General features: G+C 59.2%; 60 protein-coding genes and 3 pseudogenes (2 of these 63 running past the window's edge). 31 read left to right on the forward strand and 32 right to left on the reverse strand.

All coding sequences use genetic code 11. From position 1 onward, the window contains the following. The 3 genes from J4721_RS17875 to J4721_RS17885 all read right to left on the reverse strand — a co-directional run. Positions 1 to 220, reverse strand: the 5' end (the start) of a protein-coding gene (locus tag J4721_RS17875) for a disulfide bond formation protein B (RefSeq protein WP_040104428.1). The gene continues 266 nt to the left of window position 1, outside the view; only the first 220 of its 486 coding nucleotides appear in the window; its start codon is at positions 218 to 220; its stop codon lies off the left edge, out of view. Between the two features lie 140 nt (positions 221 to 360). Then, entirely contained in the window at positions 361 to 1,623 is a 1,263-nt protein-coding gene (locus tag J4721_RS17880) for a multicopper oxidase family protein (RefSeq protein WP_092465203.1), read from the reverse strand. A gap of 125 nt (positions 1,624 to 1,748) precedes the next feature. Next, positions 1,749 to 2,330: a L,D-transpeptidase gene (locus tag J4721_RS17885; RefSeq protein WP_082645005.1), complete on the reverse strand. Its 582-nt coding sequence runs from the start codon at positions 2,328 to 2,330 to the stop codon at positions 1,749 to 1,751. Between the two features lie 296 nt (positions 2,331 to 2,626). Here J4721_RS17885 and J4721_RS17890 point away from each other — a divergent pair, with 296 nt between their 5' ends. Next, positions 2,627 to 3,436 (forward strand): DUF305 domain-containing protein, encoded by an 810-nt coding sequence (locus J4721_RS17890; RefSeq protein ID WP_338091614.1) that lies wholly within the window; start codon positions 2,627 to 2,629, stop codon positions 3,434 to 3,436. Then, positions 3,358 to 4,122 (forward strand): MauE/DoxX family redox-associated membrane protein, encoded by a 765-nt coding sequence (locus tag J4721_RS17895; RefSeq protein WP_170863239.1) that lies wholly within the window; start codon positions 3,358 to 3,360, stop codon positions 4,120 to 4,122. Before J4721_RS17890 ends, J4721_RS17895 begins: the two co-directional genes overlap by 79 nt. Before the next feature lie 21 nt (positions 4,123 to 4,143). Here the strand turns inward: J4721_RS17895 and cueR are convergent, their stop codons facing one another. Next, positions 4,144 to 4,542 (reverse strand): Cu(I)-responsive transcriptional regulator, encoded by a 399-nt coding sequence (cueR, locus tag J4721_RS17900; RefSeq protein WP_058123691.1) that lies wholly within the window; start codon positions 4,540 to 4,542, stop codon positions 4,144 to 4,146. Positions 4,543 to 4,554: 12 nt separating this feature from the next. Continuing rightward, complete coding sequence (locus J4721_RS17905; protein ID WP_058123748.1) at positions 4,555 to 7,065, reverse strand: heavy metal translocating P-type ATPase; 2,511 nt, start codon at positions 7,063 to 7,065, stop codon at positions 4,555 to 4,557. Positions 7,066 to 7,217: 152 nt separating this feature from the next. Here J4721_RS17905 and J4721_RS17910 point away from each other — a divergent pair, with 152 nt between their 5' ends. Next, positions 7,218 to 7,418, forward strand: a complete 201-nt coding sequence (locus tag J4721_RS17910; RefSeq protein WP_024099389.1) for a heavy-metal-associated domain-containing protein — start codon at positions 7,218 to 7,220, stop codon at positions 7,416 to 7,418. 42 nt (positions 7,419 to 7,460) lie between these two features. Here J4721_RS17910 and J4721_RS17915 read toward each other — a convergent pair whose 3' ends face one another. The 7 genes from J4721_RS17915 to J4721_RS17945 form a co-directional block, all read right to left on the reverse strand. Beyond that, complete coding sequence (locus tag J4721_RS17915) at positions 7,461 to 8,192, reverse strand: DsbA family protein (RefSeq protein WP_058123692.1); 732 nt, start codon at positions 8,190 to 8,192, stop codon at positions 7,461 to 7,463. Position 8,193: 1 nt separating this feature from the next. Continuing rightward, positions 8,194 to 8,676, reverse strand: a complete 483-nt coding sequence (locus J4721_RS17920) for a cytochrome c (protein ID WP_058123693.1) — start codon at positions 8,674 to 8,676, stop codon at positions 8,194 to 8,196. Beyond that, complete coding sequence (locus J4721_RS17925; protein ID WP_096873521.1) at positions 8,673 to 10,067, reverse strand: multicopper oxidase family protein; 1,395 nt, start codon at positions 10,065 to 10,067, stop codon at positions 8,673 to 8,675. Before J4721_RS17925 ends, J4721_RS17920 begins: the two co-directional genes overlap by 4 nt. A gap of 43 nt (positions 10,068 to 10,110) precedes the next feature. Next, positions 10,111 to 11,028 carry a cytochrome c gene (locus tag J4721_RS17930; RefSeq protein ID WP_058123695.1) on the reverse strand — a complete coding sequence of 306 codons (918 nt, stop codon included), beginning with the start codon at positions 11,026 to 11,028 and terminating at the stop codon, positions 10,111 to 10,113. Between the two features lie 2 nt (positions 11,029 to 11,030). Beyond that, positions 11,031 to 11,624, reverse strand: coding sequence for a cytochrome c (locus tag J4721_RS17935; RefSeq protein ID WP_058123696.1), 594 nt, complete (start codon positions 11,622 to 11,624; stop codon positions 11,031 to 11,033). A 372-nt stretch (positions 11,625 to 11,996) separates the two neighbouring features. After that, positions 11,997 to 12,455 (reverse strand): cytochrome c, encoded by a 459-nt coding sequence (locus tag J4721_RS17940; protein ID WP_058123698.1) that lies wholly within the window; start codon positions 12,453 to 12,455, stop codon positions 11,997 to 11,999. 28 nt (positions 12,456 to 12,483) lie between these two features. Next, positions 12,484 to 13,044, reverse strand: a complete 561-nt coding sequence (locus J4721_RS17945) for a L,D-transpeptidase (protein ID WP_058123699.1) — start codon at positions 13,042 to 13,044, stop codon at positions 12,484 to 12,486. Positions 13,045 to 13,200: 156 nt separating this feature from the next. Here J4721_RS17945 and J4721_RS17950 point away from each other — a divergent pair, with 156 nt between their 5' ends. Both J4721_RS17950 and J4721_RS17955 read left to right on the forward strand, forming a co-directional pair. Then, the gene (locus J4721_RS17950) at positions 13,201 to 13,503 is read left to right on the forward strand and encodes a DUF2933 domain-containing protein (protein WP_058123700.1); all 303 of its coding nucleotides are present in this window, start codon (positions 13,201 to 13,203) and stop codon (positions 13,501 to 13,503) included. Between the two features lie 179 nt (positions 13,504 to 13,682). Continuing rightward, on the forward strand, positions 13,683 to 15,917 hold the full coding sequence (locus tag J4721_RS17955) for a protein-disulfide reductase DsbD (protein WP_247656197.1): 2,235 nt from the start codon (positions 13,683 to 13,685) through the stop codon (positions 15,915 to 15,917). Positions 15,918 to 15,945: 28 nt separating this feature from the next. On the opposite strand, the gene ccmI is transcribed toward J4721_RS17955, so the two are convergent. From ccmI to J4721_RS17990, 7 genes are all read right to left on the reverse strand, one after another. After that, entirely contained in the window at positions 15,946 to 17,097 is a 1,152-nt protein-coding gene (gene ccmI, locus J4721_RS17960; RefSeq protein WP_096873522.1) for a c-type cytochrome biogenesis protein CcmI, read from the reverse strand. Continuing rightward, positions 17,094 to 17,567 (reverse strand): cytochrome c-type biogenesis protein, encoded by a 474-nt coding sequence (locus tag J4721_RS17965; RefSeq protein ID WP_024099400.1) that lies wholly within the window; start codon positions 17,565 to 17,567, stop codon positions 17,094 to 17,096. The genes ccmI and J4721_RS17965 overlap by 4 nt, the downstream gene beginning before the upstream one ends. Next, positions 17,564 to 18,130, reverse strand: coding sequence for a DsbE family thiol:disulfide interchange protein (locus J4721_RS17970; protein WP_024099401.1), 567 nt, complete (start codon positions 18,128 to 18,130; stop codon positions 17,564 to 17,566). Before J4721_RS17970 ends, J4721_RS17965 begins: the two co-directional genes overlap by 4 nt. A gap of 8 nt (positions 18,131 to 18,138) precedes the next feature. Beyond that, the gene (locus tag J4721_RS17975; RefSeq protein ID WP_096873523.1) at positions 18,139 to 20,139 is read right to left on the reverse strand and encodes a heme lyase CcmF/NrfE family subunit; all 2,001 of its coding nucleotides are present in this window, start codon (positions 20,137 to 20,139) and stop codon (positions 18,139 to 18,141) included. Between the two features lie 65 nt (positions 20,140 to 20,204). Continuing rightward, positions 20,205 to 20,510 carry an SHOCT domain-containing protein gene (locus J4721_RS19815; RefSeq protein WP_233486461.1) on the reverse strand — a complete coding sequence of 102 codons (306 nt, stop codon included), beginning with the start codon at positions 20,508 to 20,510 and terminating at the stop codon, positions 20,205 to 20,207. Next, positions 20,446 to 21,912, reverse strand: a complete 1,467-nt coding sequence (locus tag J4721_RS17985; protein WP_024099404.1) for an ATP-binding protein — start codon at positions 21,910 to 21,912, stop codon at positions 20,446 to 20,448. The genes J4721_RS19815 and J4721_RS17985 overlap by 65 nt, the downstream gene beginning before the upstream one ends. After that, complete coding sequence (locus J4721_RS17990; protein ID WP_058123704.1) at positions 21,912 to 22,634, reverse strand: response regulator; 723 nt, start codon at positions 22,632 to 22,634, stop codon at positions 21,912 to 21,914. Before J4721_RS17990 ends, J4721_RS17985 begins: the two co-directional genes overlap by 1 nt. A gap of 188 nt (positions 22,635 to 22,822) precedes the next feature. Between J4721_RS17990 and J4721_RS17995 the strand changes: the two genes are divergently transcribed. The 7 genes from J4721_RS17995 to J4721_RS18025 all read left to right on the forward strand — a co-directional run bounded on the left by J4721_RS17995 (position 22,823) and on the right by J4721_RS18025 (position 27,455). After that, the gene (locus J4721_RS17995) at positions 22,823 to 23,296 is read left to right on the forward strand and encodes a rhodanese-like domain-containing protein (RefSeq protein ID WP_024099405.1); all 474 of its coding nucleotides are present in this window, start codon (positions 22,823 to 22,825) and stop codon (positions 23,294 to 23,296) included. 89 nt (positions 23,297 to 23,385) lie between these two features. Continuing rightward, entirely contained in the window at positions 23,386 to 23,823 is a 438-nt protein-coding gene (locus tag J4721_RS18000; RefSeq protein WP_040104431.1) for an ion channel, read from the forward strand. A 161-nt stretch (positions 23,824 to 23,984) separates the two neighbouring features. Then, positions 23,985 to 24,434: a DUF6010 family protein gene (locus J4721_RS18005; protein ID WP_024099407.1), complete on the forward strand. Its 450-nt coding sequence runs from the start codon at positions 23,985 to 23,987 to the stop codon at positions 24,432 to 24,434. A gap of 3 nt (positions 24,435 to 24,437) precedes the next feature. Then, the gene (locus tag J4721_RS18010) at positions 24,438 to 25,100 is read left to right on the forward strand and encodes a TVP38/TMEM64 family protein (RefSeq protein WP_038008367.1); all 663 of its coding nucleotides are present in this window, start codon (positions 24,438 to 24,440) and stop codon (positions 25,098 to 25,100) included. Between the two features lies 1 nt (position 25,101). After that, positions 25,102 to 26,088, forward strand: coding sequence for a cation diffusion facilitator family transporter (locus J4721_RS18015; protein ID WP_038008366.1), 987 nt, complete (start codon positions 25,102 to 25,104; stop codon positions 26,086 to 26,088). A 6-nt stretch (positions 26,089 to 26,094) separates the two neighbouring features. After that, the gene (locus J4721_RS18020) at positions 26,095 to 27,006 is read left to right on the forward strand and encodes a sterol desaturase family protein (protein ID WP_009807996.1); all 912 of its coding nucleotides are present in this window, start codon (positions 26,095 to 26,097) and stop codon (positions 27,004 to 27,006) included. Beyond that, a complete protein-coding gene (locus tag J4721_RS18025; RefSeq protein ID WP_009807995.1) occupies positions 27,003 to 27,455 on the forward strand; it encodes a DUF411 domain-containing protein in 453 nt (150 codons plus the stop codon). The genes J4721_RS18020 and J4721_RS18025 overlap by 4 nt, the downstream gene beginning before the upstream one ends. Positions 27,456 to 27,460: 5 nt before the next feature. On the opposite strand, the gene J4721_RS18030 is transcribed toward J4721_RS18025, so the two are convergent. After that, positions 27,461 to 28,075, reverse strand: a complete 615-nt coding sequence (locus J4721_RS18030; protein WP_052068523.1) for a Crp/Fnr family transcriptional regulator — start codon at positions 28,073 to 28,075, stop codon at positions 27,461 to 27,463. Between the two features lie 27 nt (positions 28,076 to 28,102). Between J4721_RS18030 and J4721_RS18035 the strand changes: the two genes are divergently transcribed. The 3 genes and pseudogenes from J4721_RS18035 to J4721_RS18045 all read left to right on the forward strand — a co-directional run bounded on the left by J4721_RS18035 (position 28,103) and on the right by J4721_RS18045 (position 30,751). After that, positions 28,103 to 28,627: a hypothetical protein gene (locus J4721_RS18035; RefSeq protein ID WP_038008363.1), complete on the forward strand. Its 525-nt coding sequence runs from the start codon at positions 28,103 to 28,105 to the stop codon at positions 28,625 to 28,627. Between the two features lie 106 nt (positions 28,628 to 28,733). Next, positions 28,734 to 29,057: pseudogene (gene petA / locus J4721_RS18040) on the forward strand (ubiquinol-cytochrome c reductase iron-sulfur subunit); the annotation flags it as partial. 155 nt (positions 29,058 to 29,212) lie between these two features. Continuing rightward, a pseudogene (locus J4721_RS18045) lies at positions 29,213 to 30,751 on the forward strand (ISL3 family transposase). 25 nt (positions 30,752 to 30,776) lie between these two features. Here the strand turns inward: J4721_RS18045 and J4721_RS18050 are convergent. From J4721_RS18050 to J4721_RS18080, 7 genes and pseudogenes are all read right to left on the reverse strand, one after another. Continuing rightward, positions 30,777 to 31,230 (reverse strand): annotated as a pseudogene (locus J4721_RS18050) (L,D-transpeptidase); the annotation flags it as partial. Between the two features lie 140 nt (positions 31,231 to 31,370). Beyond that, positions 31,371 to 31,928 carry an isoprenylcysteine carboxylmethyltransferase family protein gene (locus J4721_RS18055; protein WP_009807988.1) on the reverse strand — a complete coding sequence of 186 codons (558 nt, stop codon included), beginning with the start codon at positions 31,926 to 31,928 and terminating at the stop codon, positions 31,371 to 31,373. Continuing rightward, positions 31,925 to 32,842 carry a cation diffusion facilitator family transporter gene (locus J4721_RS18060; RefSeq protein WP_009807987.1) on the reverse strand — a complete coding sequence of 306 codons (918 nt, stop codon included), beginning with the start codon at positions 32,840 to 32,842 and terminating at the stop codon, positions 31,925 to 31,927. The genes J4721_RS18055 and J4721_RS18060 overlap by 4 nt, the downstream gene beginning before the upstream one ends. Further along, positions 32,832 to 33,587: a transglutaminase family protein gene (locus J4721_RS18065; RefSeq protein WP_092465208.1), complete on the reverse strand. Its 756-nt coding sequence runs from the start codon at positions 33,585 to 33,587 to the stop codon at positions 32,832 to 32,834. Before J4721_RS18065 ends, J4721_RS18060 begins: the two co-directional genes overlap by 11 nt. Positions 33,588 to 33,682: 95 nt before the next feature. After that, positions 33,683 to 34,279 carry a cation transporter gene (locus tag J4721_RS18070; protein WP_009807985.1) on the reverse strand — a complete coding sequence of 199 codons (597 nt, stop codon included), beginning with the start codon at positions 34,277 to 34,279 and terminating at the stop codon, positions 33,683 to 33,685. A 198-nt stretch (positions 34,280 to 34,477) separates the two neighbouring features. Continuing rightward, on the reverse strand, positions 34,478 to 34,804 hold the full coding sequence (locus J4721_RS18075) for a YnfA family protein (RefSeq protein ID WP_009807984.1): 327 nt from the start codon (positions 34,802 to 34,804) through the stop codon (positions 34,478 to 34,480). 1 nt (position 34,805) lies between these two features. Next, positions 34,806 to 35,234, reverse strand: coding sequence for a helix-turn-helix domain-containing protein (locus J4721_RS18080; protein WP_039965742.1), 429 nt, complete (start codon positions 35,232 to 35,234; stop codon positions 34,806 to 34,808). A gap of 172 nt (positions 35,235 to 35,406) precedes the next feature. Between J4721_RS18080 and J4721_RS18085 the strand changes: the two genes are divergently transcribed. The 10 genes from J4721_RS18085 to lnt are packed head-to-tail and all read left to right on the forward strand — an operon-like array spanning position 35,407 to position 42,895. After that, positions 35,407 to 36,009, forward strand: a complete 603-nt coding sequence (locus tag J4721_RS18085; RefSeq protein ID WP_232617642.1) for an SCO family protein — start codon at positions 35,407 to 35,409, stop codon at positions 36,007 to 36,009. Positions 36,010 to 36,014: 5 nt separating this feature from the next. Continuing rightward, positions 36,015 to 36,437 carry a disulfide bond formation protein B gene (locus tag J4721_RS18090; protein WP_009807981.1) on the forward strand — a complete coding sequence of 141 codons (423 nt, stop codon included), beginning with the start codon at positions 36,015 to 36,017 and terminating at the stop codon, positions 36,435 to 36,437. After that, positions 36,434 to 37,093, forward strand: coding sequence for a thioredoxin domain-containing protein (locus J4721_RS18095; protein ID WP_009807980.1), 660 nt, complete (start codon positions 36,434 to 36,436; stop codon positions 37,091 to 37,093). The genes J4721_RS18090 and J4721_RS18095 overlap by 4 nt, the downstream gene beginning before the upstream one ends. Positions 37,094 to 37,116: 23 nt before the next feature. Beyond that, a complete protein-coding gene (locus J4721_RS18100; RefSeq protein ID WP_009807979.1) occupies positions 37,117 to 37,584 on the forward strand; it encodes a copper chaperone PCu(A)C in 468 nt (155 codons plus the stop codon). Further along, positions 37,584 to 38,210 (forward strand): SCO family protein, encoded by a 627-nt coding sequence (locus tag J4721_RS18105; RefSeq protein ID WP_009807978.1) that lies wholly within the window; start codon positions 37,584 to 37,586, stop codon positions 38,208 to 38,210. Before J4721_RS18100 ends, J4721_RS18105 begins: the two co-directional genes overlap by 1 nt. Next, complete coding sequence (locus tag J4721_RS18110; protein ID WP_009807977.1) at positions 38,207 to 39,580, forward strand: M23 family metallopeptidase; 1,374 nt, start codon at positions 38,207 to 38,209, stop codon at positions 39,578 to 39,580. Before J4721_RS18105 ends, J4721_RS18110 begins: the two co-directional genes overlap by 4 nt. 3 nt (positions 39,581 to 39,583) lie before the next feature. After that, positions 39,584 to 40,039: a DUF411 domain-containing protein gene (locus J4721_RS18115; RefSeq protein ID WP_009807976.1), complete on the forward strand. Its 456-nt coding sequence runs from the start codon at positions 39,584 to 39,586 to the stop codon at positions 40,037 to 40,039. 12 nt (positions 40,040 to 40,051) lie between these two features. Then, the gene (locus J4721_RS18120; protein ID WP_027238629.1) at positions 40,052 to 40,834 is read left to right on the forward strand and encodes a ZIP family metal transporter; all 783 of its coding nucleotides are present in this window, start codon (positions 40,052 to 40,054) and stop codon (positions 40,832 to 40,834) included. Beyond that, positions 40,818 to 41,321 carry a signal peptidase II gene (gene lspA / locus J4721_RS18125; RefSeq protein ID WP_211003343.1) on the forward strand — a complete coding sequence of 168 codons (504 nt, stop codon included), beginning with the start codon at positions 40,818 to 40,820 and terminating at the stop codon, positions 41,319 to 41,321. The genes J4721_RS18120 and lspA overlap by 17 nt, the downstream gene beginning before the upstream one ends. Continuing rightward, positions 41,288 to 42,895, forward strand: coding sequence for an apolipoprotein N-acyltransferase (gene lnt, locus J4721_RS18130; protein ID WP_102856007.1), 1,608 nt, complete (start codon positions 41,288 to 41,290; stop codon positions 42,893 to 42,895). The genes lspA and lnt overlap by 34 nt, the downstream gene beginning before the upstream one ends. Here the strand turns inward: lnt and J4721_RS18135 are convergent. Both J4721_RS18135 and J4721_RS18140 read right to left on the reverse strand, forming a co-directional pair. Then, positions 42,876 to 43,388 carry a murein L,D-transpeptidase family protein gene (locus J4721_RS18135; RefSeq protein ID WP_009807972.1) on the reverse strand — a complete coding sequence of 171 codons (513 nt, stop codon included), beginning with the start codon at positions 43,386 to 43,388 and terminating at the stop codon, positions 42,876 to 42,878. The two genes, lnt and J4721_RS18135, sit on opposite strands and share 20 nt — an antisense overlap. 63 nt (positions 43,389 to 43,451) lie before the next feature. After that, positions 43,452 to 45,806, reverse strand: coding sequence for a cation-translocating P-type ATPase (locus tag J4721_RS18140; RefSeq protein ID WP_092465195.1), 2,355 nt, complete (start codon positions 45,804 to 45,806; stop codon positions 43,452 to 43,454). 182 nt (positions 45,807 to 45,988) lie between these two features. Between J4721_RS18140 and J4721_RS18145 the strand changes: the two genes are divergently transcribed. After that, entirely contained in the window at positions 45,989 to 46,273 is a 285-nt protein-coding gene (locus tag J4721_RS18145) for a hypothetical protein (protein WP_092465194.1), read from the forward strand. 48 nt (positions 46,274 to 46,321) lie between these two features. On the opposite strand, the gene J4721_RS18150 is transcribed toward J4721_RS18145, so the two are convergent. Then, positions 46,322 to 46,984: a L,D-transpeptidase gene (locus J4721_RS18150; protein WP_092465193.1), complete on the reverse strand. Its 663-nt coding sequence runs from the start codon at positions 46,982 to 46,984 to the stop codon at positions 46,322 to 46,324. Between the two features lie 103 nt (positions 46,985 to 47,087). Here J4721_RS18150 and J4721_RS18155 point away from each other — a divergent pair, with 103 nt between their 5' ends. Beyond that, complete coding sequence (locus J4721_RS18155; protein WP_123618725.1) at positions 47,088 to 47,282, forward strand: hypothetical protein; 195 nt, start codon at positions 47,088 to 47,090, stop codon at positions 47,280 to 47,282. A 280-nt stretch (positions 47,283 to 47,562) separates the two neighbouring features. On the opposite strand, the gene J4721_RS18160 is transcribed toward J4721_RS18155, so the two are convergent. After that, a complete protein-coding gene (locus J4721_RS18160) occupies positions 47,563 to 48,642 on the reverse strand; it encodes a hypothetical protein (RefSeq protein ID WP_092465192.1) in 1,080 nt (359 codons plus the stop codon). Positions 48,643 to 48,868: 226 nt separating this feature from the next. On the opposite strand from J4721_RS18160, the gene J4721_RS18165 reads away from it, so the two are divergent. The 4 genes from J4721_RS18165 (at position 48,869) to repC (ending at position 53,580) form a co-directional block, all read left to right on the forward strand. Next, complete coding sequence (locus J4721_RS18165; protein WP_024099421.1) at positions 48,869 to 49,777, forward strand: recombinase family protein; 909 nt, start codon at positions 48,869 to 48,871, stop codon at positions 49,775 to 49,777. 341 nt (positions 49,778 to 50,118) lie between these two features. After that, positions 50,119 to 51,318: a plasmid partitioning protein RepA gene (gene repA, locus J4721_RS18170; RefSeq protein WP_024099294.1), complete on the forward strand. Its 1,200-nt coding sequence runs from the start codon at positions 50,119 to 50,121 to the stop codon at positions 51,316 to 51,318. Beyond that, positions 51,318 to 52,286, forward strand: a complete 969-nt coding sequence (gene repB / locus J4721_RS18175) for a plasmid partitioning protein RepB (RefSeq protein ID WP_024099295.1) — start codon at positions 51,318 to 51,320, stop codon at positions 52,284 to 52,286. Before repA ends, repB begins: the two co-directional genes overlap by 1 nt. A gap of 238 nt (positions 52,287 to 52,524) precedes the next feature. Beyond that, on the forward strand, positions 52,525 to 53,580 hold the full coding sequence (gene repC, locus J4721_RS18180; RefSeq protein WP_024099296.1) for a plasmid replication protein RepC: 1,056 nt from the start codon (positions 52,525 to 52,527) through the stop codon (positions 53,578 to 53,580). Between the two features lie 212 nt (positions 53,581 to 53,792). On the opposite strand, the gene J4721_RS18185 is transcribed toward repC, so the two are convergent. Next, on the reverse strand, positions 53,793 to 53,900 hold the 3' portion of the coding sequence (locus J4721_RS18185; RefSeq protein WP_024099297.1) for a Fic family protein. It continues 1,095 nt past the right edge of the window; only the last 108 of its 1,203 coding nucleotides appear in the window; its start codon lies beyond the right edge, outside the window — the gene reads right to left on this strand; its stop codon occupies positions 53,793 to 53,795.

Genomic DNA, 53,900 nt, shown 5'->3' on the forward strand with positions numbered 1-53,900 from the left:
CGGTATGAAACATTCCCAACGCGGATGTGCTGAGTGCCGACAGGGCACCGATTATCAGGATTGGCAAAATCGGCAGAGCAAAGAGCAACAGAGCGCCCATTCCAATGGCGATTGCGTGTGGGTAGCGTTGCCAGATGCACATTGCGCACGGCGCGTACCCAAGAGCCTGGAAAACGAAGGCCCCTAACAGCAAGGCGGCTGATCCTGCCGCCGCAGTCATGCCGAGAGATTTTGGTGTCAGGGTCAATGAACGCTCCCGTTGGCAATCGATGGACCTGTTTCTCGCTTGTCAGGTTACGTAGACGGCAAAAGGCCTGTTATCATTCAGAGATTTGTAACGGTATGTATCCGTCTCGACCCTCAGCCGACTCTGATCCACGTTGCCATACCGTCGGCTTGGTGGCTCAACATGTGGCAATGCAGCATCCAGGATCCCGGATTGTCCAGGACGACGAGAATATCCCGCGTCTCGCCGATATCCAGGAAGGTCGAGTCCCGGTATGGACCGGCTTCCCCCGCCGCATCGAGTTCCCAGAAATGGTGGCCATGCAGATGCATGACGTGTGGAAACCCGGTTTCGTTGCGGATTGAAATGCGCACGGTCGTCCCCCGCGCGACGGATAGGAAAGGGGTTCGAGGCAGTCCAGATACGTCATTGAGCGCCCATGTTCCAGTGCCGTTATGGGACGCGCTTCCCGCACCTCCCTGGAGCACCAGCTCCGCGGTTTGGCCGGGGTCTTGCGGGGCGGGCATTCGGTTGGCGGGCAACGCGGTGATGGGCACTTTCGCAGGGTCACGAGAGCCGGAAACAGCGATTTCGCCAAGGCTCAACGTCCACTCTCCAAAGCTGTCGTCGAATCTAATAGGCCCGGTCGCATCACCAATCACATCGCATCTTTGCCCCGGAGCTAGGAGGATGGGTTCGAGTGTCTGTGGCTGCGCCAGGGGCATACCATCCAGTGCAACGATCTTGCCTGCCAGACCGTCCAGCCCGACACGGTAAACCCTGTCGATAGAGGGATTTATCAGGCGCAAACGCAGGCGGTCGCCTTGTCTCACATTCTTGCTGGTTCCATTGGAAACAAGCGCCGTGACCGTATTGCCGATACGGCCCTCGGTCGCGAAATGAGCCGGGTTGAACCCTTCGTCGTACTGTCCGGACTGATCCAACAAGACATCGAAGAACTGAACAACAATGTCATGGTCGACAGCCGGCGCATTTTGCTCCTCGACGATGAAGGCGCCGAAAAGGCCGCGGCTGACCTGATCGTAAGACAGGTAATGCGAGTGATACCAATACGTGCCGGCATCCGGGACGCCGAATTGATAACGATACGTGTCGCCCGGAATGACCACATCCTGAGTGAGAACGTTGACACCATCCATCCGATTTGGAACCCGCAACCCATGCCAGTGAACAAGAGCGCCCTCCTCCAATCGGTTATCGAGGGTAATGCGGGCGGTTTGTCCTTGTCGCATTCTGACTTCTGGGCCCGGCAGACCACCGTTGAAGCCCAACATCGACACGTCGTACCCAGCAAGGCGCGCCTTGATCGATTGGGGCGCGAGGATCAACTCGCGTGTCGCTGCTGGCAAGCGGGTACCAGCCAGCGCAACGGTCATCCCGCCAAGGAAAGACCTCCGGCTCAAAGACAATTCCGTCACCTCATGAATGATGGACTGGCTTTCGCCAACTGCCGCACTTGTGCCATTTCCGGAAGAGGAACTTCAAGGCGACAGAACGCTCCTCACGCCGTTGTCACTTTGGGATACAGGAAGACGCGGGCGCCAATTTCTACGCGATCATACAAATCTTTTACGTGTTCATTCGTCAACCGCGCGCATCCATTCGACACGGCCGATCCAATGGTTTCCGGAGCGTTGGTTCCATGAATACGAAGATAGGTATCGCGTCCCTCATCATCATAGAGATACAGCGCGCGGGCCCCGAGCGGGTTGTTTGGCCCGCCTTTCAGCCCATCCTTGTACTTCGCGTATTTGCGTGGCTCGCGCCGGATCATGGCGTTCGTTGGCCGCCACCATGGCCATTTGGCCTTGCGCGCTACCGTGAACTCTCCGGGTTCGTACAAACCTTTGCGCCCTACCCCGACCCCGTAGCGGATCGCCATCCCGTCCTCGAGCATGAAATAAAGGAAAAAATCGTCGGGAACGACGTGGACATCGTCTTTAACCCAGTCACCACGACGGGTGTTTACCAATTGCGGTTCGAACCGTTCGGGCAATTTGACTTTGTGGGCCCAGGCAATTGTGGGCAGAAAGCAACCCATCGCTCCGGCACAAATCAATTCTCGTCTCGTGAAATTCTGCATGGCGCGATCTCCTCGGACCCATGAAAATTCAGTGCGCGTCAGGGGCAAAGAAAAGAAGCCGTGAACCGGGGCAAACGACGCGCCTTTGTTGCCTTGAAACTACGAAAATTCGCGCTTTTGGAACTCTCCAGCGCTGGAATGTTGTTGTTTTACAGAGAACTGCAAGGAGGTGACTGGAAATGCACTACTCACGGTTCTTTATGATGATCGGAACATCGACCGTGGTCATGTTCGTTCTGATGTACCTGAACACCTATCTTTGGGGCCATATCTTCTTTTCGGAGACACGCCTTTACATGGCCATCCTGATGGGGGCGACCATGGCCGTGATCATGTTGGCGTACATGTTGTCCATGTATCAGAACACCAAAGCCAACATCGCGATCTTCGGGGGCGCCATACTTGTCTTTGCGGCAAGCCTCTGGCTGGTACGCGGGCAATTTACGGTGCAGGACAGGTCCTACATGCGCGCCATGATCCCGCACCACTCGATCGCCATCATGACGTCGACTCGTGCCGAGATCACCGACCCGCGCGTCCGGGGGCTCGCAGACGACATTATCTATGCGCAGGACAAGGAAATCGCCGAAATGCGCTACCTCATTGCTGACATTGGCGCAAACGGTGAGGCATCGGCCACGCCGACCGGAACGCCGGTACAGGTCGTGGATGCGCAACAGGCGCTTCAAACGGAGGTCGTGTCAAAAATCGATCCCGAGTTTCTGACGGAAGACGAAATCGCAGCGGTGTTCCCGAATGGTGGAGACTGCCGATTTGCCTACACCTCGGACAGTCCAGCCGTGCTGGTGACCGGTGAGACCGGCGAAGGGACTGGGGCCGCGATGAAGATCAGCGGTGACCTGGTGCGCCTGGATGCGCAGGGCGAAAATGCGTTTTCTCAAGGCCCGCTATCGGCCGAGATCGTAGAGACAGACGGTGACCTGACCGATCTGATCGTCAGCGCGGAACCGACTACGAAGCCGGGTTCCGTGGTCAATTCACCTGCGCCGGATAAGGAGGAAAGCATATGCCCCGGGACACAGACAGTAAATCCGCGCAGCTTTATCGCATGGTCATGCCGGGCCATGTCTGCCCCTACGGTCTGAAATCGAAAGACCTGCTGGAGCGGCAAGGCTTCGAGGTGGAAGACCATCCGCTTGAGACCCGTGAAGACACCGATGCTTTCATGGAGAAGCACGGGGTCGAGACGACGCCGCAGACCTTCATCGGCGGAGAACGGATCGGCGGCTACGATGATCTCAGGGTGTTCTTTGACATCGACCCACCCGAGGAAGAGCAAAGCGACACGACCTACCAGCCGGTCATCGCGATCTTTTCCGTCGCCGCGCTATTGGCACTGGGCCTGTCTTGGCACCAGTACGGGTCGGTCTTTACCTTGCGCGGGTTCGAATGGTTCATTTCGCTGTCCATGACCATTCTCGCGATCCAGAAATTGCAGGATGTCGAAGGGTTTTCGACGATGTTCCTCAACTACGATCTGCTGGCGCGCAAATGGGTACGATACGGCAAGCTTTATCCGTTCGGCGAAGCGTTGGCAGGTGTCCTGATGACTGCCGGCGCGCTGCTGTGGCTCTCGGCGCCTGTCGCCCTGTTTATCGGCACGGTCGGCGCTGTCAGCGTATTCAAGGCTGTCTACATTGACAAGCGGGAGTTGAAATGCGCCTGCGTCGGCGGTGACAGTTCCGTCCCGCTGGGGTTCATTTCGCTGACGGAAAACCTGATGATGATCTTCATGGGTATCTGGATGCCGGTCCGCGCAATTTGGTTCTGAAACGTGCCGAACCGGCATCGATTATTCGGACATTCGTACAGGTGAGAGATCTGCGAGGATCGGGCAATCCGGACGATGATCCCCGGCACATTTCTCCACAAGCTCGGTAAGCGTCGTTCTCATGGATTGCAGTTTCTCTATCTTCTCCTCGATCTGGCGAAGATGGTCTTCCGCAACCGTTTTCACCTGAACGCTTTCGCGGTTTTCATCCTCGTAGAGAGCCAGAAGCGTCCTGCAATCTTCGATGGTGAACCCCAAGGCCCGTGCTCGACCGAGAAACGCCAGCTTGTGAACGTGGTTCTCGGTGAATGCGCGATAGCCGTTCTCACTTCGGTTCGGGCGGATCAGCCCGATTTCCTCGTAGTAGCGGATTGTTTTTGGGGGCACACCCGATTGTCGGGAAACGTCTCCGATGTTCATGTCGAACCTCCGTTATTCTGCTGGAGCAGGAGTGACAGCTGCCAGCTCTGCCGGGATTGCGCGCTGCTCGTCCATCGCCGGCGCGATACCTCGCAGGCGCAGGGCATTGGTTAGAACGAACACCGAGGACAACGCCATCGCGCCCGCCGCGAGAATTGGTGACAGGAGCAGCCCAAAGGCCGGATAAAGCACCCCGGCGGCGACCGGAATCAGCGCGACATTGTAGGCAAAGGCCCAGAACAGGTTCTGCCGGATGTTTCGCATGGTTCGCCGCGACACTTCGAAGGCATTCACCACGCCGCGCAAATCGCCGGACATCAGGACGACATCCGCGGACTCGATGGCCACATCAGTGCCGGTGCCAATGGCGATACCCACATCGGCATGCGCCAGCGCCGGGGCGTCATTGATCCCGTCGCCGACAAAGGCGATGCGCTTGTTCCCTTCGCGCAAACCGTCAAGCGCCGCGACCTTGCCGTCTGGCAGAACGCCGGCAACGACATGGTCGATGCCGGTTTCGCGGGCGATGGCTTCGGCGGTTTCGCGTTTGTCCCCTGTGATCATCGCAACCGCAAGACCCTTCTCGTGCAGCGCTGCGATGGCTGCGCGGCTTGCCGGTTTGACCGGATCGGCGACGCCGATCACGGCGGCGACACGTCCATCTATGGCAGCGTAAAGCGCCGTGCGACCCTTGCTTGCGATCTTCGTTTCCTCTGGAGTCAATGCCGAGACGTCAATGCCTTCGCGCGCCATGTAGCGGTCGGCCCCAACCAACACCTCCACGTCTTCGACCACGGCGCGCACGCCGTAACCTGTGACCGATTGAAAGCCTTCGGCCCCCGCAAGAGGTGCGCCCTCGGCCCGCGCGGCACGGACGATGGCGTCCGCGACAGGATGCTCGGAGAGCGACTCCACGGCGGTGATCTTCGAGAGCGTTGTTGAACGATCGAACCCTTCGGCCAGCACCAGGTCAGTCAGTGCGGGTCGCCCCTCGGTCACCGTGCCTGTTTTGTCGAGGGCGACCACATCAACGGAATCAAGTTGCTGCAAGGCGTCGCCCTTGCGGAACAGGACACCCATTTCCGCAGCACGTCCCGTCCCGACCATGATCGAGGTCGGCGTCGCAAGCCCCATCGCGCAGGGGCACGCGATGATCAGCACCGACACACCGGCGATCAGCGCCATTGTCAGGGCCGGATCAGGCCCGAAAACCAGCCAGACCAGCACGGTCGCCGCCGCGATCGCCATGACGGCAGGTACGAACCAAAGCGTGATCCGGTCGACCAATCCCTGGATCGGCAGCTTGGCGCCCTGGGCCTCTTCGACCATGCGAATAATTTGCGCCAGGGTTGTGTCGGCGCCGACCCGGGTGGCGCGGAATTGCAGACTTCCGGCACCATTGACCGTCCCGCCGGTCACCGGATCTCCGGCACTTTTTTCAGCGGGAATCGGCTCGCCTGTCAGCATGCTTTCGTCGACGCGGCTGGTCCCCTCGATGACCTCGCCATCAACCGCGATGCGTTCACCAGGGCGCACGATGACGATGTCACCCTGAACTAGCGCATCGATCTCGATCTCTATGCTTTCACCGTCCCGCATCACGCGTGCGGTCCGCGCCTGAAGCCCCAGCAGCTTCTGGATGGCCGCGCCCGTTCTCCCCTTAGCGCGCGCTTCAAGAAAACGCCCCAGCAAGATGAGGACGACGATGACCGCTGCCGCCTCGAAGTAGACAGAGCGCAGCGTGTCAGGCAAGGCCGATGGTACGAATGTCGCAACTACGGAATAGAAGTAAGCCGCCCCGGTGCCGACCGCGACGAGGCTGTTCATGTCGGGCGCGCCCCGGAATAGGGCCGGGAAACCCTTGGTGTAAAACGTCCGGCCCGGGCCGAAGAGAACGATTGTCGTGAGAACGAATTGAAGAAGCCAACTCGTCTGCTGACCAATCGTGGTCTCGATAAGCATATGAACGGCCGGAATGACGTGGCCACCCATCTCGATCAAAAAGACCGGCAAGGCGAGGATGGCTGCAAAGGTGACCCGTTTGGCAAGCGCCAGAGCCTCTTCCTCCTTGCGCGCAACCCTGTCGTCACCGGCTTGGGCCGTTGCCACGGTGGCCGGATACCCTGCCGCGCCGCTTGCATCGATCAGATCGGATGTCGTGACAAGACCTTCGACGTAAACCACCGTCGCCGTCTCGGAGGCGAGGTTGACGTTCACCTCGACCACCCCGGGCACCGCGGCAAGCGCCTTGTCGACCCGCCCGACACAAGAGGCACAGGACATGGCCGCAATCGTGAGTTCGGCCCTGACCGTCCGCGCAGGGTAGCCCAGCTCGCGGAGAGTTTCGATGACTTCCGGAACGCGCTTGAGCGCGTCCACGCTCATACGCGCGGTTTCGGATGCAAGATTCACCGACACATCCTCTACGCCGTCGATTGCATTCAATGCGCGATCGACCCTGCCGACACAGGACGCGCATGACATGCCTTCGATCGGCAGGCTGATCTGTTTGGGTTCGGGCATATGTTTCACCTGTTTTTCCATTCGAGGTGGAATGTAGGGCTTCCAGTAACTGGAGGGTCAATGGGAGGGCGCCAAATAAATTTCTTCTCTTGACCTTCCAGCGCGGGGAAGCCCCATGTCACCGGCAGAAATCAGATCAAGGAGTGGTTCCGATGAAGTTCAGCGTTCCGGACATGAGCTGTGGGCATTGCACCGCAGCAATCGAAAGCGCAGTGAAAACCGCAGATCCGAATGCAGGCGTAGAATGTGACCTTTCTGCCCGACAAGTGCGTGTCGACAGCGTGTTACCAGCCGATCAGGTCCAAGCGATCATTCGGGATGCGGGCTATGACGTGGAACCTGCGGCCGCTTGATGCAGTGCCCGGACCACCCAGGGGCGGTCCGGGCAAGAACTTTCAGTCTTCGTCTTTGCGGGCTTCTTCGACCAAGTCGGCAAGCTGCGCCTTTTCGACAAAGCCAGGCACCAGCGCGTCACCGATCACGAAAGACGGCGTGCCGTTGAAGCCCAGAGCTTGGGTCAGTTGCATGGATGTCGCAATGTGCTCTTCGACCTCGGGGGCCTCCATGTCCTTGCGCAACTGCGCGATATCCAGGCCGATCTCCTCGGCAACGCGCAGCACGGAGGCCTCTTCCGCGCGGCCTTCCAGCCCCATCATCGCCCAGTGAAACTCTTCGTATTTGTCCTGCTTGCGCGCTGCCAAGGCCGCTTTCGCGGCGAACACCGATCCGTCTCCGAGAATGGGCCATTCACGATAGACGAGGCGAATGTTTGGATCCTCTTCGATCAAAGCCCGCACCTCGGGTTTGACCCGCCGACAATAGGGACAGTTGTAGTCGAAAAATTCCACAACGGTGACGTCCCCTTCCGGGTTGCCGAGAACCGGCGCATTCGGATCGTTCTCGATCAGATCGCGCTGGTCATTCAGAACTTGGGCCTGACTGAGCTCCTGCGCTTGCGCCTGCCTCTGTTCGAGGATCGCCACGGCCTCCATGACAATCTCCGGGTTCTCGCGGATTGCCTCGAGCACAAGTTCCTTGACCCGGGACTCTGACAGTTCGTCGGCGAGTACCGGTATCGGAAGCAAGGCAGCTATCGCGACAGTCGTGAAGGCTTGTCTGAAACGCATTTTAATTATCTCCCCGTTGTTCGTCGGCTTCTGTCCGCGCGGCCTGGACTTCGCGAACGCGGTCTGGCCAGGTGGACCGGATGAAGGCCAGGATGTTGTGAATTTGCTGGTCGGTCAGCACGTCTGCGAAACCCGGCATTCCGCTGTCGTATTCGACACCCTGACGCGCCAGAAGCGCCGCACCCCCCAGTTTTGTGTAATCGAAGAGCAGGCTGTCAGGATGATGCCAGGTGTGACCCGTCTCATCATGCGGTGGTGCTGGCAGGCGCCCATCCGCGCCGGGCGTTCGCCATTCCGGCTGGCCTTCCAGATTTGCGCCATGACAAGACGCGCAGTTGTCTGCGTAGAGCAACGCGCCTTCTTGGATGTCGGAGCTCTCCGCCTTGGACGCGCTGCCGACATCCGAGGATGCACTGGTCGAGAGCCAATAGGTGAAAGCGGCTGCGACAACAGTGATCGGAACGGACCAAACGAGATACCTCATGTGACCCGCATCCAGGTTGTCATGCCGGACGCGGCGTGGCTGAGCATGTGGCAATGGAACAGCCACTTGCCGGGATTGTCCGCCGTAAAGGCGATCTCGCGGGACTCGTTGCCAGCCAACAGGATCGTGTCGCGCATCGGTCCGAACGCGCCGTCGGGGCGCAGCTCACGGAAATGCATTCCGTGCAGGTGCATCGCATGTGGGAACACGGTCTGGTTCTCGATCTTCAAGCGCACCGGCTCGTTCAGGGATAGATCGGCCAATGGCGTGTCGGTCATTTCGGCGACATCATTCAGGGCCCAGAACTTGCCCGCCTGGGCAAGCTGACGAAACCCAAGGCGTTCCCCTCCGAGCATGGCAGACTGCATCCGCCCCATTGCTCCACCGGACATGACCAGTCGCAAATCACGCGCTTCGGCAAGGTCCGGCGCGTGTGCCGCGGGATTCGGCGGCAGCGGCAGCGGCTTGTCTCTCGGTACTGAACTGGTTGTGCCATCGACGGAAAAAGTCACCAGCGGGGTCAGTTGATCATCATCGCCGATGCGCAGCACCTCTGCGGTTCCGCCTTCGTCTGCGGTCACATCGACGATCAGGTCCACGCGCTGTGCGGGACCGAGGATCAATTCACCGTCAACCGGCTGGGGTTGGCCGATAGGCATCCCATCCAGGGCCATCGTCCAGCCACTCACCCCCGATAGCCTCAGCGGGAAAATCCGCGCGCTAGCTGCGTTGATGATGCGCAAGCGAATGCGTTCGTTACGCTTCGCGGGCAAGGTCAGGTCATAGCGCCCATTGGTCGTGATGAAGTTGCCGGTACGTCCACTATGGCTCATCATCATAGGCTGTTCGAAATTGTCGAACAGCTGCCCGCTCTCAGGGTCGAGCAACCAGTCCTCCAGAACGATGACTTCCTCGCTGTCGATGTCCGGCCCATCGGCCTCTTCGACGATCAAGGCACCGCGCAAACCACGCGCGACTTGCTCGTATGAGCGATTATGCGCGTGATACCAATAGGTGCCCGCGTCTGGTACGACGAAGTCGTAGTCAAAGGTTTCACCCGGTGCCACGGGCTCCTGGGTCAGCCCTGAAACGCCATCCATCGCGTTGTCGATCCGGATTCCGTGCCAGTGAACCGAACTGGGGTCAGGAACCTCGTTGCGGAACCTGCGGCGCACCCGATCGCCTTGAGCGACCCGAATTTCCGGAGCCGGAACGAGGCCGTCATAGCCCCAGATCTCTGTTCCCGGGTAGGTGTCCGGAAGAAGCTGTTGACGCGCAACCTTGGCAACCACGTCCTCGAACGGGGTTGCGGCATAAGCCGACCGCGGGATGGCCGCCGCGCAGGCCGCCAGTGTCGCATGGCGCAAGAAATCCCGACGTGTTTGTTTCATTTCGATCCTCGATAAAGCGAGGGCTTGTTGCCCCCGCGTGATGTTAGTTCGAAGCGGGGTTCTCCGCCTCGACCGTGTCCTTGTTCAGCAGGAAAAGCGCCATCGCTTCGCGATCGGCAGGTGTCAGAAACCGAGTTCCCTCGCGAACCACTTCCGCCATGCTGCCGCCGAAAGCATCGCCCGAAGGGGTGATGCCGGTCTGGAGCGCATAAGCGAGGTTTGAAACCGTCCAGTCGTTTTTGGCCAGGTCTTTTGGCCGTATCGCGGGTGCCTTGCTGCCACCGGGAAGCTGGGCGTTGCCTGCAAAGGAAGCACCGATATCGCGACCTCCTGCAAGATTGCGCGGCGTATGGCAGGCTCCGCAATGTGCCGCACCGCGCACCAATTCCCGTCCGCGGTTCCATGCGCCGCTTCGCCCTTCAACCGGTTCGGTATCCGGATCGTAGAAGAACGCCGCTCGCCAGAGCTTCAGCCCCCATCGTTGATCGAATGGGAAGCTGACATCGTTTTCTGGTGCAGGTTCGTCCACGGGCGGCACGGTTTGAAACGCCGCCCAGAGGTCAGCGATATCCTGGTCAGAAAAATCCGCATAGAACGTATATGGGAAAGATGGATAGTAGGGCGTTCCATCGGGGCCGATCCCCTGCCGCACGGCTTTTGCGAACTGTTCTGCCGTCCATTCGCCCATGCCATGTTTGGGGTCGGTCGTCAGGTTGGGCGGATAGAACGTTCCGAACGGGGTTTCGAGCGGCGCCCCTCCGGCAAGTGGTGCGCCGCCCGCTTCAAAATTGGTATGACAGGCAATGCACCCACTGGCGCGCGCCAAATATGCGCCCCGGTCGACATTGCCCTCTGTTGCAATCGGAGTCACTGCACTGCCGACAGGCCATGCAATAACAGCGCCGAGGCCGGCCGTGCCAAGCACGGCGACCCCGCTGACGAGTGTCAAAAACCGGCGCATGGTTAGTCTTCTTCCGCCCGGAAGCGTTCATGGCATGCGGAACAGACCTGGGTCGTCATCGCGAATGCCGCGTCGGCGGGCATTTCGGAAATGGCGGCGGCATCCATCATGCCGCCTCTGCCCATCATCGCGCTCCCGCCCATCATGGTTGTATCGCTTCCCATCATGGATCCGCCGCCCATCATCGAGGCGCCATCCGTGGAGGTATTGCCACCCATGCCGCCTAACCCATTGTCGGCTGCGCGTTCCAGGCCCTCAGAGTATTCCTCCAGCTGACTTGCCAATGCTGCGAAGCGGTCCCAATCGGTCCACACCTCGTCTTTGGCTTCCGAGGGCATGCCCCCCGTGCCCTCCGGGAACAGCTTTGTCATGCTCTCGCCGGCGTGCTGCTGGAACAGGCGCGCTGCATCGCCCACTGTTTCTGCGTCATAGGCCGTTTCACCCCGCATCATCGGGGCTACGGTTTTGACTGCCTTTCCCATGGCGGCCATGGCATCCATGCGTTCCTTTACGATGCCCGTGGCACCGCTATGCGCAAATGCCGCAACCGCGGTTCCTGCAATCAACACTGCCGCTGTGATAGTTGTCTTCTTCATGTCTTGGATCCTTCTTTGGGTCTGCTTTTCGAGCGATGTGAAATCAGACCCACCGTCGTGGCGGTGGAGGATCGCTGGTGGAGCGCAACTCTGTTAGTTGGGTCGCGGCGTCTTGCATGACAGCCGTCAGCAACTGAGGCTCGTAAACCACGTTTGGCTGGAGAAACACCACAGCCGTGACAGAACAATCGAGTCCCGGATGACAGTGGCCAGAGGCCTCGTTCGTCGATGACCCTACATCTTCGTGAGCGTGAAATTCTTGCGCCAAGGACGCTTCACCATGAAACGCTGGCGCCTCAGGCACTCCGAGAACCACTTGGAAAAGGCCGAAAACGATCGACAGAATCCATCGGTTTGTCTTCGACCAACGCATCAGTCAATCCCGTTGGCCCGCTGTAGTTCGCGGACATAGGCGGCAACCATCTTGACGTCTCCTTGTGTCAGTCCTTCGATCCTTGGCATATTACCGAATTTCCAGTGATGCGCACGCACGCCATTTTGAGCGGCCAGAACAAAGGCCATGTCTGAATGGTGGCTTGGCTCGTAAATCTTGTGCACAAGAGGCGGGGCAATCCCGTTTTGTCCCGCTGCGTTTGCTCCATGGCACTCGGAACACTTAGCCTCGAATATGGTTTTCCCAATCGTGGCTTGCTCCGAGAATTCTGCCGGCAGTTGGACCTGAACGATTGGGTCGCCTGCTTCTATCTTACTCGTGTCAGGAGGCGTCATGGAATGACCCATCGCTGTATCTTCCGCAGAAATGAACTGCCAAGTTGCAACTCCCCCGCCAGCTATAACTACGGCTGCGATAAGTGCGGTCAATTTATCCATGCTTGTGTCTTCCGTCTTGCCCGTTGTGTCAGATGAGTTTGACCTGAGTGCCGACAGGCATGCGCTCATAGACCTCCTCGATTTGTTTGTTGAACAAACCGATGCAGCCGTTTGACGACCGACGGCCGATCTTGCGCGTATCCTGTGTCCCGTGAATACGGTAGTACTGCCACGACAGGTACAGTGCACGAGTGCCCAAGGGGTTGTCCGGATCACCCCCCTCGACACGAGCCGGCCATTCCGGATTGCGTTCCCGCATGGAGGGCGTTGGCGCCCAACTGGGGTTTTTGCGTTTTTCCACCACTTCGGTGTAACCGCGTTTGGTGAGTTCGTCGGTCAGCGGAACGGAAGTTGGGTAGATCCGCATCTCGCCATCTGATGTCCAATGCTGGAGCGACTTCGTCACGGTATCGGAGATGATGATCCCCTTTCCGAGTGCGTCGAAGTGGTCTTGCCAGTCATGAACTCGGAAAGAAGAAATGTTGCGGCGAATGGTTTCGGCTCGAACCACGCTTGGTGCAGCCAAAGCGACAGCCGCATACCCCAATAGGCTTCGTCGATTGATCTTTTTGTTTCGCAATGTCGTCATGACACACTCCTAGCCTCGGGTTTGTTGCATCTCTTTTACGGGAGACCCGGCATCAGGCAACCTGACAAGGCCGCGAGAAGTGTATCCATTTGTATCCTTGACCTTACCCTGCTGGAGGGTCGCAAATGGCGCGAAGAACGAGACAATGAGGGTGTCATGGACCACCAAAACCACAGAAAAAAGCCGATCACGGACAGGCTCATGCATTACGGAATGATGGCGTGTTGCGTCGTCATGCTGCTGCCCATTGCGGGATTTTTTCTTGCCGGCGGCACATTGGCGGGCATGTGGGGCAATGCAGCGGCTTTCGCCCCACTCCTGCTTTGCGTCGGTGCGCATCTCGTGATGCACAAATTTATGGGAAAGTCGTGCCATTCGAACGAAGAGAAAGGCAGTATCGAAGAAACACCCGTGTCCGTGCCTTCTGCGATTCCCGTGGTTGCACGCAACAGGCGATAATTTGCGCGGGAAAATGCGAGCAAGCGCATGGTTGCTGACGATTACAACGCTTGGCGGATGCGCCGCAAGTCTTGAAGACTGTCCCGAGCGGGAGGTCATCGTTTCCACCAAGCAGGCATCGATCATCCTCCCCGACGGGTGTCGGTTGATATCCTCGTCCTCTGTCGACGTAGCGCGTGTTGTTTGTTCTGATGGTCGACAAGGCTTTGCCGTCGGCGGTCTTTGAGACAAAGTTCCGGGTGCAGATTCAACCCGAGCCGGCTTTAAGGGAAGGAAGCGGATCCTTGGCGAAAACCCTGTCGACACTGCGCCGGGTTCTGATTTTGCCCGCACTGATCCTGGCGCTTTCCTCTGGCAGTGGCTCGGCGGAGACATCAGCCGCGTATCAAAGCTCTCCGCTGAAGGCGCATCTCATCACGGCACAGGACGGTGTTTCCAAGAACACGCAGACTCTTTCCGCCGGACTTCATCTCCAACTGAACGAAAACTGGAAGACCTATTGGCGGTCGCCAGGAGAGGTGGGAATACCGCCTTCGGTCGAATGGAGCGGTTCCGAAAACGTCGCAGATGTCGAATTCATGTGGCCTTCCCCGACACGCTTCACCGCCTTCGGCATCGAAAATTTTGGTTATGCGGGTGAAGTCGTCTTTCCGCTGCGCATAACGCTCAAAGATCCCGGCGCACCTGTGACTCTTTCCGCGCAAGTCAAACTGCTGGTGTGCTCCAATGTCTGTGTCCCGGAAGAGTTTGACCTGTCACTTCGCCTCGGACGCGGCAACGACATCGACAGCACTGCGGCTGGGCTGATTGGCACGTTTTCCGAGCGCGTCCCCGAAGGAGCCGAGGCGGGTGGCGTCAGCGAGGCAAATGCCTTCATCGACGAAGACCTCACGGAGTTGATCGTCAATCTGCGCGTCGATGAACCACTCCAGTCGCCGGATGTGTTTCCCGAACTGGGTATCGGTGTTGCGCTTGGCAAACCCGATATACGTTTGGGAGAAGAGGATCATTTGCTTTGGGCGCGCTTGCCGATCCTCTCGTCGAATACGGATGTGACGGTGGCGCCGTCGATTACCGTCACCGATGGCGAGAACCGGGCCTTCACCGTGATTGCGGATCGCGTGGCGCGACGTACGGCACCGCCCTTCGAACTGGCCGCCACGACACCGGACATGATGGAACTGCTCTGGATTGCCGTGATCGCGCTGCTGGGTGGATTGATCCTGAACGTGATGCCCTGCGTGCTGCCGGTGCTGTCCATCAAGGTGTCGTCTGTGCTCAAACACACAGATCACGACACAACCCGTGTCCGGTTCGGTTTCGTCGCAGCCGCCGCTGGCATCATGACGTTCATGTGGGGTCTGGCGCTCATCCTTTGGGCGCTCCAGACGGCAGGGCTCAGCGTCGGGTGGGGGCTGCAATTTCAAAGTCCGCTATTTCTTGCGGTGATGATCGCAGCCCTGCTCGTCTTTTCGGCAAATCTGTTCGGAGCGTTCGAGTTCGCCCTTCCACAAGGCATGCAGACAAGGCTTGCAGATACCGGAGGGCGGAGCGGATATTCCGCCGACTTTTTCACCGGCATGTTCGGTGCCGTCATGGCGACGCCTTGTTCGGCACCGTTCCTCGGCACCGCGGTGGCCTTTGCTTTGGCCGGGCGTGGCGTGGACATTCTCATCGTCTTTACGAGCCTCGGGCTCGGCCTCGCCCTGCCCTATCTCGTCATCGCCGCGTTCCCGCGTCTGGTCGCGTTCATGCCCAAACCTGGCCGGTGGATGCTGATCGTCAAGAGCTTGATGGGGATCTTGCTGCTTGCAACCGCCGTTTGGCTGTTCTGGGTGCTCGACGGTGTCGCCGGGCTGGCCTCCGTCATCGCGGTCGCGGCGTCTTCCGGTCTCGCCGTTCTGATCTTGTCCCTCCCGAATGTGCAGTCCCAATTCAGATGGTCTATTGCCACGGCCAGTCTTGTTCTGGCTCTTGCCGCGGGTCCTCTCCTGCAGCAATCAGCGCCTGCCCGTGCAGGGTCGCAATCGGCGTTGGCTTGGGTCGCATTTGACCGTTCGGACATAGCGAAACGCGTGTCCGCAGGAGAGGTCGTCTTTGTCGATGTAACAGCTGACTGGTGCCTGACTTGCAAAGCGAACAAGACACTTGTCATCGACCGGGAGCCGGTCCGCAGTACGCTGGACGCGCCAGGCGTCACGCCGATGCAGGCAGATTGGACACGCCCGGACGCGCGCATTTCCCGTTACCTTGAGAGTTTCGGCAGATATGGCATCCCTTTCAATGCCGTCTATGGACCGTCGGCACCAAACGGCATTGTGCTGTCCGAATTGCTTACGACCGAAGACGTGATGGACGCCTTGGCGCAAGCCAGCGGTCGAGATGTTTCCGCAAAGGTTGCCGGACAGGAGTGATCTGCCCGGGCGGGACACCGACCAGCAGTCAGCCGCCGAGCCGCTCGAGCGCAGCGCGGACCGCCGCACGCCGAGGATCATTGGCGGGCTGCTGCTCCAACAGCGCTTCAGCCTTACGGTAGGCCTCAATGGCGCGATCCTGCTCCTGAAGGACGGTATAGGCGTTTGCCAGCCGCATCCAACCATCCAGATCTTCCGGTTCATCCTCAAGACGCCCAGCCAGCCGCGAGACCATCGAGCGGATGAACTCCGCGCGGTCCGCGTCATTCATCTCTGACGCCGCCGCAACATCTGCCGCACTCGGGCCGGGTTGTGATGTCGGCCCGCTGGGTAGATCGACGACCGGGAGGTCGGCGGCCGCTGCAATCCGGTTGATCTGCAAAACGTATGTTTCCATCCAGGGCACGAACGTCTTTTCCTGGTTCAGCCGGGAAACGAGCAGATCGTAGGCCTTACGCGTCTCTTCTTTTTGAAGATGGTAGAGAGACTCGAAATAGGTTGCCGCAGGATTGGATGGGTCAAGTTCCAAAGCGCGATCAATGGCCAATTTCGCCCGTGGAATAACAACGCCATCATTGGCAACCGCGACAGCCTCCGCCAGCATAGAGAATGTCGCGGAGGTGGCATCCTCCCGTTTGGCGACAACTTCAAATGCTTCGACAGCATCAACTGTTCTGCCCATGCGCTGATAGGTCTGGCCCAACAGCATCCACCCTTCGCTGGGGCCGCCGGTCGGATCGGATACAAGCCTTTCGCGAAGTTGTATTGCAAGCGCCATCACTTCATCAGTCTGTGCGCGCTCCTCTGCACGGGCAGCGAAGGCCATTGAAGGCACCTCAGGCGATCCCATTGTCAGATAGTAGCCCGCGGCAATAACCGGCGCGAGGACCGCCGCGACAACGAGAGTGACTCTGCCGCCATTGCGGGATGATCCGGTTTTTTCTCCCGAATTGCGGGTCGTCGCGAGGATCCGTTTCTTGATTTCGAGTCTGGCTGCTTGAGCTTCCTGTTCAGAAATCAAACCGCGGTCCATGTCTCGTTGAATTTCCCGCATCTGATCGGCAAGGATCGCCGGTACCGCATCTCCTCTGGTGAGAGTGTTCGATTTGGACAGCAGCAGCGGGTAGAGGACAATTCCGACTGCGAGCAGCGTCAGAAGACCGAAAATACCCCAGATCATGACGCATCCCCCGCTTCGTTTCGTCTGAGAATTTCGGACACGGTGTTTTCATCCTCCGAGCCCAAATCTTCAAATGCCTCTTGCTTTCGCCGACTCATCAGTACCCCACCACCAACGAAAACCCCGATGAGGACGAAAGCGATCGGCGCAAACCAAAGCGCGTAGGTCGCAGGCTCCAGAGGCGGCTTCAGCAGCACGTAATCCCCGTACCGCGCCCGAATGTATTCGATCACCTCGGTGTCAGCGTCTCCGGTGACCAGTCGCTCGCGTACGAGCAGACGCAAGTCCCGCGCCACACCCGCGTTCGAGCTGTCGATGTCCTGGTTTTGACAGACGACGCATCGTAGATCCTTGGAAATCTCCCGCGCACGCTGTTCCAATACCGGGTCGCTCAGCATTTCGTCCGGTTCGACCGCATTGGCGGCAAAGGGAAAGAGCCCGATGCAAAACGCGAAAATCAACTGTCTCATAATGCTGCTCCATTTGGCAGTGCGCCTGCTTGCTTCAGGGCTTGCGTGAACCGTTCGACGGCGTCCGGACCGACGACCGGCCCGACATAGCGAAACAAAACGGTACCACCGCCATCGACGATGAAGGTTTCCGGCACGCCTGACAGGCCCCATTCGATCCCGGTGCGGCCCGACAGGTCGGACCCGATCCGCTCGTAGGGATTGCCGAGGTCATTGAGCCACTTCACGGCATCCTCTGGTTTGTCTTTGTAGTTGATGCCGAACAACCGCATGCCCCCGCGTTCGACAAAGCGTGTCAACACGGCATGTTCCGCGCGGCAGGGCACGCACCAGGACGCAAAGACATTGACCACGACCGGTCGTTCGTTGCCGACAAGATCGCTTCGGGCCAGGCCGGGTGTCTCCAACCCCGGCACGGGATCGAGATCGAACGCCGGGGCCGGTTGCGAGATCAGGACGGAAGGGATCTCATTGGGATCCCGGTCGGGATTGAGCCCCCAGAGAAAAAACCCCCCGAATATGACCGCCGCAATAAACGGCAGCCCGGCAGTGAGACGTTTCATCTTCTCTCCTACTCCGCAGGAACAGCATCGCTGGCTGGCTGTTTGGCGCGGCGCGGCGCCCCGACCCTCAAACGGCGATCCGACAAGGACAAACAGCCACCGATCACCAGCAAGATCGAGCCGATCCAGATCAGGTTGACGAGCGGTTCATAGAGGATCCGAAGGGTCCAGGCTCCGGCGTTGTTCACTTGATCGGAGGCCGGCGTTGCAATCGACGTATAGAGATCACCCGCCAATGTGGACCGGATGGCCGACTCCGTCGTCTGACTTTCCGCGACCGGGTAATACCGCCGTTCCGGGAACAGCTTCGTGACCAGTTCGCCATCCCGACGCACCACAAGGGTGCCGCGATCCGCGATGTAGTTCGGCCCTTGAACCTTTGCGGCCCCTTCGAAGGTGATGTCGAACCCGGCGATCGTGACTTCGGTCCCGGGGCCGGCAAAGACGATCTCCTCACTTTTCCATCCGGTCGAGCCGATCATCCCCATCATCAAAACGGCGACCCCGGCATGGGCAAGCGTCATGCCGTGTGACGCACGTGGGAGGTTGCGCGCGCGTCTCGCGCTCTCCGCAAGGGGAACCTCGAACAGGCGGATGCGTAGCGCCCATTCCCGTAGGGTTGCAAAAAGCAGCCACGCTGCACCGAGGATGGCAAGATAGGCCATGATCGGCCCACCGTTCAGAAGATACCATGCGGCCAAAGCTGCGATGACCGCCAGCACGGCCACGAACCGAATGCGATCGAGCAAACCGGCGATATCAGCCCGCTTCCACGACAGGAATGGACCAAGACCCATGAACACGACCAGCGCCAGCATCATCGGAATGAAGGCCGCGTTGAAGAAAGGTGGACCCACCGAGATCTTGTCCCCGGTGACAGCTTCGAGGATCAGCGGATAAAGCGTCCCGAACAGGACCGTTCCCGTAGCGGCGGCCAGAATGAGGTTGTTCACGAGCAGCCCGGCTTCGCGGCTGATCGGGCGAAACAGACCACCCGGCTCCATTTCGGGCGCCCGCCAGGCGTAGAGCGCCAGCGACCCACCGATGGACACGGCCAGCAGACCCAGAATGTAAAGCCCGCGCTCTGGATCGACGGCGAAGGCATGCACGGAGGTAAGCAGGCCGGATCGGACAATGAACGTGCCGAGAAGTGAAAGCGAGAAAGTCAGGATGGCAAGCAGGATGGTCCAGCTTTTGAACGCGTCGCGCTTTTCGGTGACGATGGCGGAATGCAGCAGCGCCGTGCCCAGAAGCCAGGGCATGAAGCTCACGTTCTCGACCGGGTCCCAGAACCACCAGCCGCCCCAGCCCAGTTCATAATAGGCCCACCAAGATCCAAGAGCGATACCTGCCGTAAGGCTGACCCACGCGGCCAATGTCCACGGGCGGACCCATCTGGCCCAGGCTGGATCGACGCGCCCTTCCAGAAGAGCCGCAACGGCAAAGGAAAATACGATGGAGTAGCCGACATACCCGAAATACAAAAGCGGCGGGTGCATGGCGAGACCCATGTCCTGAAGCAACGGGTTGAGGTCATTGCCGTCGAGCGGCGGCGGAAACACCCGCTCGAAGGGGTTCGACGTCAGCAGCAGGAAGGACAGGAAGCCGACGCTGATCCACGCCTGCACCGACAAGGTGCGCGCCTTGGTCTCGGCGGGGATGTTCGATCCGAACCAGGCGACGCCCGCGCCGAACACCGCGAGTATCAGGATCCAGAGCAGCAGCGAACCCTCATGGCTGCCCCAGGTCCCGGCCACCTTGTAGAGCATCGGCTTGAGCGAATGGGAATTCTCGACGACGTTCCTGACGGTGAAGTCGCTGGCGATGAAGGCCTGCATCAGCGCTGCGAAGGCTATGGCCACAAACAGCACTTGTCCTATTGCCGTCGCCTGGGCGGATTTCATCCAGACGGCGTTTCCACGCGATGCACCTGCAATCGGCAGAACGCTTTGAACAAGTGCGAGGGCCAGCGCGAGGGCCAGTGCGAAGTGACCAATTTCCGGGAACATGGCGTTCTTTCCTATCCAGTGTCGGTGGGCGTCGCGTCGGACGGCTTTGGCGTCCGCGGCGGGGTCTATTCGTCGAGCGTTGCTTTGCGGTGACGGAACTCTTCTTCGTCGATTTCCCCATTCGCAAAGCGGCGCCGGAGCGCTTCCTGCGCGTCCGAGTCCGGGGGACGGGTGCCATTGTCCCGCAGCCTGAGTACCAGAAACACGATCAATGCGATCACGGCGCCCCAGAAGGCGAGCATCATGAAGCCGCCCATAAAGCCATAGCCTCCGCCCCATATGTGACCTGTCCAGGAGCCTGGACCATCAGCTCGCGCCATGCTGGCGGGCAAGCTGGCCAGCAACGTTGGAATGAGCGTTTTCAGTTTCATCTGTTTCTCCTTCGATTAGTTCGCTTTCATCCAGTGGGATGGTGACAACAGCGCGCAAACCCGCGCTGTTATGGTTGACCAGCTGGATATCGCCGCCATGGGATTGGACGATTGTCCTCGCGATTGAGAGCCCAAGCCCATAACCGCCCGTTTCCAGAGACCTCGATTGCTCGAGGCGATAGAAGGGATCGAAGACCTTTTCCAACTGGTCGACGGGAATGCCGGGCCCATTGTCATCGATGTTGAGTACGAGGTTCGAACCGTGGGTCGCCCAGCTGACTTTTGCGGCACCACCGTAGCGAACGGCGTTCTCAAGCAAGTTCCTCAGTGCCCTTCGGAACGCGTTGGGTCGAAGCCGCACGGCAACATCATCACTCGGGGCAAAGGTGCAGTGTGCCGCCATATCGCTGCACAAGCTGTCCAGAAAATTGCGCAGATCGACCACTTCGGAGCCTTCTGATCCGGTAAGGCCCCGTGCAAAGGTGAGCGTCGCTTCGACCATACTCTGCATCTCTTCGACCGATGCGATGAGGCTGTCCCGCGTCTCTTCTTCGTCAACCAGCTCCGCGCGGACACGCATAGCAGTCAACGGCGAGCGTAAATCGTGACCAAGCGCTGCGAGCATCCGTGTCCGATCACTGACAAACCGGGTCAGCCGTCGTTGCATGCGGTTGAAGGCGACGGTCAGATCCCTGACCTCGGTCGGCCCTGCGACGGTCAATTCAGGCACATCCTCGCCCCGGCCAAGATGGTCCGAGGCCTTCGACAGGTGCCGCAAAGGACGCGTCAGGCGCGTCATGACAAACCAGAAAATCGCCACCAAAAGCAGTCCGGCGGAAATTCCAAAGGTCAGCATCGAATAGAAAGGCCATTGGATTGGTGGACGCTCGAACCGCGTTCCGACATTCAGCCAACGCGCTCCCTTAATGGCGATCGACAGGTTCATTTCAACCGCTGTCAACTCTCCGCGCATCATCGCGAGATGCATTTCCGTCATTTCGTCAGAAAGATTGGGCAAGGGCCTCAATTCGCCCTCGATCTCGTGCAGTTCAACGCGAATATCGCGGCTGTAGCTATCGTCCATTAGCGCACGGATACGCCCTTCAACAAGGTCGCCATGCGAATGACTGGTGTGTTCCACACTCGGAGCGTCTGACAGATCAAACCGGATAAGTGGTGAATTTGCCGCGCGAAGGATGGAATTCTGCAGGTCCAACGGGGCCTCTTCGATCAACCGCGCCACATTCGCTGCGCGTCCAGCAGCCTCGAACCCCAAAGCAGCACGGATGGCCAGGCTGCGCTCGTCAGCGAACAGGAACAGGCTGATCGCCTGGGCCACGACAAGTGCCGCGACCACAAGCAGGATCAACTGGCCGCTCAGAGATCTCATCGCACGGCGCATCACGGCGCATCCTCGACATCGGCAGCCAGGCAGTATCCGCCGTTCCGCACAGTCTTGATGACACTCGGTCGCAATACATCCGGCTCGATTTTGCGACGGAGGCGGCTGATCTGATTGTCGATGGTGCGATCCATCGGGCCTGCCGTCCGACCAGCGGTCAGGTCAAGCAACTGGTCACGGCTGAGCACCATCCTCGCGCGTTCCAGCAGGACCGCCAGCAATTTGAACTCGGAGGTCGTCAATGGCGTTTCGGTTGCGGCCTCGTCAATCAGCACCTGCCGGTCGGTATCCAGTATCCAGTGCGCAAAACAAATCTTCCTCCCAGCCAGGGTTCCGGCCACGGGTTCGTCGCGGTTGCTTCTCCGAAGAACCGACTTGATGCGGGCGAGCAGTTCTCGTGGATTGAATGGCTTGGCGAGATAATCGTCCGCACCGATTTCCAGCCCCACGATCCGATCCGTTTCCTCACCAAGCGCCGTTAGCATGATGATCGGAAGATCACCTTCTGGCGCAAGTCTGCGGCAAACCGACAAACCGTCCTCGCCCGGCATCATGACATCGAGCACGAGCAGGTCGAAGTGACCGGTGGCCAGCTTGGCATCCATCTCCACGGCATCCCTGGCGACGGTCGTGCGCATTCCGTTCTTCTCCAGAAAGCGCGCGACGCTTTCACGTATCTGTGCGTGGTCATCCACGATAAGGATATGAGGTGGCGGTCCCATGGTGTCTTTCCTAAATCATCGTTGCATCGTGTTTCATGGGCAGAATTGTAGCCATTTGTATCAGGTCAGTCCCTTGCTACAGATGGATACAAATCTGTGCCTGCACCGTGTCGTGCTCCCGGGTAGCGTTGCTGGCATGTTATGTGACCTTTGGGATCGCAACCGATCAAAGGATGAGGTTTTCGAATATGGCTCTTGATTTGAACCGGCGCCGTTTCATTCTGGGTGCTCATATGACGGTGCTGACCGTCACGGCGTCACCGCTGCTGGCGCAGAGCCGATCTGTCTGGTCGGCAGAGAATGCCTTTGACGCGCTTCTATCGGATACGGCGCGGATCATCGATGTCAGAACGCGCGAAGAGTGGCAAGAAACCGGCGTAGGTGCTGGTGTATGGCCGATAAGCATGCACGCGTCCGGTTTTCCGGACCGATTGTTCAGGGCGAAGGAACTGAGCGGTGATCGCACCGTTGGACTGATCTGCGCCACTGGCGGACGCTCCGCATCGCTGCTTCGAGCGTTAAGACAAGCTGGTTATTCGGGCTACGCCGATATCTCGGAAGGGATGTTGGGATCAGGCGAAGGGCCTGGCTGGATCGCATCGAACTTGCCGACCGTTCCGGTGGATGTCGCCCTGAACGGGTTGCCCCCCGCGTTGGCCTGACCTGTGAAGAATCAATCGGTCCAGTTGTGCTAAAAAGCCTGATGTATGGTCAGATTGACCTGTTTGAATAGGAAGACGGGTTTGGGGGTATGACCGAGTTGATGGCCATGTTTGTCGGAATATGCGCGGCGATCCTGATGGGAATTGTCCATCATTATGCGTTGTCGGGCATTCTGAAGTTTTCCCCGCAGCGGTCGGATGGCTCCGGCTTTCGGATCATCCTGACGTTTTCCGCGTTGCTGTTGCTGCACGTATTGGAACTTGTGACGCTCGCCGTGTTCAACACGATGGTGGTGGCAAGCGTTCTGCCGCAATCGTTCAGCAACAGCCCGCCGATGTTTCAGGATGTTCTCTATGTTACGGGCATCTCGTTCTCGACCCTTGGCTATTCGTCCATAGAGGTGGTCGGGCCCTTTCGACTGTTGCTGATGCTGCAATCGCTTTTGGGCTTCATGTTGCTGACCTGGTCAGCGACGTTTCTTTACTCAGCCTGCCAGCAAGTCTGGCAGAAGGCGAAAGATGACTGAAAATCGCCACGCGCGTCGGACATGAACCGGGCGTCAGCGTCAAATGCGTCCTGATATCGGTCCTTTGACCTCCCCGTGGAACGGTTGAGTGAGCGCCGCGTTGCGCGCGTGGATGAATAACCCTTGACCTTCCAGTTGCTGGAATCCCTAGGTACCAAGCCATGGCACAGATTTTCAAAAAGACAGGCGATCACTTATCGCACCATCGACACGGGGATATCTTGAAATTTCCCGTATGGGTTGGCGTGTTGATTGTCTTGCTCTCAATGCCGGCTCACTTGTTTTTGGATGAAAAGAGCTCGATAGCTCTTGCTTCGATCACGCTTGCTTTGATTGGCGGTGCCTATATCGGCTTTGGCGCCGCGGACGGCAGAGCGCGCGTGTTCTGGGCAGAGCTCGCCGTGGCCCTTTTGTTCGGCTCGGCAGCCTTCCTGGGGCTGATATGGCATTGGGCCTTCCTCCCCTTGGGCTTGGCCCTGCACGCCCTTTGGGACATGTCACACCACAATTCTTATCGTCTCGCCCGGATTCCGAACTGGTATATTCCATTCTGCGTGGCCTTTGACCTTTTGGCTGCGACGTTCTTCGTTCTGCTCTATGCCGTGTTTTGATCCATGATGATGCGCGTTCTTCTTATTGCGGTGTTCCTGATGGGAGTCGTCGCATTGGCCTTCCCGGACGTCCTTGGCGTTGACATTCGCCTGCCGGATCGCGCGGAAATTGACCGCTGGATCGAGGCGGCAGGTCTTGCCGGACCAATTGTCATCGTGGCGCTTATGACAATCGCTATCGTGGCAAGCCCCCTGCCCTCGGCGCCGATCGCACTCGCCGCCGGAGCGGCTTATGGACACACGTACGGGACGCTCTTCGTCGTTCTAGGTGCGGAACTCGGTGCGCTTGCCGCCTTTGGTCTGGCCCGCGGCCTGGGTCGTCCCTTCGTTGAGCGTCATCTCGGTCAGAAGATTAACGCAGGCCTGTTCGGGTCCCAGAACACTCTGACCTTCCTGGTCTTCGGCAGTCGCCTGCTGCCGTTTCTGTCCTTCGATATGATCAGTTACGCCGCAGGTCTGAGCAAGCTGCATCTTTGGAGGTTCGCGCTGGCCACGATGGCCGGGATTATTCCCGCAAGTTTTTTGCTCGCTCACATGGGCAGCCAGGCGATGAACGGAGATGCCCGCACCGCCACATGGACCGCGCTTGCGCTCGGTGGCTTTACGGGCCTGTCGGTTCTCTTTGCCGCGACGCGAAAGACCGGTACGCAACGGGAGGAGAGCTGATATGGCCAATCATTCTCACGCTGGACACATGCCGAGTTCCGGCAAGGCCCTTGTGATTTCTGCCTGGCTCACCGGCGTCTATTTCATGATTGAACTCGCCGTCGGGCTCTGGACCGGCTCGATCGCCGTCCTGTCGGATGCGTTTCACACCCTGTCGGCGGTTGGCGGTGTTCTCGTGGCCATCATCGCGAAGCGGATTGCGCGCCGTCCAGCGGATTCGGCGCGCAGTTTCGGATGGTACCGCGCCGAGATCATCGGCGCGCTGGTGAATGGCAGCTTTCTTCTCGGCATGGCGCTTCTGGTGATCTGGATGGGCGCGATTCGGCTCGGAAATCCGATCCACCTGGCCACGGGCCCAATGCTTTGGGTCGCCTTCGGTGGCCTGGTCACAGAGGTCATCTCGCTGGGGCTGATGTGGCAATCGAGCAAAGACGATCTGAATGCCCGCGGCGCGCTCTGGCACATCATCCAGACCTTTGTCGGCAGCCTCCTGATCATCGTGACCGCTCTCGTGATCGAGTTCACCGGCTTTCTCGCGATCGACCCGATCCTCGGCATGGCGTTCGGGGTGGTTCTCCTCTGGGCCTCCGTCGGCGTAATCAAAGAAGCGGTCCACATTCTCATGGAAGGCACGCCCGAGGGAACGGATCTCGACGCTGTGATGGCGGATCTGAACCACCAGGACGGGGTTGTGGATGTTCACCACGTGCATGCTTGGACGCTGACCAGCGGCAAACACGCGTTTTCCGCCCATATCCGCCATAGGGCACCCGCCGAGGCCGCGCACTTGCTGAACAGGGCCTATCGACGGCTGACGGAGCAGCATGGGTTTCACATGGTCACGCTGCAGCTCGAAACCGAGTGTCTCGACGAGCGCCACGCGCTGGATGTTGATATAGTCCAGATAGCGGCTGCAAAGGCTGCGCAAGAAAAGACTGATGTGCGAGATGCGCATCCGCACCCAAGCCCTAACACAGAAGGGCCATAGACTGTGATGGACACGATACTTGCCGCAGAGCCGGAGATTCGTCTGACGGCGTTTTTGAGTGTGCTGGCCGCCATGGCGCTTTGGGAACTCGCCGCCCCGCGTCGGCGGCGTGACATTCCGCGTGTCATCCGTTGGTCGAACAATCTGGCTCTTGTCGTGATCGATACGGCGATCCTGCGGTTGTCTTTCCCAATCCTGGCCGTTGGTCTGGCGGTCATGGGCGAGGAGCGGGGTTGGGGTTTATTCAACACTATCGGCGCGCCGTATTGGTTGGCCGTTGTCCTGTCCATGCTGCTTCTCGATCTGGCCATCTATTTGCAACACGTCATGTTCCATGCCGTCCCTACGTTGTGGCGTCTGCACCGGATGCACCACGCGGACCTCGAGTTCGACGCCACAACGGGATTGCGCTTTCACCCGATTGAGATCCTTATCTCGATGGCGATCAAGCTAAGCTTGGTCGCAGCGCTTGGTCCGCCCGCCGTCGCGGTTTTGTTGTTCGAGATCATCCTCAACGCCACGGCACTCTTCAACCATGCCAACATCAACCTGCCGAGACCAGTCGACCGGTGGCTCAGATGGATCGTCGTCACACCCGACATGCACCGCGTGCATCATTCTGTCGATCCGCGCGAAACCAACTCAAACTACGGCTTCAACCTGCCGTGGTGGGACCGCCTCATGGGTACTTACGTTGCCCAGCCCGCGAAGGGCCACGAGGGAATGACGATCGGCATCGAGCAGTTTCGCACGACGCGCGACCTCTGGGTCGACAAGATGTTGATCCAGCCCCTTCGCGGGCCGGCAAGCGGGCACGCCCTGGATGCACCCGCCCTCTCGCCGACAGAGCAGGAACAGCCTCTGGACTCTCAAACACACAGTTCTACGGTCTCGGATACTTCAAAAAGGAACACATGATGAAAAGACGCACATTTTTGCTGGCCGGAGCGGCTGCCACACTCCCCCTGCGAGCACTGGCCAACACAGAACCGGTCATTAAAGTCCTGAAAACCCCCACCTGCGGGTGCTGTACCGCCTGGGTCGATCATGTCCGGCAAGCGGGCTTCACGGTCGAGGCGCAGGATGTCGATCAGGATGCGCTTTATGCGTTCAAAGACCGGCTACAAATCGCTCCGGAACTTGCTGGATGTCACACGGCGATCATAAGTGACTATTTTATCGAGGGCCACGTGCCTGCCGCGGACATCACGCGGCTGCTGGCAGAACAACCGGTGGCGCGCGGGTTGACGGTTCCCGGCATGCCGATGAGTTCGCCCGGCATGGGCGGTCCCGGGGCTGGTGACACTTTTGATACCTTGCTTGTCGGCTCCGACGGGGTGACCTCGGTCTTCGCGAGCCACAGCTGATCGGGTCATGGGCGCAGGTGATAAATCCCGCGGGCGGGGTTTTTGACCCGCCCGTCCTGCACAAGCTTTCGCAAGGCCCTGTAGGTCGCCTCATGGCTCAGCTGTAATCGGGCGGCGAACTCGATCACGGAGCCGTCGAGCAGGCCCGCGACCAACCCCGCCAACACCCGGTCTTCTGCACGCCGGATACCCACGATCTCAAGCATCTGTCTTTGTGCCTGTATCTGCTGAGCCGCCTGGCGACCAAAAGCGCGCGCAAACTCAGGGTCGGCGAAGGCGTCCAAAACGGCATCCTTTTCGATCCGGATCAGCGTCCCTGCCTGAACGAAAACAGCATCGCAATGATAGACCTCTGAAAACACGGAAGCTTCGGCAAAGCTTGTTCCGGCTTGGGCACGGTGAATGATGAACCGCTCGCCATCTGGGCCGACCCGCTCGAGATACACGCGCCCGGTTTGCACGACATAGAGACCGTGGGTGGGACCGCCTTGGTGAAACATGATGTCGCCAACCGCGCCGGAAAAAGGGCGCAGGGCTGAACTCGGGATAAGATCATAGGGGGCTGGCAACATATGATTGCAATCATATTGCGATACGCCCGCCCCTGCTAGCGTAAACATGACAGCATCCCATTGAAGGACCCGTCCATGCGTCTCATTTCCCTCCTCCTTGCCATACTGATGGCCGCACCCGTGGCCGCTCAGCACGCCCATTCCGCGACTGGCCATGACATGGGTGGACCGCAGGAAACCGGGCAATCGGCCTTTGCCGCCCTGGCGGAGATCGTTGCGATCCTGCAGGCCGATCCCGAGACAGATTGGGAGCGGGTCGATATCGACGGATTGCGCCGCCATCTGGTCGATATGGATCTTCTGACCCAAGAGGCCGTGGTCACCCGCACCCTGCGGCCGGAAGGGGCCCGGTTCGAGATTCGGGGCACCCCCCGTGTTCTCGAAGCCATCCGCGCCATGGTGCCCGCCCATGCGCCCTTTCTTGCGGCTGAAACCGGCTGGGACGTTGTCACGGAGGAACTCGAAGATGGCGTGGCGCTCAGTGTCGATGGCGATGCCGCTCAGATTCAGGGACTTGGTTTCTTTGGCCTGATGACCATCGGGGCGCATCACCAGGAGCACCACCTCATGATGGCAAAAGGCGCAGCCCCGCACCATTGACGCGCCGACACGGCTTGTTTGTTGATCCGTAGAGAGGTGCACTGACAAAACGTTACATCTCGCGTGTTGACCTTCCCGCGCGGGAGACATGGACACATGTCCCGTGATGGAAGCGTCAGAGGATACCGCGCGCAGGGATTTCCTGTATTACGCAACGGCCGGGGCGGGGGTCGTGGCCGCAGGGGCCGCGCTCTGGCCACTGGTGAACCAGATGAACCCTTCCGCCGATGTCCGCGCCTTGGCACAGATCACTGTCGACATTTCCGATCTCGCGCCTGGAACGCAATTGACCGTCAACTGGCGCGGAAAACCTGTCTTTATCCGTCATCGCACAGAGGCAGAAATGGCTCAGGCTCGGGCAGAGGCGGTCTCTGACCAGCCTGACGGCAAGGCGCGCAACCCCAATCTGCCCGCCGATGCGCTGGCGTCGCGTAGCCCTTAATTGGGCTCTGCCTCACTTTGTGTGGCGCAACTATCCTGAAACAGGAAAATTCAGGAGGGATGGTTGTGAGCTCGAAGAAGCATTGGTCGCCCGGGGCCGAAGTTTCGGTTCAATGCGTTGAGCGAAGTGATTTCGGCGGGTGGATCGTATCGGGCAGTCTGACACCAAGCGGCATCTGCCCAGACTGTGGATTGCATTCACGCCGACGTCACGGCTGGCGGCGTCGGCGGTTGCAGGATTATCCCGCCCATGGAGAGGAGGTAACGGTTGATCTCGCGATTTGCCGTTGGCGATGTTTGGCACCCGCTTGCCCACGCCGGACTTTCGCAGACCAACTCACCTCGATTGCGCATCCGTTTGCACGTAGCACTTCGCGTGTCGGGGAGATTGTCAGTCATCTTGGGCATGCAACCGGCGGACGGCCTGCCGAACGGCTCTTGCACCGTTTGGGCCTTGGGGTCAGCGATTACACGGTGCTCAGGCAGTTGAAAAAGCGTGCTCAGGGCACCGCCAAGCCGCCGACGGTCATCGGGATTGACGACTGGAGCTGGCGGAAGTCGCAAACCTACGGCACGATCATTGTGGATCTGGAGCGTCGCGTGGTGATCGACATTCTTGAGGATCGAGATGTCGTCACCTGCACCAACTGGCTCAAGCGACACCCCGAGGTGAAAGTGATTAGCAGAGATCGGTGTGGTCTCTACGCCTAGACTGCACGGCAAGGGGCACCGCAGGCGAAGCAGGTCGCTGATCGGTTCCATATCGTGCAAAACCTGCGGCAGGCCATTGAGGAGCAAATGAACCTCCACGGCCCTGAGACCGGCAGAGCGCTGCTGGCCGACGCCGACAATATCACCGCAGCCGGCAGCCTTCTGAAGTCACGCCTTGCGCACAGGACATCTCGGGAAGAGATTTTCACCACCATCCATGCGCTCCGAAATCAGGGGCTTAACTGTAGCGAGATCGGGCGACGAACAGGGTTCCCGCGCCGCAGCATCGCGAAATGGCTGCAGTTCGAGACGCCACCGGACCGCAAACAGGCCGCTTTGAAACCGACTTCGCCGTGGTACTTTGAAGAATTCCTGAGCCAAAGCTGGAAGGACGGCATTCGAACAGGCAGCGCCCTGTACCGTATGATCCAAGAGCGTGGTTACGAGGGGAGTCAGTCGCATTAAAAGCGGCTGGGGGCGGGCGGGCGCAGAGCCGAAAAGCAAACGAAGGGCCCCGCCGTGGAGCACCAGATCCTGGAGCCGGTCCGGGGCCCGGAAACGGGGCATGCGATCTCTCCGGTCATTGCGGCCGCGCTGTGCATCAAACCCAGCGGAAAGCTCACCTCGGATCAGGCGCGGAAAGTCGACACGCTCAAAGCCGGTTCTCCCGCCTTCACAACGATGCGCAGCCTCGCCATGCGTTTCAACGGTATCATGCGTGGCCGCCAAGCGGGTCCGCTCCCTGCATGGATCGACGACGCCATCGAAACCGGCCTGACGCCCATTGTGCGCTTCGCCCGCACCTTGAACCGGGACTTCAATGTGGTCAAAAAGGCGATCGAGATGCCCTGTAACAACGGCCAGGCGGAAGGTCAGATCAACCGCCTGAAAACCCTCAAGCGCGCCATGTACGGCCGAGCCGGTCCAGAATTGTTGCGGGCGAGAATGCTACCGTTCCGCCACACAGATTGAGGCAGAGCCCAATTAAAGGCTACGCGACACAACCGTTTGATGACTGGCGCCCGATCTTGCGTGTGTCCCCGGTCCCGTGCACCCGGTAATACAGCCACGACAAATAAAGCACGTGGGTTCCAAGCGGGTTGTCAGGACCCGGCGGCCAATAGTCAGGCCATTCGGGGTTGCGCTCTTTCATTGATGGAGTGGGCCGCCAACTGGGCCTCTCCACCTTCCTTATAACCTCTGTATATCCTCGGCGGGTCAGCTCTTCCGAGGCGGGGACACTTGAAGGGTAGAGTTTGTAAACACTTTCGTCTTCCGACCAGTACTGGACTGCACGCGAGTCAATGTCGCACATAATTGCACCGTGCTGAAGGTTATCGAAGTGGTCTTGCCAGGGATCCGCACTGAAGGACAGAAATATTTCTGCGTACCGCCGAGGGCTCCTGCTCCTGAGCACGGAGAAGGGAAGGTGTTCCCAGAAGTCCGATCATAGTTGTCGAGACGAACTGGCACCGTGTTTTCTTTGAATCAGTAATATACTTTGCCTCGCCCTTTTGTTGATGAACGGATACGACCTCTAGCTGCTAGAGCTTCAACCGAAAATTGATGACGTTCTCGTGAGGCGGCGAGACTAGAGATATCTACGTGTTTCAGCGCAATAGTTGCGATACTTGGTGCCGTATTGTTCGCACAGCCATGGCTCTTCTGCGAGCGGGGCAAGGGCCAGCGCGGCAACTCCAACGATGACGACAGGCCAAACCCAAGGTGAGGCGAAGAGAAGACCCAAACCTATTAGGATGGCCATGTCGGCAAGATACTGCGGATTCCGAGAGAAACGGTAGAGACCCGAAGTGATCAGCTCGTCTCTCACCCCACTGGTGGCTTTCAGTCCAATGATGAATGCCCCCCACCAGGCGATCAGATTTCCGATTGCGATCAAGAACGGCCCGACTGCCCAACGGAGCGCGTTGGGCATAGAAGCGGATTTCCAATCCACGATGCCCAAACCGATCACCGCCCCAAACACGGCCAATGTGAGGCCCCATGCAATGATTGGTATGACTGAATGCTCTCTGTTTGGAGGCCAGATGCGCTTGGACGGGCGGACGATCGACCAAAGGAGCGCACCAATCAAAACCAGACCGGACAGCAGGCCTACGACCACTAGTATGCCTTGGGCAATCGTCATGAGCGGTGTCCGAACACCTGCGCCTCCTGATGCGCATTGTCGGTCGCTTCGAATTCAAGCGTGGAATGCTCGATTGAGAAACGTTCATGCAGCACCGATTTGACGTTTTCTTTAATTTTGTCGGCCTCACCCATCCGGTCGCGTTCGACAACAATATGGCAGTCCAATGCCGCAGCGTTCTCCTGCATTTGCCACAGGTGGACATGATGCACGTCCACAACGCCATCGACAATCTGGATCGCTCTGACCACGTCATTTCCATCAATATCTGGTGGGCTCCCAAGCATCAGGGTTCGAATTGGGGCCCCTATTTCGGTGAAGGACAGATACAGGATGTAGAGCGCGATGCCGATGGTGATGGCCGGATCCACCCAACGCATATCATAAAGTATAATGAGCGTCCCGCCGACTATGACGGCCACTGAAGCCAACGCGTCCGAAAGGTTGTGGAGAAACAGCGCGCGGATGTTCACGCTCCCCTTCTGCATCGAATAGGTCAGCATTGCGGTCAGCGTGTCGACCACAAGCGCAATTCCACCGAGAATGACGACGGTCCACCCCATGACTTCGGGTGGATCAATCATGCGCATGCCACCTTCGTAGATCAGGTAGAAGCCGATCACGATCAGGGTGGTGTAGTTGATCAGGGCAGCGACGATTTCGACCCGGCCATAGCCGAAAGTCATGCGCTCATCGGCCGGGCGGCGCGCGATCTTGCGCGCGGCGAAGGCAATGACAAGCGAGGCCATATCGGAAAAGTTGTGCAGCGCATCGGCGATAAGTGCTAGACTGCCCGACAATATGCCCCCGACGATTTGCGCAACAGTAAGTAGCCCATTCGCCCAGATCGCGATCGCAACCCGTCGATCCCCAGAATTCGGATCGATATTCGCGTGCCCGTGATCATGCGGCATTGGCAGGCTCCTCATGCGCGTGTGTCGCGCGTCGGTCAGTCTTCAGGCGGCCGCTGCGGAAACCACGTACGCGCGCATTCATCCAGTGGCGTATTATATGACGGTAAAGGGCACCACGCAGCCTTCCAAAGGATTGCTCATGGGACAAATAGAAGGCGTCGGGCGTATCGTACACGCCGAAATCTTGCACGATGCCGGTTTTCTGAATGTAGGTATCTTCTCCGTTCCAGGCGACGGGAGGCGCGCCAAGGCAATCCGTGCCCGCGCCATAACCGCAGAGACTGTCCGTGTCCGAGAACGATCTTTGCAGGACTTCGAAGAAAGCGTCATCCAGGATGAAGCCTTCAAGGTTGATCCAGGCCCCTTGAAATTCGATCTCTACCCACGAGTGGAGAATTTCCTCTGGAGCAAGCGGATACACCAACTCTGGGACAACACCGCGCTGCAAGCCTTTGTGGATCGTAAACCCATGCAACCGGCAACGAACGCCAACACCACGCAGCAGCGCCATTAAGAGCGTGCCTTTCGTATTGCACTGCCCGTAGCCGTCGGAAAGTACCTCGGATGCGGGGATGTCGTCAGCTCGATTGTATCCGAACGCAATTTCATTTCGAACGAAATCATAGGCAGCTCCGATCCGATCGTATTCGGATAAGTCGCGCCAGCTGCGGCTCTCTATTAGATGCGCAAGAGGCGCGGCATCAAAATCCAGTAGTTTGGTGGGTGCAAGTAGGGGGTTGGTTATCTGCAACGGAGTCGCTCCTCGAATCGTCTTGGAACAGACTAGTCTCTATAGTTACTGTAGCTTCAACCCCTTCTTTTAGAAACGATCTCTCGCAACTACTTGTCCGTGTGAACTGCTTTGTGGTGTTCACCGTGTGCGTCGCGTAGGATATTGACACCGCCCCAGGCCGCGATCCCGGCGATAATCACACCGACGACTAGGTCGGGCCAGTTCGTTCCCAGCCAGGCAACGAGGCCACCTGCGACTACGATTCCGAGGTTTGCCGCAAAGTCGTTCCAGCTGAAAGTATTGGCCGCGCGGATGTTGACGTCCGGATCTTTGAGCCGAGCGAGCAACCAGACACAAACTGAGTTGATGGCCGCCGCGATCAGCGCCATGACGATCATAACGGTGCCAAGGGGATCCGACCCACCGACATAGCGGCGCCAAGCATCATAAAGGATCCCGATGGCGAACACGATCAGCAGGCCGCCCGAGACATTCGCCGCGCCACGTTTCCATTTCGCAGACCGCGACAATGCAAACAGACTGATTGCGTAGACCAAGCTGTCTGAAAGGTTGTCGAGCCCGTTGGCGATCAGGGCACTGGAATCCCCGAAGGTCCCAGTTGCGAAAAAGGCCGCAGCAAGACTGATATTGAGACCGAGAACGATCCAAAGTGTGCGTCTTTCTGCTCGTTTTTCTGCCGCCATACTTCCCATTCCAATTTGTGAACTATGATCTTTCAACCTCTCTGGCAGATCAGGGTTCCGGATTGATTATTGATGGTCAGTTCCACGTACGACCGTCGGGAGCTTTCAGGCAGGCGCCCCAACCAATGCAGAGCATAGCCCTTTTTATGGGGCGATGAGATCGCGATTTGAGACGGTTTCAAGTTCAAACCATAAAGTTCAATTGGTTCGTGGCGCGGCCAGTATTATAGCTGCGCCGAGCAAGCAAACGGCTGTGCCAAGCGCATCCCACCTGTCCGGTCTGTGACCCTCTGCAAGCCACATCCACAGTACCGAAGCCGCAATGTAGACTCCGCCATAGGCGGCAAAGGCGCGGCCCGCAGCAACCGTTTCGACTTGCGCCAGAAGCCACCCGAATACCACCAAGGCTACAATACCGGGTACGAGCCAAGCCGCGGATGCGCCGAGGCGCCACCAGCTCCAGATCGCGAAACACCCGGCGATCTCGGCCAAGGCCGCAAGCGGGTATGCAAGCGCGGCAGGCATCTCAGGCGCCGATCTCGTCATGTTCGGTCAAACATTCGGAATGATCCCGCAACACCTCAAGCACCTTGCAATCGGCAGTACGTCCACCGCTGCATTCGTGAACCATGCGTTTCAGTTCGGTGCGCAGCGCCTTCAGACGGGCCATGCGCTGCTCCACCTGCTTTAGCTGGCGACGCGCAATCGCGTCGGCTTCTTCGCAGGGCCGATTGGGCTGGTCGCTGAGGTCGAGCAGCTCGCGGATCGCATCAAGCGAGAAGCCGAGTTGTCGCGAATGGCGGATGAAGGACAGTCGGTCGAGCTGTGCGTTGTCATAGCGCCTCTGTCCGCCTTCAGTCCGGCCAGGTTCGGGCATGAGCCCGATCTGCTCGTAGTACCGAATGGTCTGCACCTTTGTGCCGGTCTTCTTTGACAGAGTGCCGATCGTGAGCATCTTCGCCTCCATGAAAAAGTTACAGTCTTTGTAGGTTTTGCCGCCCCAATAGACAAGTGCCGGATTCACAGACGCGTGAGTTTAAGCCACAACGTGATTTCGCGCTTGAACCTCTAGTAGCTAGAGGATGTAAACGCGACAATAATCAAGAACCAAAATCAGGCGCGCAGGTTTGTCCCTTACATCGGCACAGAAATTTCTTTGGGTTTTGGCAGGCGTCGCGTCGCTTGCCTTCGTATGGCTTTTGCTCTGGTCGGACTATCGCGCTGACCGCGCCCGAACCGACAACGATCCAGCGTTTGTCGCTGCATTCGAATTGACGGACCACCAAGGTGTGGTTCGCACGGAAGAAGACTTTTCGGGGCGTTGGATGTTGGTATTTTTCGGCTTCAGCAACTGCCCCGATGTCTGCCCGACGACACTGTCTGAGGTCGCGGCGGTGATGGACGGTCTGGGCGACAATGCCGCGAGGGTCCAGCCGATTTTCATAACCATCGACCCCGAACGGGACACGCCCATGGCACTCGCCGAATTCGTTCCGCTGTTCGATGCGAACATCATCGGGCTGACAGGTACGCCCGAACAGATCGCCGCTACATCCGAAACGTTTCCGATCTTCTTTGAACGCATCGAAGAGGCTACAGCTCCGGATGGCTACACAATGGGCCACACGTCACATCTGTTTCTATTCGACCCCGAGGCAGGCTTTGCAGACTCATGGCCCTATGGCACGTCCGCTGAAGAGATTCTCGCCGATCTGGAAGAGAGGATCTGACCGACATGAACCGCGTACCCGCAGAAACCGCCCTCGGGCTGGCATGGATCGTTGCCCTCGTCGCCTCGCTTGCTGTACTTTTCATCGGCGAAGTGATGGGGCAGACACCCTGCGTGCTGTGCTGGTTCCAGCGCGCCTTCATGTTCCCGCTCGCGATCATTCTCGGCCTCGGCCTTTGGTGGCGAGACGGCAGCGTCGGGCGCTATGGCATCGCTCTGGCGCTTGGTGGTGGCGTGGTCGCCCTGTGGCACATGGGCCTCTACGCGGGCCTGATCCCCGAACGCATCCAGCCCTGCACGGCCACCGGCCCCTCTTGCACCGATGATAACCAATTGGTCTTCGGCATTCCGATCCCGCTGATGGCGCTGGTCGCCTTCGCACTGATCGGGTTCCTGTCGGCACTTTCATTGAAGGAAACACAAACATGAATCGACGCGGCTTAATCCTGTCCGTTCTCGCCCTCGGCGTTGCCGGTTTCGGCGGAGCCACTTGGTACGCGACTCGCCCCGGCCCCGCGGCCGAAGCAAAAACCGTTGCGCCGGAACTCGCGGACGCGATGATCCGCTCTTACTCGCCCATCCTCGGACCTGCCGACGCGCCCGTCACGATTGTCGAATTCTTTGACCCGGCCTGCGAGGCTTGCCGCGCCTTCCATCCGATCGTGAAGGACATCATGGCACAGCATGGAGATGCCGTCCGCGTCGTTATCCGCTACACCGCGTTTCATGGCGAGGCATCCGAGGAAGCGATCCGCGTGCTCGAGGCAGCACGCATGCAAGGCGTTTACGAGCCGGTGCTCGAAGCCGTTCTGCGGGATCAGCCGAGATGGGCGTCGCACGGCGCGCCTGAGCCCGGTCTGATCCTCCAGATCGCCGCCACTGCCGGACTCGATGCAGAGGCCGCGCGCACGCAAATGCTGGCACCGGATGTCGTTGCGATCCTGAATCAGGATCGTGCGGACGTCGAAACCGTGGGAGTTCGCCAGACTCCTACTTTCTTTGTAAACGGCAAGTCGCTCGATCCATTCGGGGAGGCAGAACTGCGTCGATTAGTGGCCGCGGAAGTTGCTGCCGTGCAAAGCTGAATGGAAAAGGCAGGACCAAAACGATGAAAAAGATTATTATGACGGGCACACTGGCCGCGCTCTTGACCTTTGGAGGGCTCTCAGTACCCGCACTGGCCGGACCCGTGGATGTCGTCGTCGAAAGCGCCTGGTCCCGCGCCTCCATAGGGATGAACCGCCCCGGGGCCGCCTACATGACGATCCGCAACACTGGCGACGAGCCGGTGACGCTGATTGGTCTTTCAACACCCCTCGCGATGATGCCCGAGATCCACGAGACGAAGACCAATGCCGAAGGTGTGAGTTCCATGAGCGCGGCAGGTGAGATCGCGATCGCCCCGGGCGAGAGCGTCGCGCTTGAGCCGGGCGGCCTCCACGCGATGTTGATGCGGCTACAACAACCCATGACGGAAGGGGAAACCTTTCCGCTGACCCTACTTTTTGTCGACGGGGGCGAGGTGACAGTCGAGGTGCCGATCCTTGGCATCGCCGCACGCGGACCGGAAGACTAATGCGACGAAGGACGATCGCAGGATACGGCGCGGCCGGTGCCGGTGCAATTGCCTTGACGCTCTTCGTCGGTTGGTGGCGGGTCGACGGACCCGGTGCGCCCGAACCTATCGAGCAGCGGCCTATGGCTCTGACCGAGATGGATTTCCGCCTGACTGACCATGAAGGCAACGAGGTCGGGCCGGAAACCCTGATCGGGCGACCGACGATGGCGTTCTTCGGTTTCACTTACTGCCCCGATGTCTGCCCGACCACGCTCTCGGACATTTCAGGTTGGCTCGACGATTTAGGAGACGAAGCCAAACAGTTGAACGTGGTTTTCATCACGGTCGATCCCGAGCGCGATACCGTCGAGGCGATGGCAGAATATGTCAGTTATTTCCACCCAGCGATCCGCGGCTGGACGGGACCGGAGGGGCAGATTGCGCGCATCGCGGACGGCTTCCGCGCTGCCTACGAGCGGGTGCCCACGGAAGGCGGCGACTACACGATGAACCACACGGCCAGCGTCTTCCTGTTCGGTGCCGCTGGACGGTTCGTCACCATGATTGACTATCATGAACCGAGGGAATTCGCGGTACCGAAGATCCGCCGCGCGTTGGAAGAAGAAACGGAGGGAGCGACATGAGGCTCAGAACTTTTGCGGCAGGTGTCGCGCTTGCGGGGACCGTTTCGGGGGCGGCTATCGCATTCTTCGATGTTCTGTCGAAAGAACCCGTGCCGCCAGAACTTGCCCAGGCAGGTAGCTGGATGCCCCAGCGTCCTGAAGCTCCCCGGAGCCTGGATATTCCGTTGTCGCTGCCAGCTACGGCGTGGGTGGAAGATACACCCGGCTTCGGCCCCTTGCCCCTGCTGCAGGCCGCTGTTGTTGACAGGCCGATGCAGGCCATCGAACCGCCCCTGTTGACTTGGTCTCGCGACATCTCTTCTGGTGAAACGCTCGACTCCTTGCTTTCCGAAGCCGGTCTTGCGGGAGCCGACAGGGCGGAAGTCGCCCTTGCACTTGGCGCGGAATACGATCTGCGACGGTTGCGGCCGGGGAATTCGGTCACTGTTGTTTCGACTATGGATGGCAGCCCCCGCACCGTCTCGCTCGCCGTCGAGGACGGGGTGCGGATCGAGGTGCTTTTTGGCGAGCAGGTGTCCACGCAGGTCGTGGCGCCGGATCCGGAGATCGTAACCCTTGCTGGGGAGGCCGTGATCGACACCTCGATCTTCGCGGCACTCGACAATGCCGGCATCCCCGCCCGATTTGCCGTGGACCTTGCGCAAATGCTGGGTGGAACCGTGGATTTCCGCCGTGAGATGGCTGGAGGCGAGACACTAAGGCTTCTCTGGCGCGAGACGCGCGTCGGCGATGACAAGATCGGACAGCCGGACCTCGCCTTCGCCGCACTGGAAATCGGCGATTCGCTTTACGAGATCGTTTGGCCGGACGACGGCAGCGGTCAGGCGACGATCTACGTCGATGGCGAGGTGCTTCGCGTCTTTGCACAGCCAGTCGAGGGCGCGCGCCTCAGCTCGGTGTTCGGGCGCCGCACACATCCTGTCTACGGAAACGTCCGGATGCACACCGGCGTCGATTTTGCCGCGGCAAGCGGGACGCCGGTACGGACGACGGCACCGGGCCGGGTCAGCTTCATCGGCTGGCGAGGCGGTTATGGACGCGTGGTCGAAATCTCCCATGGCTCCGAGACCATGACGCGCTACGCGCATCTCAGCGCCGTGTCGGAGGGCCTAACACAGGGCCAACGCGTGGCGGCGGGAGATGTGATCGGCCGCGTTGGCGCAACCGGCACAGCGACAGGTCCCAACCTGCACTACGAAGTCCTCGTAGATGGGCGTCCGACTGACCCTCTCTCTGACGACAGGCTCGCCGAAGCCGCAGAGAACGAGGTGGATGATACCGCCGCGCTGTTGCGTCTGACCGAGGCGCGCGCGCTTCTGACTGAAAACCTTGACAGCGAAATTGCCCAGACGACAACCGAAAGGCTCTGACCCATGAAACGCATGACCCAAGCTCTGACCATCGCGCTCGCCCTGTTCCCGGCGGCCCAGGCCCTCGCAGAGGCAACAGCGATAGACGTCCGCAAGACCAACGGATGCGGCTGCTGCCTGTCCTGGATGAACCATCTCGAGGAAAACGGATTCGCGCCGACGGGCGAGAACATGTTTGGCGGGTCGCTGGTTCGTTTCAAGCTCGACAACGGCGTGCCGCAGCGCATGGTCTCCTGCCATACCGCGCTCATAGAGGGCTACGTGATTGAAGGCCATGTCCCGGCCGCTGATATCCGCCGCCTTCTTGAGGAACGCCCGGACGCCGTCGGCCTCGCCGTTCCGGGAATGCCCTATGGCTCGCCCGGCATGGGGCCGGAAGAAAACCGTGAAGCTTATGATGTCTTCCTCATCCGCGAGGACGGGTCGACCGAAGTCTTTTCAAGCTACGCCGAAGGATAATCTGGCCCGCTTATGGAAAACCTGTCTCCGATAATGCTCGGCTTTCTCGGAAGCCTTGCCGCCGGATCGCTCACGGCAGTCGGAGCAATTCCCGTGCTGTTCGGGCGCATCCCGTCGCGGGCGACGCGCGATCTGTCGCTCGGCTTCGCTGCCGGCGTCATGCTCTCAGCCTCGTTCTTTTCTCTGATCATCCCGGCGTTGGATGCGGCGGAGCCGATGTTCGAGAACGGCGCGATGCCTGCGGCCATCGTTTGCGTCTCGATCCTTTTGGGCATGGGGGCCGTTGCATTGATGAATGAAAGGCTGCCGCACGAGCATTTCAGAACGGGACGCGAAGGGCCCGAAGCGGCGTCCTTACGGCGGGTCTGGCTGTTCATCATCGCAATCACGATCCACAACTTCCCGGAAGGCCTCGCGGTCGGAGTTGGCTTCGGTTCCGGAGGTATGGAAGGCGGTCTGCCACTCGCCATCGGCATCGGGCTTCAGAATGCGCCTGAAGGGCTGGCCGTTGCGGTATCCCTGTTGGGCGAAGGATATCCGAAGCTGCGCGCCTGGGGCATCGCCGCGCTAACGGGAATGGTCGAGCCGATTGGCGGTTTGCTCGGGGCCGGCATCATCACACTGTCGGAACCGCTGCTGCCATGGGGCTTGGCCTTTGCCGCAGGCGCCATGCTTTATGTCATCAGCCACGAAATCATCCCCGAAACCCATCGCAGCGGCCATCAGAACAAGGCAACGCTCGGCTTGGCCGTCGGGCTCGTTTTGATGCTTTTTCTCGATGTTTGGTTGGGGTGACGCAATGCCAGTGCATAAACTATCTCCGGTGATCGGCATTTTTGCGGCGCTTGCCGCTTTCGTAATCGATCAGATCACAAAAGCCATTGTTGTGGCGAATGCGGCCTCTTTAAGCACTGGAATCGCCGTGTTTCCAGGTTTTAACCTTGTCTTTTATCGCAATGATGGCGTCACTTTCGGATTACTTGGCGGCGCACCATGGTGGAGCCTCATAGCTCTCGCTCTTGCCATCTGCGGCTGGCTGGGGGTTATGCTGTTTCGCGCCGAAAATGCGGTTGAAACGCTCGCTTACGGAGCGATCATCGGTGGAGCCTCGGGCAATGTCATTGATCGTGTGCGGTATCGGGCTGTAACGGACTTCCTGGATTTCTACATCAACTCAACGCATTGGCCTGCCTTCAACATGGCCGATGTGTTTGTCGTCAGTGGCGTGGGGCTCTTGCTCGCCGCACCCTGGATCAGTGCGCGGCGTCCGATCAAGTCGTGAAGCCGGCAATTCTGAACTGCTTCGCTCTGCGCAAACGTCTGCTCTCGCGGATGACGCTTGGTTTCGCCGCCGGGCCGCTGACCGTTCTAACCTTCCCGCCTTTCTCGATTCTCCTTCTTGTTCCCGTTGCCTATTCTGCGTTGTTTGTCGGTCTTCGCGACCTCTCCTTCGGGCGTGCTTTTCTCGTCGGCTGGGCGTTTGGTCTCGGCCAGTTCGGTTTCGGGATTTCGTGGATCGCGGAAAGTTTCTACGTCGAACCCGAGCGTTTCGGGGCGCTGGCGACCCCGGCCGTCGCGGGATTGTCCGCAGGTCTCGCGATTTTCCCGGCCATTGCCGCCGTGCTCTTCGTCGAAATCGCGCGGCGCGGAGCCATGGGCAGTCTCCTGGCCTGCCTCCTGTTCGCGACCTCCTGGACCGCGGCCGAGTGGTTGCGCGGTCACGTTCTGACAGGTTTTCCGTGGAACCTCGCCGGCTACGCTCTGGTCGATTACGCCGCCCTTCGCCAGCCCGCCGCCTGGGTGGGAAGTTATGGGCTAAGCTTTCTCACCGTGTTCGTAGCGGCACTCCCCGGCGCGGCTCTCATGGCGGTCGGGCGACAACGATTGATCATCTCGCTAATGCCGCTGGCCGGCATCGTGACGATGTGGGCCGTCGGCACGCTTCGCCTCCAGTCGGATGCACCACAGCCACCGGATGTCGACCTGCGCATCGTTCAGGGCAACGTTCCCCAAGAGGAGAAATGGGCGCCCGAGAACCGCGAGGCGACCTTCGCGCTCTATCTCGAGCTTTCAACCCAGCCCGGCGATTTCGACGTTCTTCTCTGGCCGGAAACCGCCTTTCCCGGGTTCCTCGATGAGGATGCCCAGGCGCGGGCCCGCATTGCCGCTGCGCTACCGGACGGCAGCGTGCTGCTAACCGGAGTGCCGGACCGTGTACTGAGCGAGGATGGCACCCGATATTTCAACACCGTCCAGGCTTTTGACGATACCAATGAGATCCTGACCGGATACGCGAAACACCATCTCGTGCCCTTTGGCGAATACGTGCCATTCCGCGGCTGGTTGCCGATCGAGCGGCTGACGGCGGGGCTGGGCGATTTTACGCCCGGACCGGGTCCGCGCACCCTTGCGCTTCCGGGTATGCCGCTGGTCGCCGTGGCGATCTGCTATGAGATCATTTTCCCGGGCCATGTGGTCGACGACATGTTCCGACCCGACTGGATTTTTAACGCGACGAACGATTCCTGGTTTGGAACCAGCATCGGACCCGAGCAGCATCTGGCTTCCGCACGTATGCGCGCCGTAGAGGAAGGCCTTCCTGTCATCCGAGCCGCGAATACGGGCATCTCTGCGGTCATCGACGCGAACGGAGAGATCATTGCGCGGCTCGATACAGGGGAAAGGGGCATCATCGACGCTGATCTTCCCTCAGCGCAGCCGCCTACGCCATATGCGCTTTTCGGGGACTGGATGTTGCTGGCGCTCATCTTGGCTTCGTGGAGCTGGGCTCTGGCGGCCAATGCGACGGCTAACTACCGCCGCATGAGAAAGACCGTCATGCAAAGATGTGGATAGGCGTTCCGTCCTTCACCATTGCATAGATGTCCTCGATCTGCCGATCTGTGACTGCGATGCAGCCAGCTGTCCAGTCGCGGATGTCCGTCGGGTCGATGCCGGGGCGTGGACCACCATGGATGAAGATGTCGCCGCCGGGGGAAAGGCCCTGCGCTGCGGCAAAGGCGATGTCGGCCTCATTTGGATAAGAGATGCCAACTGAAAGATGATACGTACTTTCAGGGTTGCGCTTATCGACTATGTAGGTGCCCTCCGGGGTCCGACCGTCTCCCTCGAATTGCTTGTGACCCTGAGGAGCGAAGCCCAGCCCGATCGGATAGGTTTGCAGCACGCGATCGGATCCGTCGAGAACAAGCAAACGCTGTCCCTTGTAGAGCCGAAGTCGCGTCACTTCGGGTCCGTCATAGCTGCGGAACTTGCCGGCACAGCCCGACAAAAAGGCCGCTAAGCCACCCAACAGGACGGCGCGGCGGGGAAATCGGATGGTTTTCACTGCTCGATGCCTCTTTCGTGAGGTCTGATATGGAAATAATGTTACCTTGCAAATGCCGCGTGATCAATGTCCGTGGGCAAGCGCGGCCTTTGCGATCTGTGGCCCAACCTGCTCGCCACCGGACGGCGGTGCCTTGGCCTCTTGGCTGTTGAGCAGGCGCAGGGCGTTCGCCACCACCAGCAATGACACACCCACGTCGGCTGCAATAGCGCCCCACATCGATGCCATTCCGAACGCGGTAGCGACAACGAAAACTCCCTTGGTCGCCAAGGAAATACCGATGTTCTGATGGATAATCGACATTGTCCGGCGCGAATGACCGATCAGCCAAGGCACCTTGCCGAGGTCGTCGGTCATAAGGGCAATGTCCGCCGTCTCGATTGCCGCGTCAGAACCAACCGCACCCATCGCGATGGCATAATGCGCGCGCGCCATTGCGGGTGCATCGTTCACCCCGTCGCCGATCATGGCAACCATGTCATGAGTTTTGACCAGTTCTTCGATGGCTGTCACCTTGTCTTCGGGCAGAAGCTCAGCGCGCACCTCGTCGATACCGACCTCGGCGGCAACGGCGCGCGCTGTTCGCTCGTTGTCACCGGTCAGCATAACGATGGTTTTCACGCCTTGCGCGTGAAGTTGCGCCACGATGCCCTTGGCATCAGGGCGGATGCGATCGCGCAGTTCAAGAATGCCCGTCACGCCGGATTCATCGCCGACAGCGACAAGGGTGCTGCCGGCGCCTTCGATCCGCTCCCGCAGATCCTTCGGAATGGCGTCGCCGAAACCCTTCTCCTCGGCAAACCGGTCCGACCCCAGCCAGATGGACCGTCCGTCGGTGCGTCCTTCAAGTCCCCTGCCGGGAATGGTGCGGGTATCCTCTGCGGCGGACACCTTGACGCCGTCGGCCTCCGCCCGCGCGAGAATGGCACGCGCCAAAGGGTGCGACGAACGTGCCTCCAGCCCTGCGGCGAGGGTCATCAGATCTTGTGCTGAAGCCCCGCCCAGCGGGTGCACCGCCGCCACTTCCGGCTGACCCATGGTGATTGTGCCGGTCTTGTCCATGGCCAGCGCCGTGGTCCTGCCCGGCGCCTCTACATAGGCACCGCCCTTGATGAGGACGCCCGCCCGCGCCGAAGCGGTGAGCGCTGCGACGATGGAGACAGGGGTCGAGATGACCAGAGCGCATGGGCAAGCGATCACCAGCAGCACGAGGGCATTGTAGAACCAGTAATCCCAGGCTCCGCCGAAGATAAGCGGCGGCAGTAGCGCAATTGCGACGGCGAGAGCCATGACGATAGGCGTGTAGATGCGGGCGAACTTTGCCACCCACTGTTCCACCGGCGCGCGGCGGGCATGGGCGTCGCCGACCATGCGGATGATCTTGGCCAAGACGGTATCCGAGGCGACCTTCGTGGCGCGCACAGTTAGTGTACCTTCGCCGTTGATCGTGCCCGCATAGACCTCGTCTCCGGCCTCTTTGGGTATCAAGGCACTTTCGCCGGTGATCGGCGCCTGGTCGACCGCGCCCGCGCCACCCGTCACCTCGCCGTCGAGCGGGATACGGTCGCCACCGCGTACAATAAAGCTTGAGCCTACGGCGACTTGCACCGCCGGCATGTCGGTCTCGCTTCCGTCATCGTGGATCACGCGCGCCGTAGGTGGCGCAAGATCCAGGAGCGCCGACACAGCGTTCCGCGCGCGCCCAACGCTCCAGCTTTCGAGAAAGAGGGACAGCGAAAAGAAAAAAGCCACTGTCGCTGCCTCGAAGAATTCACCGAGCCCGATGGCTCCGGCGACTGCGACAACCATCAGCAGGTTCATGTCGGGCGACAGCCGACGTGCGGACGACCATGCCTTCGGTGCCACAAGCCAAACGCCGAATAGGATAGCAACTGCAAAAAGCCCTGCCTCGGCCAGCGGCATCGGCGCTTCGCCGTGCCCCGCGAAGAGGCCGAGCGCCCCCCCCATACCGGTCTCGACGATGTGCCAGAGAAAACCCGCCGCCCAGAAGCCGCCGCTGAGAGCCGTAAACAGCCGCTGTCGTGCAAGATGGGCCGCTTGGTCGACCGACGCGTTCTCGGCATTCCACGGCTTCGCCGTCATGCCGGTGCTCGCGACAAGTTCCGCAACTTCGTCGTCCGATACACTCTTTGCGCTGTCGAGAATGGTCATCCTCCCGTTGATTACATCGAACGCGAGATGCTCGGCCCCGCCGATCTGCGGGCCGATTACCTTATTCAAGATCGCGACCTCCTCGGCGCAATCGAGGCCAGACACCTGAAAACTGCGCCCGCCGGTTGGCGCGGGAGTCGTCGGTGCGATGTCGCCGCACTTTCCGGCGCTACCACAGCAACTGCCGCCGCTTGCCTGGGCGTCTTCGGCGTGATCGTGATCGTGGCGGTGGGTGTCGGACGGCATGAACGGACCTCTGGATTCGGGTGCTTTGTCATGACATAGCCCCTACAGTAGCTAGAGCTTCAAGAGAAAAGTTCGGTGGTATTTCCGTTTGTTTTCTTGCTAGACGGTCCGACGACAGCCTCAATCACGGCGTGAGGCATAAAAAGCCGATACGAAGAAAAACAGAAAAGAAAGGAAACTCGATGCAGGTTTTGATGCTGAAGCAAAAAATGATGGTTGCGGTGGCGCTTTTGCTCACGACAGGATGCGCCATCCAGCCGACAGGGCCGGACGACACGGCAGACCAGACGGGCAACGTTCCCGAAGCCGTGGTTGCGATGGCTGCTCCGGATCAGGATGTTGCAACCGCGCGCCTCGTGCCGGAAGACGGCTGCTATTGGTACGAACACAGCGGGCCGGTCGAAACGACGCTGCTGCCGTTGCGCACGGCGAACGGTAATCCGATCTGCGTGGCACGCGAAGCTTGAGGACGCGTCAGACGTTGCATCAACGCGCCTCAGACCTACGCACCACACTCAACTTCGCGCGGTGACACTGTCCTCCGCTGAGTACAAATGTGCCGTCGATTCGATCTCAACGTTGGGATAAAGTTCGTTAATGTGAGCCATGACCATCCGCACGCAACCCGAACTGGCTCGACCGCCGATACTTCTCGGATAGGGCGTGCCGTGTATTCGAAGATAAGTGTCGCGGCCTCCGACGTACAGATAGATGGCTCGTGATCCCAAAGCGTTTTCGGGGCCGGGTTCCATCCCGTCGGCCCATCGTGCGTTTTCCGGATCCCGCTCGATCATGTTCTGGGTCGGTGTCCAATGCGGCCACCTCACCTTGCGTTTGATCGTGTAGACCCCAGGCTCGTATAGGTTGCCCCGGGCAATGGCCACACCGTAGCGCATTGCGGTCCCGCTCTCCTCGATATGATAGAGATACCGCGCGACCGCATCGACATGGATGTCTCCTGGCACGAGCCCGGGTTTCGCAATCACGCGTTGGGGCAAAAAGCGCGGGTGTAGGCCCCAAGGGTTTGACGCGGCCGGATCGAATCCGGGCGGCGTGACTTGCGCGTCCCATTCAGCCTTCTGTGCCTCGGTGGGCCAGGTATCGGCCAACAGGGGGCTGGAAACAGACGCGGAGAATAGCGCCGTTGTTGTTTGAATGAAGTGTCGTCTTGTCAGCATGTCGTACCCTTTCGGTTCCCACCAGAATCTATGGCAAGAACGGTATCTGTTCACTTTGATTAGATAGGACTTCTAGTGGCTAGAGGTTCAAGGACATATTTTCGTGAAAACACACGATCCTTGTGATCCGCAATTTACCATCCGCTACTACGAAAAGATCGGCGCGCCGCCCAGCCTGACCCGGCCTGTTCCCGAGACCACGGTTGCTGCAGAGTCAGATCCTGTCGAAGCTGGCTATGGAGGAAGGCCATATCGCCCGCTTCGCCTGAGCAGCGAACGGCAGTGTGGTGAACTTTGACTTGCACGGTGACGGGGGCAGGCAAAGCAGCAACGACAAACAGGGCCGCGCAGTGTCCAAAATACCGGGCGTCTTGCTCGCCGCCTTCACCAGTCATCATAGATGGTGAAGGCACAACCGCACGGAAGCGCCGGCCACAGCGGCCTTGCGCACTGGCGAGGAGTATCTCCAAATTCGAGCACCTTGATTGCCAAGGTTCCGGCGGGCTTTGCCTCCTCCTACCGGAACTTTGGCCGACTGGCACGCACCCGTCAGGATACCGAGCGATGACGCTCATCTCTTAGGTCGTGGTGCGCCACATCCGGAACCGGCCCTGCCCGGTCACTTCGCAGATCAAACCCCGCGCTTCCATCCAGACGAGGTTGCGCTGGACGGCGGCGCGGCTGGCACCGGTCAGGGTCTCGGCCATTGGGGCGGAGACGAGGGGCCATTCGGCCAGCACGGCGCGCAATGCTGGTGGTGTCTTGCCAGAGAGCGGGGCCATCATGGTTTCCGCCCGCGCTGACCATGCCTGGATATCGTCGAGGTGCCGCATCGCGGTCAGGCATGCTGTTTCCATTCCCTCGAGCCAACGCTCCAAGCGCTCAGCTGGTGGGCCACTGGCGCGCAGCCCCCCTGCCCCGCGCATAGCCAGAGGCGCAAAGATGGCCCCTCCATTCGAATTCGGGCCTTCGCTGGCGGCAATGCGTGCGGCGGTAACCGCCGCTTCCATCCGGTCGCCCTGTTGCCCGAGGCCCGCAAGGCTCCAGAGGTGAAGCCCCATGCAGGCGCGTGTGATCGGGTGCAGGTCGACGGCTTGCGCCATCAGGTCAAGCCAACCGCCCGCGCGATCCGCAAAGGTTTCGGCTTCACCTGCTATGTTTTCGGGGTCACGGCGATCGAGGAAGGCGGACAGGTCCACCTCTGGGCCGGGACCGCCTGTTAGACGCCGCACTGCCCATCCGACACGCGCGAGCGCTGCAGTGTTGTCCTGCACGCCGGACAGGCGCATGGATATCCAGAGCGCCAGCCGATCCGGGCCAATACGGTCACCCACAAACCAGCTGAGGTCTGCCGCCTCCATCAGCGCGAGCCTGTGCCGCCAGCCTTTCGGGCCACGGCGCAGCCGGTCATCCAACGCGCCGATCCGACCAGCCACACGGGCGAGACGCGCGGCATTAACCGCCTCTGCCTTCCGCCAATCGTCGAGGACTGCGGTTTCACGCAGCTCTGCTCTCGGTCCGGGCAGCAGATAATCCGGCTCCACTTCCATCGGACCGGGCAGGAACCACAGGTCGTCCTCAGACGTCTCTTCAAGCCCCTCCGAATCCACTAGAGGATCGTCAAAACTATCATAATGTGTAGATACTTGAGGCTTCATATGTGCAAAATACGGCACTTTTGCATTTTACCCAAGTGTTTTGTCAGGGTGCGCCCACACACCTTATATAGCACGTGCGCGCGGTGGTCTGCGAGATCTCTCTGATCACGCTCAGCGTATGGAATCCAAGGGGTTTTTGATGAGCAGCACCACAGAGAGAGCGGTTGCATTCGTTTACAAACGGTCGTTTAGTAACGGTATATGAAATTGCAAACGGCCGATTTTCATGCCCCTGATAGGCTATGCGCGCGTATCCACAGAGGATCAGACCCCCCTGCCCCAGTCTGAGGCCCTGCAAACTGCGGGATGCGTCGAGATCTTCGAAGAGCACGCCTCAGGCGGCAATCGTGCCCGGCCGGTGCTTGCCCGCTTGCTGGAGCGCATTAGCAAGGGCGACACGCTGGTTGTCGTACGGATCGACCGGCTCGCACGGTCTCTGTCGCACCTTCTCGAGGTGATCGAACGGTTGGAGGCCAAGGGGGCGTTCTTTCGTTCCATTCAGGACCCGATCGACACCGGATCCCCGCAAGGCAAGTTCACGCTGCAGGTTCTGGGCGCCGCGGCCGAGTTCGAGCGGGCGCTGATCCGGGAACGTACCAAAGCAGGGCTGGCGAGCGCCCGTACCAAGGGCCGGGTCGGCGGGAACCCTGGACTGCGGGCCAAAGACCCTGCTGCTCTTCGCAAAGTACGGCTGGCGCGACAAGACGGCTACATGGAGCGTCTGAACGAGACGGCACAAGATTGGGTGCCCCATGTGCGCCGGTTGCGACCCGACTTGGCCTGGGAAGACGTGGTGCGCATCATCAACGGCCCCTTGCCCGAGGCGCGTCGCTGGACCCAAAGCCGTCTCTTGCGCGCTGTGAAGGCCTATGTCGGCGACGGCTTCCTGCCGGCCGAGGTGCTAGCCCGCGCCGGGCGCCGCGAAACCGACGACCGTCTGCCCGCCATCGTCGCCGGCATCAAGGGCGCGGACCCCGACATCACGCTTCAGGCGATCTGCACCCGGCTGGAAGCGATGCGCGAACGCACGCCTCGTGGCCGAACAAGATGGCAGCCGTCTTCGGTGAAAATGCTGTTGGAGCGGGCGGAACGACTTGGCCTCATGCCGTACGAATCGAGCCAAAATCAGATGTAGCTTCTGACCCGAATCCAAAAAATTTCACCGGGAGAAAACTCCGCAGGAGGCAGAAAGTGCCATTAGTTGCTTGGGGTTAGCTGCTAATATGCCAACTCAACAGAGTAGCGGCTCGATTTGGTTAGATCTGCATTTAATATATCTATATCAATGACTTGCTGAGTTTTTTACACGACAACACCTATAGGTGTTGTGGATAACTTTCACACTACATTTAGATTCTTCTTGCCGGACTCACTGGATCGTGGCATTCCCATTCTGACGGCAAAACGCGTCAGACACGCTGTACACCGTCAGAATGACTAAGAGCCTCAACAGAGGCCGAGAGTGGGCGGCAGGACATGGATGATCGTAACATTGGATACACGCAAGGCATAGGCTCTTCCGATATCGGAGCATTTGCCAACAATCTGGCTGAGTCTTTGGATCGCCAGATGAAGATCGCTTTCGAACCCGAAGAACGAAAGTCCCTACGTCGCTTCAGTTCCACCGAAGTCGCCGGCCTCCTGCGCGTAAGCACATCTAACCTGCGCAACCGGCACAAGGACGGCAGCTTCCCGGAAGTGCATACAGACAACCGCGGACACCGGTTCTACACAGCCCAAGAGATTGATGAGTTGCGCGATGTTCTTGGACGCACTGGAAAGAACGCAGAAAGCTACCGCCCAGGTCGACGTGATGGCGATCGTCTCCAGGTGATATCCGTCGTCAACTTCAAAGGCGGCTCATCAAAGACTACTACAACGATTCATCTTGCGCAAAGGTATGCCTTGCGCGGTTACCGCGTGCTGGTCCTAGACCTCGATCCGCAAGCAAGTTTGACCACGTTTTTCGGCTTTCGGCCCGAGCTTGAGTTCGCCGATGGCGGCACAATCTATGATGCTTTGAGATATGAGGACCAAGTTCCTCTCTCGAACGTCATCCAAAAGACCTACTTCCATAAGCTCGACATGGTGCCCGCCGGTTTGATGCTCTCGGAGTACGAAACCGAGACCGCAAACGCTCTCGCCCGTCGCGTACAGCCCATCTTTGCAGAGCGCCTCGCCTTGGCGCTTGAAGAGGTTGAGGCAAACTACGACATCGTCCTGATCGACTGCCCGCCTCAGCTTGGGTTTCTAACCCTGACTGCGCTGGCAGCGTCGACGGGGCTTTTGGTTACCGTGGTACCTGGCATGCTTGACATCGCATCCATGAGCCAATTCCTGAAGCTTGCTTCAGAAACGGTCAAGGCCGTGGAGGAAGCCATCGGTCGGCGTGTCACATGGGATTTTGTCAAGTTCCTGATTACCAGATATGAACCGTCGGACGGTCCGCAGACCCAAATGGCAGGCTACCTGAGATCAATTCTGGCAGGTCAGGTCATGACAGAGCCAATGCTGAAGTCTACGGCGATCTCCGACGCGGGGATGACCCAGCAGACCGTCTACGAAGTCGATCCAAGCCAATTCATCAGAAAGACAATTGATCGCGCCCTGACCAGCGTGAATGGCGTTGGCGATGAGCTAGAGCAGACGATCCAAATGGCATGGGGGCGTCGCTGATGGCCCGAAACATCTTCAACCAGCCTCCAAGGAATGAGACGGAGAGCGGAGCCCCCTCCCCTACCCCGCCAAAAGCGGCAAAGCTGCCGGGATCTGTTGGAGGATTGCGCGACTCTTTGCGCGAGATCACAGCAAACTCGATTCGCGATATCGAACCCGATCAGATTGACATGGATGGGCTGCGCGATCGGTTGGTGCTGGAAGATTCCAGTATCGATGAGTTGGCCGAGAGCATTCGCAAGCATGGCCAACAAGTGCCCATCATGGTCCGTCCATCAGCCCAACCGGACAGATACCGCATCATCTACGGCCGCCGCAGGCTTGCGGCGATCCGTAAGGTCGGTGGAACGGTCAAGGCAATTGTTCGAACCTTGGACGATGACGCATCTCTGATCGCTCAAGGCCAGGAGAACAACCTCAGGCTTGATCCGTCTTTTATAGAAAAGTCTCTTTTTATCAAAGAGATGCAAGAATCCGGGTACAAACCCGGTGTCATTCAAGATGCTCTAGGTCTGACCCGGCAAGGCGTATCCAACCACAGGGTCGTCATAGAACAACTGCCAGACGGTCTTGTTCAACTCATCGGGCCAGCACATGGGATCGGACGACGGCAGTGGGGTGATCTAGCTGCCTTGTCGGTGAAGGTAGATTTGGTGGACATCGCCAAAGAGGCGCTCGCCGCCCTGCCCGACGACACTCCTAGTTCCGAAAAGTTCCAAGCGGTCTATTCGGCTTGCTCGAGCAAAGCACGTAGCGACAAGAAGCCGCCCAATCGTGGGCTGACTTCGGTCATCAATGATGAGAACGGCAGTTCATTGGGCACGCTGACAATCGATGAGAAGGCGATCGCGCTCAAGGTCACCAAGAAGGACAATCCAGAATTCGGCCAATGGCTCGAAGAGCACGCGGAAGCTACGCTTTTGCAACTCTTCGTACAGTGGCGGAATGAGAGAGGCTCTGGGTCCTAACCCAGGCCACACAGAGCAACACGAGCAGAGGAGAAAAGCGAAGACCCGAAAGAAAAGAGCCCCCCAAAGTTTCCCCTGGAGAGCCCTCATCATCTGATTAGCATCTTTGATGTAGCAACCTCCAGCATACCGGTCAAGAGTCACCGATTCGGTGGACTGATATTTTTTGCCTTTTTCCGCGAAAATTCGAGGAAAGAGACGGGGAAGTTGTGGGCCGAACGGTCGTCGTGAACAAGCCATGGCATTTACAAAACTCTCGATCGAAGCCGCAGGTGCTGATGCAACCCGCGGCTCATTTCCCCCATCTGAAACCGACGTCTGGACCATCTTCAGAGCCCTGAGAGATGCACGCAGCGTGTTTGGTCTACGTCCTGGCCACATACAGACACTTCAAGCAATGCTCAGTTTTCTGAAACCTGGCCATGGCGAAACGGTTTTTGCGTCTAACGATTCACTTTGCCAGCGCGTTGGCGGAATCGACGAACGGACACTCCGGAGGCACATCAACCGCTTCGTTGAACTCGGATTCATCAAGCGCAATGACAGCTCGAACCGAAAGCGCTACCGCGTTCGCTCATCCGGCGGGGAGTGCATCAGTTATGGATTGTCTCTCACCCCCCTGCTCCAACGTGCGAGCGAGCTTATAGCCATCGCGCAAGAGATGGAGAATAACCGGCGAGATCGGATATTTGTCCGCAAACAGATCCTTACAAAGCTCGCCCATTTGGAAGAGCACGATCCTAGCAACGCATTCATCAACCACGCACGGAAAGCTCTACGCAGGAAGCTGAGCCTCCCCGAATACCACGCTCTGCTCGCCAATACAGATGCAGAATGCCAGAGTTTGTCTACCCCGGATGACCCGCCTGAAACTATGGAATTGCCCGCCAATGACGGACAAACTGTCCGGCATCAATCTAAGTCTGAAGAAGAAAAAAAAGATTTAGATAGCAACATAGGCCTTGAGGCCCTGAAACCAGACTTGCTGACCTCAGTCTGCGATCAGGCGACATCGTTCTCCACAGAGAGACTTAGAAACTGGTTGGACATTGAAAACCATGCTCGAACACTTGCACCCATGATGGGCATTCACCCAGAGACTTTCGAGAAAGCCAAGAATGCTGTAGGAGCTCAGAAAGCGTCATGCGCGATCTTCATCATGCTACAGCTTGGAAAACGCATCAGGGATTTTGCAGCGTATTTTCACAGTATCACCCTGGGTCAAAGGCAAAACCAATTTGATCCATTAGCTTTGATCAAGCGACTGTCCGAAAACAATGAGCGAACTGTCTAATGTCCACCGCGGTGGACTTCGAACGAGAATCGGCGCTTGTGGCAACCAAAACTGTCCAAACGCACATAGCGGCGCGTGGTGGTTCTTCAGTTTATCTCAGACCAGCAGATGTCCACCGCGGTGGACAAGTGACACATGAGCAAGCCTTGATGAAAATCTGGCCGCCCATGGAAGAAATCGGCGGCCAGGCATTACACCCTAAATGCCTAAAGTTATTGTGGGAGGTCACCGTCTCCAAAGAGGTTTGGAAAGAGCCGCTCTCGATAATCCAACGGAAACGCCAACCGAACCGGCGTCTTCGGCGAGGCGGACCTCAGGTA

It is taken from the genome of Phaeobacter sp. HS011, assembly GCF_018101215.1.
In the GTDB taxonomy this organism is placed as follows: domain Bacteria; phylum Pseudomonadota; class Alphaproteobacteria; order Rhodobacterales; family Rhodobacteraceae; genus Phaeobacter; species Phaeobacter inhibens.

What these genes read in the sequence shown, in the direction of transcription:
- J4721_RS17935 (WP_058123696.1), bottom strand. Translation starts at nt 11,624, where the DNA reads ATGAAGAAGACAACTATCACAGCGGCAGTGTTGATTGCAGGAACCGCG.
- J4721_RS18120 (WP_027238629.1), top strand. Translation starts at nt 40,052, where the DNA reads ATGGAAAACCTGTCTCCGATAATGCTCGGCTTTCTCGGAAGCCTTGCC.
- J4721_RS18160 (WP_092465192.1), bottom strand. Translation starts at nt 48,642, where the DNA reads ATGAAGCCTCAAGTATCTACACATTATGATAGTTTTGACGATCCTCTA.
- J4721_RS18035 (WP_038008363.1), top strand. Translation starts at nt 28,103, where the DNA reads ATGCGTCTCATTTCCCTCCTCCTTGCCATACTGATGGCCGCACCCGTG.
- lspA (WP_211003343.1), top strand. Translation starts at nt 40,818, where the DNA reads ATGTTTGGTTGGGGTGACGCAATGCCAGTGCATAAACTATCTCCGGTG.
- J4721_RS18070 (WP_009807985.1), bottom strand. Translation starts at nt 34,279, where the DNA reads ATGGCGGCAGAAAAACGAGCAGAAAGACGCACACTTTGGATCGTTCTC.
- J4721_RS17905 (WP_058123748.1), bottom strand. Translation starts at nt 7,065, where the DNA reads ATGCCCGAACCCAAACAGATCAGCCTGCCGATCGAAGGCATGTCATGC.
- J4721_RS19815 (WP_233486461.1), bottom strand. Translation starts at nt 20,510, where the DNA reads ATGAAACTGAAAACGCTCATTCCAACGTTGCTGGCCAGCTTGCCCGCC.
- J4721_RS17915 (WP_058123692.1), bottom strand. Translation starts at nt 8,192, where the DNA reads ATGCGTTTCAGACAAGCCTTCACGACTGTCGCGATAGCTGCCTTGCTT.
- J4721_RS18100 (WP_009807979.1), top strand. Translation starts at nt 37,117, where the DNA reads ATGAAAAAGATTATTATGACGGGCACACTGGCCGCGCTCTTGACCTTT.
- J4721_RS18075 (WP_009807984.1), bottom strand. Translation starts at nt 34,804, where the DNA reads ATGCCTGCCGCGCTTGCATACCCGCTTGCGGCCTTGGCCGAGATCGCC.
- repA (WP_024099294.1), top strand. Translation starts at nt 50,119, where the DNA reads ATGGATGATCGTAACATTGGATACACGCAAGGCATAGGCTCTTCCGAT.
- J4721_RS17985 (WP_024099404.1), bottom strand. Translation starts at nt 21,912, where the DNA reads ATGCGCCGTGCGATGAGATCTCTGAGCGGCCAGTTGATCCTGCTTGTG.
- J4721_RS18005 (WP_024099407.1), top strand. Translation starts at nt 23,985, where the DNA reads ATGGCACAGATTTTCAAAAAGACAGGCGATCACTTATCGCACCATCGA.
- J4721_RS17880 (WP_092465203.1), bottom strand. Translation starts at nt 1,623, where the DNA reads ATGACCGTTGCGCTGGCTGGTACCCGCTTGCCAGCAGCGACACGCGAG.
- J4721_RS18010 (WP_038008367.1), top strand. Translation starts at nt 24,438, where the DNA reads ATGATGATGCGCGTTCTTCTTATTGCGGTGTTCCTGATGGGAGTCGTC.
- J4721_RS18145 (WP_092465194.1), top strand. Translation starts at nt 45,989, where the DNA reads ATGCAGGTTTTGATGCTGAAGCAAAAAATGATGGTTGCGGTGGCGCTT.
- J4721_RS17890 (WP_338091614.1), top strand. Translation starts at nt 2,627, where the DNA reads ATGGCCATCCTGATGGGGGCGACCATGGCCGTGATCATGTTGGCGTAC.
- J4721_RS18095 (WP_009807980.1), top strand. Translation starts at nt 36,434, where the DNA reads ATGAATCGACGCGGCTTAATCCTGTCCGTTCTCGCCCTCGGCGTTGCC.
- J4721_RS18015 (WP_038008366.1), top strand. Translation starts at nt 25,102, where the DNA reads ATGGCCAATCATTCTCACGCTGGACACATGCCGAGTTCCGGCAAGGCC.
- J4721_RS17970 (WP_024099401.1), bottom strand. Translation starts at nt 18,130, where the DNA reads ATGAAACGTCTCACTGCCGGGCTGCCGTTTATTGCGGCGGTCATATTC.
- J4721_RS18025 (WP_009807995.1), top strand. Translation starts at nt 27,003, where the DNA reads ATGATGAAAAGACGCACATTTTTGCTGGCCGGAGCGGCTGCCACACTC.
- J4721_RS18115 (WP_009807976.1), top strand. Translation starts at nt 39,584, where the DNA reads ATGAAACGCATGACCCAAGCTCTGACCATCGCGCTCGCCCTGTTCCCG.
- J4721_RS18080 (WP_039965742.1), bottom strand. Translation starts at nt 35,234, where the DNA reads ATGCTCACGATCGGCACTCTGTCAAAGAAGACCGGCACAAAGGTGCAG.
- J4721_RS17885 (WP_082645005.1), bottom strand. Translation starts at nt 2,330, where the DNA reads ATGCAGAATTTCACGAGACGAGAATTGATTTGTGCCGGAGCGATGGGT.
- J4721_RS17895 (WP_170863239.1), top strand. Translation starts at nt 3,358, where the DNA reads ATGCCCCGGGACACAGACAGTAAATCCGCGCAGCTTTATCGCATGGTC.
- J4721_RS17965 (WP_024099400.1), bottom strand. Translation starts at nt 17,567, where the DNA reads ATGAGACAGTTGATTTTCGCGTTTTGCATCGGGCTCTTTCCCTTTGCC.
- J4721_RS17920 (WP_058123693.1), bottom strand. Translation starts at nt 8,676, where the DNA reads ATGAGGTATCTCGTTTGGTCCGTTCCGATCACTGTTGTCGCAGCCGCT.
- cueR (WP_058123691.1), bottom strand. Translation starts at nt 4,542, where the DNA reads ATGAACATCGGAGACGTTTCCCGACAATCGGGTGTGCCCCCAAAAACA.
- repB (WP_024099295.1), top strand. Translation starts at nt 51,318, where the DNA reads ATGGCCCGAAACATCTTCAACCAGCCTCCAAGGAATGAGACGGAGAGC.
- J4721_RS17995 (WP_024099405.1), top strand. Translation starts at nt 22,823, where the DNA reads ATGGCTCTTGATTTGAACCGGCGCCGTTTCATTCTGGGTGCTCATATG.
- J4721_RS17910 (WP_024099389.1), top strand. Translation starts at nt 7,218, where the DNA reads ATGAAGTTCAGCGTTCCGGACATGAGCTGTGGGCATTGCACCGCAGCA.
- J4721_RS18105 (WP_009807978.1), top strand. Translation starts at nt 37,584, where the DNA reads ATGCGACGAAGGACGATCGCAGGATACGGCGCGGCCGGTGCCGGTGCA.
- J4721_RS17940 (WP_058123698.1), bottom strand. Translation starts at nt 12,455, where the DNA reads ATGGATAAATTGACCGCACTTATCGCAGCCGTAGTTATAGCTGGCGGG.
- J4721_RS18150 (WP_092465193.1), bottom strand. Translation starts at nt 46,984, where the DNA reads ATGCTGACAAGACGACACTTCATTCAAACAACAACGGCGCTATTCTCC.
- repC (WP_024099296.1), top strand. Translation starts at nt 52,525, where the DNA reads ATGGCATTTACAAAACTCTCGATCGAAGCCGCAGGTGCTGATGCAACC.
- J4721_RS17925 (WP_096873521.1), bottom strand. Translation starts at nt 10,067, where the DNA reads ATGAAACAAACACGTCGGGATTTCTTGCGCCATGCGACACTGGCGGCC.
- J4721_RS17990 (WP_058123704.1), bottom strand. Translation starts at nt 22,634, where the DNA reads ATGGGACCGCCACCTCATATCCTTATCGTGGATGACCACGCACAGATA.
- J4721_RS18140 (WP_092465195.1), bottom strand. Translation starts at nt 45,806, where the DNA reads ATGCCGTCCGACACCCACCGCCACGATCACGATCACGCCGAAGACGCC.
- J4721_RS18060 (WP_009807987.1), bottom strand. Translation starts at nt 32,842, where the DNA reads ATGCCGCATGATCACGGGCACGCGAATATCGATCCGAATTCTGGGGAT.
- J4721_RS17950 (WP_058123700.1), top strand. Translation starts at nt 13,201, where the DNA reads ATGGACCACCAAAACCACAGAAAAAAGCCGATCACGGACAGGCTCATG.
- J4721_RS18165 (WP_024099421.1), top strand. Translation starts at nt 48,869, where the DNA reads ATGCCCCTGATAGGCTATGCGCGCGTATCCACAGAGGATCAGACCCCC.
- J4721_RS18055 (WP_009807988.1), bottom strand. Translation starts at nt 31,928, where the DNA reads ATGACGATTGCCCAAGGCATACTAGTGGTCGTAGGCCTGCTGTCCGGT.
- J4721_RS18030 (WP_052068523.1), bottom strand. Translation starts at nt 28,075, where the DNA reads ATGTTTACGCTAGCAGGGGCGGGCGTATCGCAATATGATTGCAATCAT.
- J4721_RS18110 (WP_009807977.1), top strand. Translation starts at nt 38,207, where the DNA reads ATGAGGCTCAGAACTTTTGCGGCAGGTGTCGCGCTTGCGGGGACCGTT.
- J4721_RS18000 (WP_040104431.1), top strand. Translation starts at nt 23,386, where the DNA reads ATGACCGAGTTGATGGCCATGTTTGTCGGAATATGCGCGGCGATCCTG.
- J4721_RS18090 (WP_009807981.1), top strand. Translation starts at nt 36,015, where the DNA reads ATGAACCGCGTACCCGCAGAAACCGCCCTCGGGCTGGCATGGATCGTT.
- J4721_RS17945 (WP_058123699.1), bottom strand. Translation starts at nt 13,044, where the DNA reads ATGACGACATTGCGAAACAAAAAGATCAATCGACGAAGCCTATTGGGG.
- J4721_RS17975 (WP_096873523.1), bottom strand. Translation starts at nt 20,139, where the DNA reads ATGTTCCCGGAAATTGGTCACTTCGCACTGGCCCTCGCGCTGGCCCTC.
- ccmI (WP_096873522.1), bottom strand. Translation starts at nt 17,097, where the DNA reads ATGATCTGGGGTATTTTCGGTCTTCTGACGCTGCTCGCAGTCGGAATT.
- J4721_RS18020 (WP_009807996.1), top strand. Translation starts at nt 26,095, where the DNA reads ATGGACACGATACTTGCCGCAGAGCCGGAGATTCGTCTGACGGCGTTT.
- J4721_RS17930 (WP_058123695.1), bottom strand. Translation starts at nt 11,028, where the DNA reads ATGCGCCGGTTTTTGACACTCGTCAGCGGGGTCGCCGTGCTTGGCACG.